This window comes from Methylophaga sp. OBS4 (genome assembly GCF_026319305.1).
Lineage (GTDB): Bacteria > Pseudomonadota > Gammaproteobacteria > Nitrosococcales > Methylophagaceae > Methylophaga.
On sequence record NZ_JAPDMV010000009.1, the window covers coordinates 1 to 57,671 of the forward strand.

A 57,671-nucleotide genomic window follows, 5' to 3' on the forward strand; every position below is an offset into this window, starting at 1 on the left:
AGACTGATGGGCAACTGAGCTGCCCATCAGTAGGCGGCGCTTACTTGTGCGCGACGTCGAGTTTGTCGACAGTATCAAATTCGAATTTGATTTCTTTCCAGGTTTCCATCGCCATTTTCAGCTCTGGGCTGTGTTGGGCTGCTGCAGTCAGGATTTCTTTACCTTCTTTCTCCAGCTCGGCGCCATGGTTACGTGCTTCAACACAGGCTTCCAGCGCAACACGGTTAGCCGCAGCACCCGCTGCGTTACCCCAAGGGTGACCCAGGGTGCCGCCACCGAATTGCAGTACGGAATCATCGCCGAAGATGTTGACCAGTGCAGGCATGTGCCATACATGGATACCACCGGAGGCAACAGGGAATACGCCGGGCATGGAACCCCAGTCTTGATCGAACATAATGCCACGTGCCCGATCTTCTTTGATGAATGAATCACGCATAATATCGATCCAACCCAAAGTCGCGGCGCGGTCACCTTCCAATTTACCGACCACAGTACCGGAGTGCAGGTGATCACCACCTGACAGACGCAGCATCTTGGCTAATACGCGGAAGTGAATACCGTGGTTCGGGTTACGGTCCAATACCGCATGCATTGCACGGTGAATGTGCAGCAAGATGCCGTTATCACGACACCAGTTGGCCAAGCCGGTATTGGCAGTGAAACCGCCGGTCAGGTAGTCATGCATAATGATCGGTGCGCCCAGTTCTTTGGCATGTTCGGCGCGTTTGTACATTTCTTCCGGGGTCGGTGCCGTCACGTTCAGATAGTGACCTTTACGTTCGCCGGTTTCCTGTTCAGCTTTATCAATCGCTTCCATCACAAAGTCAAAACGCTGTCTCCAGCGCATAAACGGCTGTGAGTTAACGTTTTCATCGTCTTTGGTGAAGTCGAGACCGCCACGCAGACATTCATAAACAGCGCGGCCGTAGTTTTTCGCAGATAAGCCCAGTTTTGGCTTGATGGTACAGCCCAGCAATGGACGACCATATTTGTTCATAATATCGCGCTCAACCTGAATACCGTGTGGTGGTCCACCACAGGTTTTCACGTAAGCAATAGGAATGCGAACGTCTTCCAGACGCAGTGCACGTACAGCTTTAAAGCCGAATACGTTACCAACCATTGAGGTCAGTACGTTAACAACCGAACCTTCTTCGAACAGGTCTATTGGGTAAGCGATAAACGCATAAAAGGCTTCGTCATTACCGGGTACGTCTTCTATCGCGTAAGCGCGGCCTTTATAATAATCCAGGTCTGTCAGCAAGTCAGTCCAGACAGTAGTCCAGGTACCGGTCGATGACTCGGCTGCTACAGCGGCAGCAGCTTCTTCACGGGGCACCCCTTCCTGTGGAATGACCTTGAAACAGGCCAGCAAATCAGTGTCTTTAGGGGTGTACTCGGGCATCCAGTATGTTTCGCGATACTCTTTTACACCCGCTTGGTAGGTTTTTGCCATGGTTATTACTCCTCTTGGTAGCAACCTAATTAATGTGGGGGTCTACTAGTTTACCCCTGCTACGCGACTTGTGTCGTAACCACTAAATTAGTTGACATTAGCCATAAGTACAAGATAATAATTTTTATATTTATCATTTACTTTTAGTTATACATGCACCATTCCAGGCATCACGGGTATACATCATGATTCATGCGACTTTACAGCAATTCCGTTTATTCGAGGCTGTCGCCCGGTTGAAAAACTTCACCCGTGCTGCAGAAGAGGTGCATCTGACCCAGCCGGCGGTGTCGATTCAAATCAAACGGCTGGAAGAAAATATCGGCACACCCTTGCTGGAGCAGGTCGGCAAGCAGCTCCACCTCACCGTCGCCGGGCAGGAAGTCTATGATGCCTGCCGCGATGTATTGCAACGTCTGCATGAATTGGACTCGTCACTAGATGATTTGAAAGACGAGGTCGCCGGTCCGGTCAACCTGGTTGTGGTCAGCTCAGCCAAATATTTTCTGCCTTATCTGCTCGGCAACTTTCTCGAGCGTTACCCCAAGGTCAAACCCAGGCTGATGGTAACCAATCGCGCTCAACTACTTTCGCGGCTGTCTGCCAATGAGGATCATCTTTATATTATGGGCCAAGTACCCGACGAGTTGCCGGTAGAAGAATATCCTTTTCTGGAAAACGTGCTGGTTATTGTAGCGCGCCCTGATCATCCGTTGTGCAACAAAAAAAATATCAGTCTGGCAGAGATTGCCCGGGAGCATATTGTCGGTCGAGAACCGGGCTCGGGCACCCGTAAAGCGATAGAGGAACTGTTCGCCGATGCCGGCCTCAGCGTTTCACCTTATATCGAAATGAGCGGTGCCGACGAAATCAAACATGCGGTGATGGCCGGCTTGGGCATCGCAATTTTGTCGATGCACAGCCTGCAACTGGAGCTCGCCGCCAATAAACTCAAGATTCTTGATGTGGAGCAATTTCCATTACACCGCCGTTGGTATGCGGTGCATCGCAAAGGCAAAAAACTGTCCAAAGCCGCGCAAACGTTTCTCGATTATCTGCAACAGGAAGGTGAAGCGGAAATTGCACATGTGCTCAATTCAGAATCATAAGGATCGTTACCTGACCATAACCTTTTCCAGTGCAAGACGCACCATGCTCTGTGCCAGCTCCTGTTCAGCAAACAAGATGGTGCCGCCCCCTTCTTTTTCCAGCAGCTCGGTTTCTTCTTCATTGTGACTGCGGAGCAGAATATCGACCTGCGGATTGAGCTGACGGGCAATCTCGATCATACGGCGGTTACGAAGCGTATCGGGCGTGGTGATCAATAAAATCCCTGCCCGGGCAATATGTGCCTGAATCAGCACAGCCGGTTCCGATGCGTCACCGGCGACAGCGTGCAGGCCTTTTTCACGCAGACTCTCAACCAGTTCCCGGTTCTGCTCTGCTACCACAAAAGGCAACTGCTGTTGTTGCAGCGTCTCAATAATATGCCGGCCAACACTGCCACAGCCAACCACCACCATATGACCTGAAATTCCCCGGGTTTCTGCGGTCATCGGCAGCTCTGCCAGCGGATCATCGGGGCGTTCAAGCAGGCGGGCCAGTTTTGAACGGGACCGAATCCAGGCCTGGGCCGGCTCGATTAACAAAAAAACCAGATGATTGAGTGCAATTGAAATAAGGGCGCCGGCCAGAATGAGGCTGACACCTTGTTGTGACAATAACCCCAGGGAAAAACCGAGCCCTGCCAGAATAAAAGAGAACTCACCGATTTGCGCCAGGCTGGCCGATACTGTCAGCGCGGTATTTAGCGGATAACGGAAAGCAAGAATCAACAAAAAGGCGGCCAGCGATTTTCCCACCACAATAATCGTCACCACCACAATCACCTTCAACGGCTCTTGAATCAGGATATTCGGATCAAACAACATGCCTACCGACACGAAGAACAGCACTGAAAACGCATCCCTGAGAGGTAAAGACTCTTCAGCGGCCCGGTGACTGAGGTGAGACTCACTGATAATCATGCCGGCAAGAAAAGCGCCCAGCGCAAACGAGGCGCCAAATAATTCCGAAGAACCGTAGGCAATACCCACCGCCGCGGCAATCACGCTCAAAGTAAACAGCTCACGGGAGCCGGTACCGGCCGCATAATTCAGCAACCATGGAAACAGCCGCCGGCCGATCACCAGCATCAACACAACAAACACTGAAATCTTGACCATGGTAATAAGCAACGGCCACAACACGTCCCAACCGGCCATATCACCCGCAGCGTTGCCGGCGAGCCAGCCGGACAGCGGCGGCAAAAATACCAAAGCCAGCACCATGGCCAAATCTTCAACTACCAACCAGCCAACCGCAATACGACCATTGACAGACTGGATTAACCCCCGCTGCTCCAGTGCTCTGACCAACACGACCGTGCTTGCTACAGAAAGCGCCAGCCCGAACATAAAGCTCGATCCCAAACTCCAGCCCCAAAAACGGGCGACACTCATACCCAGTGCAGTAGCTACCGCAATCTGTACAAGGGCGCCGGGTAAAGCGACTCGTCTGACCAGCAACAAATCTTTAAAAGAAAAATGAAGCCCGACACCGAACATAAGCAAGATGACCCCTATCTCGGCCAACTGGGCTGACAGCCCGGCATCTGCAACAAACCCGGGGGTGGCGGGTCCGATCATGACGCCGGCAATCAAATAACCCACCAGGGCCGGTAACTTTAATCGATTAGCCAGGATCCCCAGAATCAGAGCAAGTCCCAGGCTGGCAGCAATGGTCGTAATCAACGTAATGCTATGAGGCATATTTTTTATCCACAAAAAAAATCTGGCAATCGCGGCAGGCCTTGCGTCTGTATAGCAGTTTGCAACAATTTAAAACCGCTGAACAAATTAGTCCGACGCAGACACAGATCGCGCAGAAAATTTTTGCCCACCGGAAACTTCGTCACTACCGATCTTGCTGATTGATAATGAAAATAGACGCTGCCGAAATAGGCTTATCTCAAGTCTGATTTTCAACAGTCCCCGGCTATCAGGGTTTCAATCTGGCATAGATAAACTCATCATAAAACTCGCCATTCTTGAACGCTGATTTCCGGGCAATCCCTTCCAGCTGATAGCCACATTTTTCAACGACTCGCATAGACGCTTTGTTGGGTGCATAAACTGGTGCAAACAGCCTGACAATATCGGTCTCATTAAACACATACTCCGTCATCAGGGCCACCGCTCGCGTCGCAATTCCTCTGCCCCAGAAAGGTTGGCCCAGCCAGTAGCCTATTTCTGCCGAACGGCGGTTTTCATGCTGCCCCCTGGCTGCACCGACTATGCCCGTCAGCCGACCATCCACATCAATAACCCGGGTGAGTTCTGCCTTGGAACCGGTATTGACCCACCAAACAGCATCATCACGACTATAAGGAAATGGAATTCTGGATGACAAATATTTTGTGACCGCGTAATTATTGAGCAGTGAGGAAATCACATCGACATCACCCTCTGCGTAGCCTCTTAAACTGACATGCTGTAGATCCCGCATAAAACCTCACATGTTGCCGCGATAGTTTTATCATACGCTTAGGGCCTGAATAGAAAAACGCCGACAATTGTCGGCGTCTTAATTAAAACCCAAGCCGGTTAGGCTACTTATCGATGGTAAATTCCGGATAAGCCGTCATTCCGCACTCGCTGACGTCCATACCTTCGAGTTCCTCTTCTTCGGCCACCGTAGCTTTATCACTTTATTGATAATCAGCAGCACCAGCAGCCATCCACATGACCAATGCCGTACACATCAAGAAATAAAATGTATCCAGCGCATAACCGACCTCAATAACCAGATTGTCCATCATCGTCTCCCTTAAATTGCTTCATGGCCGGTTTCACTGGTTCTGATCCGAATGATCGACTCCAGATTCACCACAAAAATTTTGCCATCACCTACATTGCCTGTTTTGGCATGGCGGATAATCACTTCCGTGACTTTGTCCAAATCTTCATCTGCCACAGCCACTTCCAGTTTTATTTTAGGTTGGAAGGAAACCGTATATTCAGCGCCTCGATACAGGGCCGGATGCCCTTTCTGCCTGTCGTACCCCCTGATTTCACTCACCGTTAGCCCGCTAATGCCAGCCTCGTGCATGGCCGACCTCACAACCTCCAGAGCATGAGGGCGAATAATGGCCGTAATAATTTTCATTGCTTGCTCCTGTTAGATTTCATGAAACTTAATTTACCCCAGTGAATCACTGGAAATACTATGCCAAGATTATTTATTCAACATAAACAGGGCTTTATTAAATTTATGCGTGGATAAATGAGGAGAACTGAACCGAAGCAGTGCAACTGGGTGACCGGCCTGCGCCAGATTGGCGCGGGTTACTATGCAGCAACGTTGCAGCTGACAGTAAAAGCCGGTTTAACAGCTCTAAAACCATGGGCAACTTCCGGCCTGCCTGGCAGCGAGTGCATACAGTGATGAATCAGCGTGTTATCACTTCTGACACCCGTTGCTTTAAAACGGGCAATACCTCGAGTTCAAACCAAGGATTGCGTTTCAGCCAGATATTATTTCTTGGGCTGGGGTGGGGCAGAGGCATTATGGCAGGCCAGTATGTACGCCATGCCCGAACAGTGTCTGTCAGTGAGGCTTTCGCCTCGGGCAAATGATATGCCATGGCATAGTTGCCGATCACCAAGGTCAGTTGCAGATGACTTAAATGAGACAGCAGTTGCGCTCGCCAGGCTTCGGCACACTCCGGCCGTGGCGGTAGGTCACCGCTTTTAACCTTGCCCGGATAACAAAATCCCATCGGCAAAATAGCGAGCTTGTCAGCATCATAAAAAGTCTGTCGGTCCAAGCCCATCCAGTCACGCAGCCGATCACCACTGGCATCGTTAAATGGCACGCCGGTTTCGTGCACCTTCAAACCCGGAGCCTGACCGGCAATCAGAATTCGCGCTTCGGGGCTGAACTGCAACACAGGCTTGGGCCCCAGAGGCAAAAACTCACGACAAATAGTGCAATTAAGAATATCTGCATGTAATTGTTGCGCACTTTTCGCCAGTTGCTCCCGCCAGTCGTCGCCGGCAACATCGCCATCCAAAAAAACATACGGTTACAACACTGATTTCCCCAGCTTAACTCGTAAAGCGTCTACCTTTTTCATAATCCGGCATGGCCACGCTTAAACAAGCGATATCAACAAAATAAAATAGTCTCGTTCATGAAAAATACAAAGGAGCCCCGCGCAGGACTTTTATCATATATCCAGCCAAGCTAGAATTCAGATTGAGACTGAAAGAGTAGCGTGGGTTTTAAATCCATACTACTCTGTGTTTTAAAAGCCTGGGCTGATCGAAACGGGAGTGGGCGTTCATGAATAACTGGCTGTATCTTTCCATTTTTGGGCTGTTGTTCGCCATCATCGCTTTGTGGACTTATTCCAAGGTTCGAGCATCCAGGAACAATAAACCGCACCCAGAAAAAATACAAAGCTTTCACTGCATCACTATTTACCCCTGTCCTGGCGCCTGTGAAAACGTCAAACAATTATGCGGCAAGAAATTTCTGGCCAGCGAAGCCCCCATATTGCCTGTTCCCGGTTGCACCGCCAAGCAATGCAGATGCGCGTATCAACATTACGACGACCGGCGCAGCGGTAAGGATCGCAGACACGAATACATCGAAATGGAACGAGCCGCTTCTGAAAATGAGCATCGTGCTAAAAACAAACCCGATCGTCGACAACAGGATTGAACAGACTTCGGCGGTCTCGGTTAATTTTTATTTCCGGGAACTTGTCAGGGGAGGATATCACCTGGACACATGATCGAAAACCTGAATAGGGTGTCGAAGTAATAGATGAATTGGAGAAACTCTGGGTCACACTGCAGACCACTCTATGACCTTGGTTTCCCTTCACTCAGCTCGATTCTTCTTTTCTTTTAATTATTCGCCATAAAAATGTACTTTGAACCTATCTCTGAAGTTCTGATGGCAAGCGAGACAATTTCCCTGCACCTTGGCAAAGGCATCAATGACCTCTAAACCTTCTCTACGTCGTGCTGCCTCAGTCAAGTCTAGCGCCGCTTTATGGACCTGTTCATCATATCCCTTGAACTTAGCAGCGTCTCTCCCGATGAATTTTAGAATACGCATCTTCTCAACAAAAGGCGGCTGAGGATGATCGGCGATCTGAGTCGCAATTTCCGCAATCCGTGCCCAATCCTCATGAGAAATAGCGCCGGCGATCTCCTGCATGTCCTTACCCATCTGTTGCATAATGCCCTGTAGCATCAAGCCCTCGGTGCCAGGCTTATCTTCATACGGCTCTTGCTCAGCTAAGCTTCCCTGAGCAGCCAATAAGGAAGGAGAAACTGACACAATAGTTAGCAACCCGATCAAAAATGTATTTTTGCAAAAACTCATTGGTTATTCCTTCTTTGGATATCGTTAAAGGTTTGCGCTGTTAACTCCTTGGAGGGTTCTAGGGCCTCTGGCACACATGTCCACCCCAAGTCGTCAAATAGCACGTAGAGTGCTGGAATCACCAGCAACACCAAGGCGGTTGCAATGAACAGCCCGAACACTACGGCTATCACAAGAGGTTGGATGGCTGCCGCCTGGGTGCTGGACTCAGCCAGCAGGGGCAGCAAGCCAGCAATAGTGGTAGTGGATGAGATCAAGATCGCCCGCAAGCGATCACGGCTAGCCTGACCGGCAGCGGACGCTGCATCATGCCCCTTAGCGCGGTAGTTCTTAATAAACTGGATCAACAGGATTGCATTGTTGACTACGATGCCCGACAGTGAGGCCGCCCCGATCAATGAAGGCATTGAGAGATAGTAGCCCATGATCACATGGCCCCAGATGGCACCGATGAAGGCCAGCGGGATCGACAGCATCACAATCAGTGGCTCAATATAGCTGCGGAACTGAAATGACAGAATAACGAAAACCCCCACCAAACCGATCAGCAATCCGCGGCCGATGGAAGCCCCTGTCTCGGCGGAGCGGGCCACCTGGCCTTCGAAATTCGTCTCGACGGCGGGGTGACGGTCCCGAAAGCCATCGAGCCATTCGTCCTGTAAGTTGTCAACGATGGCCTGCCCGGAGGAACGGCGCGCATCCACATTTGCCTCCACGGTCACCGTACGTTGCCCGTCGATACGGGTGATACGCGCCCAATCGCGCCGTTCGGTCATGTTGGCCACTACTTCCAACGGTACTCGGCTGCCGTCGGGTAGAGTGATAGTTTGATCGGCAAGATCGTCAAGGCTACTGCGATCGGCTTTAGCCTGACGCACCAGGATCTCAATATCCTGGTTGCCGATGCGCTGAGTGTCGGCGATCTCACCGAGCAAAGCCGACCGTAACTGAGAAGCCACCTCTTCGGCGGTCAAGCCCAGGCCATGCGCACCTTCGGCGAGAGAGAAGGCCCGCTGGGGCTTGCCAAGGCGCAGGTCATCTATCACGTTGTAGACGGCCATATACCCCCCCAAGTGGGCAACAAGCTCCTGTGCCGCGGCCTTGAGGGTGTCGAGGTCCTCACCCTGCAAGCGTATCTCTACGGGGACACCGGCCGGCCCGAAGCCCGGCTCCTGGATAATCAGCCGCTCAAGGCCAATGATTTCGCCGATCTCCTCACGCCAGGCGGCGATCAGCTCATCTACGGTGACGCTGCGCCGCTCGGCGGTAAGCAGATCGACTATCACCGTGGCTACATGAGGTCCCGCCTCCCGGGCACTGGGATTGTGGTTGAAGCGCACCTGTACGGCCTCCACCAGCACTGCGCCGTCAGGCTGCTCGGGAGCGTAGCGCGCGTCGAGGCGTGCCATGGCCTCCTCCACCTGCGCGGCCGCTGCTTCGGTACGCTGGAGCGGCGTGCCCTGGGGCATCAGGATGCGCGCCTCCAACACATCACCATCAATATCGGGCATCGCCTCACTGCCAATATGGCCACCGGTCATGAAGCCGGCGGAGCCCAGCAGGATTATCAGCAGCCCTCCCAGTACCGCGTGACGGAAGTGAATGGCCAGGTCGGCCAGGCGCCCCACCCGCTCGCGGAACCCCTCAAAGCCGCGCTCGAAGGCGGCCCGCAGGCGGGAATCGTGGCTCTCGCGCAGCCGCGCCACACTGCTTTTTAGGTGGTGCGGCAGGATCCAAAAGGCCTCAAGCAGGCTGGCCGCCAAGGCGGCAATCAGCACCACCGGCAGCACCTCCAGCACCGCGCCCAGTTCGCCGGCCAGGAAGGAGAGCGGCACGAATACAACCACCGTGGTCAGAAAAGAAGAAAGCACACCAGGTAGCACTTGGCGGGTGCCGGCCACCACCGCCTCTAACGGCGAGGAGATCTGCCGGGCATGGGCAACGATATTGTCGGTGATGACGATGGCGTCGTCCATGACAATGCCGATGGCCATCAACAACGCTACCAGTGTGATCATGTTGAGCGACAAGCCAGTAAGGCCCATTATGAGGAAGGCGCCCATGAAGGCAGCAGGCAACCCTAGCACTGCCCAAATTGCCAGCCGTGGACGGAAGAACAGGCTCATTACCAACACCACCAGCGCCAGGCCCATGATCCCGTTGCCAACCAGCATCTGCAGTCGGTCACGCACGATACCGGTCATGTCCTGGGTCAGGGTAAGGTCGACCCCACTGTCGAAGCGCAGGCGCTCCGCCTCCAGCAGACCTTCCAAGGAGGTCTTTACCGACAGGGCGTCATCACGTAGCGACTTGCTTAGCTCCAGCACCAGAGCGGGCTTGCCGTTGAAGCGGATCGCCTCCTCTGGCCGCTCCCCCACCTCGCTCAGGGTGGCGATTTTGCCTAAGGTCAACTCGCCCCCCTCAGCATCAGAAACCACCACCAGCGAGGCCAGCTCGCGTAGCGAGCGGCGCTGGTCGGTGAATCGCAGCAGGATGTCCCGGTCAGGAGTCTCCAAAGTGCCCAATGGCAGGTCGAGGCTTTGGTGTGTCACCCTGCCGGCCAAGTCCCGAGCCGAAAGCCCATACTGTCCCAGCACTTCACGAGGGACCGCCACCTGCCACTGCCGCTGGGACATGCCGTGGATGTCCACCTTGGCCACCCCCGGCAGTGCCATCATGCGCTCCTCCAGCCGCAGGGCGTAGTCTTCCAACTGCCTCCGGGGCATGTCCCCGGTCACCGCCACCGCGGCTACCAGGTCGCTACGGTGCAGTTCGCGCACCACCGGCGCCTCGGCGCGGACCGGCAAGTCGGTGATGGCGCGCACCTCGGTCTGCAGCGCGTTTAGGAAACGGATGCCGTCGCCGCCGGGGATCATGGTGGCCGTGGCGCTAGCCAGGTTGTCTTGGGCGACGCAGGTGAACTCGTCGAGGTACTCGACACCCTTGACCGCATCATGGAGGCGCCGACAGACAGCATCCTCCACATCGGAGGCACTGGCACCGCGATAAACCACTTCCACGGAGACCTCCAGCGGACGATAGTCGGGGAAAGTCTCGCGCTTAAGTTGGGGTGCGGCGAACAGGCCGGCAGCAATCAGCAGCACCAGTAGCAGGTTGGCTGCTGTAGGGTGGCAGGCAAACCAGCGGATCATGGCCGCTCTCCTGACGCCGCCGCAGCAATCCGTCGCTCCAGTACCTCATCATGGTGGACAGCGAGCGTCATACCCTGAATCGCCGACGGAAGGTCGTTGACCACCACCCGTTCGCCTGGGGCAAGGCCAACCGCAATCACCGCCAAGTCCCCTTGCTCAAAGGCCACCTCCACTTCGCGGTGAACCAAGCGGTCCTCGTCATCGACCAGGAAAAGTTTACCCTGGTGAACGGCGGATGCCGGCACTGCCAGCAGCGGCTCAGGACTCTCCGTTGACAGGCGCACTTGGATGTACATATCGCGCTGCAACGGAGGTCTATTGGGCGGCAGGGCATTGCGATAGGGATCATCGACCCGCACAACCACTCGCACCGTACGGGTGGCGGGATCCAGGCCGCTGGCCACCCGCACCATACGACCCGTCCACCCCACCCCCGGGGCACCCACCAGCTCCAGCTCAGCAGTAATGGCGGAGAAGTCGATCCGATCGCTCAGATCCATGGCGCCCTCGGATAGCCCATCCACCACAACGCTGCCCAGCAGGCGCCGTAACATCGAAAAGGGAATACGTCCCTCTACCTCAGCAGCTGCTAGGCTATCGGCCTGAAACAGGTGCTGTCCCGATCCCACGAACTGGTAGAGTTCCACCCCCACCTCACCCAAGCGCAGATCATATGGCGCCACGAAACGTGTATCCTCAAGATCACGCCGCGCTTGAGCAAGGTCGGTGTTAGTACGCTCGCGCTGGGCCGTCAACACCGCCCGCCGAGAGGGTAGCAGCGCCAGGGTGTTCTCCAGGGAGGCTACTGCCTGCCGCTGGGCCAGGGTGGTACGACGCTGCTCATCGAGCTGGGCGCGAGTCACCGCTCCGCCGCTGGCCAAGCGCTCAATGCGTGCAAGTTCCTGCTCGGCCAGCGCCAGGCGCTCGCGTTCCAGCACTAGTAGACCGCGGGTATTGGTTTCTTCGGCCTCCAACTGGGACAGTTCGGCAGCCAGGCTGGCCAGCCTGGCTTGGGTCTCGGCGATAACCAGCTCGTAACGGCTCGGGTCCAGCACAAGAAGCAAGGTTCCCTCGGGCAGAAGAGCGCCACTGGCCAAGTCCTGGTGCCGCGCTATTACCCGCCCCGACACATTGGCCACTGCTTGCCAAGTCTCGGCGGGTCGCGCTATACCGTGGCCGCGTGCCTCCAATCGGAATGCCAGAGGGCGGGCTTCAATTACGGTGACGCTGGTGAGTGTAGCTGTCGCATCTTGCCGCTCGGGGGGCTGGCGGTTGGTCACGAAGAACACCAGCAGGACTACGCCAATGATGAAGCCAGCCACCACCATGAGCACTCTGCCTATGTGTCGGAAAGAGAGATTCATCTGGATACTCCAGCGTCTGCACAGATGCCATTCAGGTAAATTTCAAAAACTGCCGGTGCCTTCTGCGCTATCTGAGACATATCACCAACCATTAGCGATTGCATGACCAGTCCCTGCACAGTACCGACGAATTGGATGGCAGCGACGTCTATATCCAGTCCCGGCCTCAACTCACCAGCTTGGCTCGCTTCAACAAGCCTAGTCTCGACGCGTTCACGGTAGGCAAACAGCAGGGAGCGGATTACCCGACGGGCCGGAGTCTGGCGATCATGCTGCAACTGTCCAAGCATCAATCGTGGTACACCAGGATATTGAATGATGAAGGCAATGTGGGCGTTAAACATCGCCTCAAGCGCATCCAGTGGGCCTGCAGCACTATTGGCAGCCTCATCAAGCCTGCTAATCACGCGTCCGGCCACCCAGTTGGCGACAGACTCCCAGATTGCCTCCTTGCTTGGGAAATGCCGAAACAGAGCGCCTTGAGTGACCTGCATGCGTTTGGCGATTTCTCCAGTAGTGATAGTGGCCGGATCCTCTTTGGCACAGATATCTATTACGGTTTCAACGGTGCGCTCACGGCGCTTCTCGGAGGAGAGATAGTGCTTTACTGACATACTTGCCCCGGACAAAAGATAGTAATTGATTACTATCTTTATATATTCCTATCAAGCGTGTCAAGATGAGCAGCAACCACAAAATCCGAAGTTAAGATTTTTTGACTGGTTGTCTGCGTCACACGTGATCAACCAAACCTTCCAGGTACCCCGCTTTTATGTGTGGTTAAGTGCTCAAAATAACTTGAGATAATAGATAAAGGCTGGGCTACATCAGATCACAATGACAATGTTTTCTATTCAGAAGTAGTTATCGATTATTCTTGAAATACTCTTCAGTGTTTCAGAGTCATCGGTCAGTGATTCTGCCAGGCAGGCATAACAGGCTTGTTTCGGATTCACTCCTGATTTAATCATAATCGCACAATAAACCAACAATCGGGTTGAGGGCGCCTCTTCCAGATCATGTTCCTGTAAACGCCGCAAATCTTGTGCAAGACTAATCAGCAGCGAGGCTGTTTGCTTTTCTATACCCGTTTCCTGGCACAGGATAACGGTTTCATGCTCTGCTTGGGGATAATCAAAACTCAGAGAAACAAAACGTTGCCGGGTACTCGGTTTCAGGCCTTTCATTGCATTCTGGTAACCCGGGTTATATGACATGACTAACATAAAGTTGGGATGCGCCTGGATTAATTCTCCGGTCCGTTCCAATGGTAATTCACGACGGTGATCAGAGAGTGGATGCAGTACAACCGTAGTATCCTTACGTGCTTCCACCACCTCATCAAGATAACAAATAGCGCCTTCACGGACAGCTCTGGTAAGCGGGCCATCTTGCCAGTATGTGCCACTGCCATCGATCAAGTGACGCCCAACCAGATCTGTCGCTGATAAGTCATCATGACAGGCGATGGTATATAAAGGTCGATCTAATTGTTCCGCCATATATTGAACAAAGCGGGTTTTGCCACAGCCAGTAGGCCCTTTCAACAAAACCGGTAAGCGGTTATAGGCCGCCGCATGGAAAATATCGACTTCATTGTTTTGTGAAATATAATTTAAATTAGCCATAGGAATGATTCATCCATTTTAGTGTTTGGTCAGATTCAGATATAAACGAGGCAGTAGCACGGGTAAACGTGCCGGATCGCTGATCAGACAAAAGCCCTGTTCGCCAAACAGGTAGGGCAGATAGTTATTTGCTTCGCGGTCGATAGTGATACAGAAGGGTTTGATCCCCTGTCTTTTAGCTTCAAGAATTGCATGGCGCGTATCTTCGATACCGTAACGTCCTTCATAGTGGTCTATATCGTTTGGTTTGCCATCTGACAAAATCAGCATTAACTTCTGCTTGGTTTTTTGCTCTTTCAGTATTTCTGTAGATTGACGGATGGCTGTTCCCATACGGGTATAAAAACCGGGCTTTAACGCATGGATGCGGCCATAAACGCCATCTGATATAGGTTCATTAAAGTTTTTCAGCAGGTGATAACGGATTTGCTTGTTTTTAACTGAAGAGAAACCGTAAAGAGCAAAATTGTCACGACTTGACGCCAATGCTGAGGAGAAAACGGCTAAGCTGTCTTTGATGACATCAATAACTTTTTGTTCATCGTTAATACCGGCATCCGTCGACATGGAAATGTCTGCCAGCAAGAGACAGGATAAGTCACGGTGATCTTTGGTGAGCCGTCGGTAACAATCTGGCATATCGACTGATTGTGTCGGATTGGACAGATGGTCTATCCAGGCATTTAAATCCAGTTCTTCCCCTTGAGACTGTCGGCTTAGCCAACGCCTTTCCGGTATTAACAATTCAAACTGCCTGCGAATTTTAAACGCTAATGCTCGCAGATGAACGGGCATTGGCATGGGTGTAGCTTCATCCGCTAAAAATGGCTGTAACAGACAAAAGTTGTCTCGCATTTGTTGCTTTTTATAATCCCACTCTGGCAGCAAAAGGCCTTCTCCCAGCGGCAATTCATCATTTACCGGAGAGGGCAAATCCATATCAAAGCGTATTTTGGCTGCACCGGCCCTGCGCTTTTTCGACAAGGTAATGACATCCATATCTTCAGCGGCGCTTTTGGCATCCTCATCCATATCTTCTTCTTGAGGCCGATCAACGGGAATATGTTCTGTCCAGCTGAATAAGCTTTCAAGTCTAAAAATCAACAAACCATCCGTTTCTTTACTGTCATCCTCACGAGTGGCTTGTTTACGTCCGGCATTAGCTTCTTCAATAGCGTCTGGTTCAGATGCGTTTTCTTCCTCAGTTTCTTCTGCAGCTATGCTATCTAACGGCATCCAGGGTGAAGGATAGAGCCACAAGGGAACCGGTAAAGGGTTGAGTTTAGTTTCTATCAACCGTGTAATAGAGCCAGGCTGACTCAGTGCCTGCTGGATTTGTATTTCCTGTTCATTAATTGCTGATAGTTTTTTCCAATAACGCATGCGTTCATCAGAAATAGCTTCTACTAACTCGTGATAGCGGCGCTTCAGACCCGGTCTTTTCTCGAGCAGTTGTACCGTGGCAAGTTGGTTATCAGTAAACCACGAGTTCACCTTTGGCATTTGTGCAGCCATGGCCGTAAGCCAAAAATAAATATCTTCGTTAAGGCTTGTATCAGTACAAATTGATAACGTTGGCGGAAGTCGCAAGCAGCGTTCATCTTGCCAGGCCAGGTAGAAACGTTGCTGACTACCCGCTACCTTATCAATAAAACGGCGATGGATTTTGAGCTTATGGGTATTGGCAGCCTCTATAGATTTGCCCGGGTCGCCCCCCATTGCTCGGTAATAAGTGGACAGTTCACTCTGCAGATCCGATAGCGATACCAATGATTCTTGATGGTTGGTATTAGCTTTCTGGCTGATGAGCTTATGCCAGACTGTTCCAACGTATTCTTCCATATTTGACTATACCCAGACTGATAGTAACCGGGGCCTTGGAGTATTCCAAAACCCCGGCTTATCAAAACATCATGCAGGATTGGTAACGGCTTTCGCTTCTGTTTCAGAAACGGTTTCACCACTTACAAAGAAGCTAGCAAAATAGGCAACCAAACCACTAAAGAACAACAGGCCAAAGCCGAGTCGTACCCAGTAAGCAGGACTGATGGCTTCCTGTGTTGCCATAAATGCCATGGCATTAGCATCATCAGGAATACGCTGCAATGCTACTTGCCATACACCGGCAACGGTTAGCGCCAAAGTGATGCCTATCATTGCAATACACATACTCCAGAATGCGTAGCGTTCTAACCGCTGCGCTTGAAGTGAGTTACCCTGAGGCCGTCCCCTCATGATTGGCATAGCGTAGGAAATAATGCACATTACAACCATCGCATATGCGCCAAAAAAGGCAAGATGGCCATGCGCTGCTGTAAGTTGTGACCCATGGGTGAAGTAGTTAACGGGAGCCAACGTATGTAAAAAGCCCCATACACCTGCACCCAGGAAAGCCATGACCGCAGTACCTTTCGCCCACAGTGTTGCTACTTCATTCTTATGATGAATTCGGCGTTGTTCAACCATTCGGAAGGCAAACAGCATCATCATGAAAAACGGAAGTGGTTCTATAGCAGAGAAAATTGAGCCCAACCACAACCAGTATTCACCAGGGCCAATCCAGAAATAGTGATGTCCCATGCCGATCAAACCGGAAATCAGGCACATAGCAATAATGACATACAGCCATTTTTCAATAATTTCACGGTCTACGCCCGTGACTTTAATCAGGACAAAGGCCAGAATAGCGCCCATGATCAGTTCCCAGACACCTTCAACCCAGAGATGAACAACCCACCACCAGAAAAATTTATCCAGTACAAGGTTTGACGGGTTATAGAATGAAAACAGAAACAATACTGCCAAGCCGATAAGGCCGGTAATCAACACCATATTGATGACTGTTTTGCGACCTTTCAGAATGGTCATGCCGAGATTGAATACAAATGCCAGAATAACCACAACCAGACCAATTTTTGTAATAGTCGGCTGTTCCAGGAATTCACGCCCCATTGTGGGTAGCAGATCATTCCCGGTTAAACGGGCAAGCTCAGCATAAGGCACTAGCAGATAACCCAGAATCGTGGCGACACCTGCTGCAGCAAAGACCCAAAAGGTTATTTTTGCCAGTAACGGGCTGTATAACTCCGTTTGCGTTTCTTCTGGTACCAGGTAATAAGAAGCTCCCATAAACCCGAACAGTAACCAGACAATCAACAAGTTGGTATGTACCATCCTGGCAACATTAAAAGGAATGTATGGGGACAAAAAGTCACCCACAACATACTGTAGCCCCATAATTAAACCAAACAGAATCTGTCCGGCAAATAAAATGAGCGCGAAAATAAAATACGGTTTTGCCACCGCCTGAGACTGAAACTTCATTACAAACTCCTTCATTAACCCTGAATATTAGGCGGCCAGTTGTTATCTTTGATCCGAGAAGTCCAGATCAGAAAATCGGCCAGCGCATCTACTTGTTCATCAGTAAGATTGAATTGAGGCATTTGACGCCGTCCCGGAACATTCAGAGGTTGTGCTGCCATCCAACCACGCAGATAACCTTTGAATGCGTCTTCGTCACCATTGCTATAGCGATCGAAAACATTAGCAAGCTCAGGTGCGAAATAGGCACCTTCCCCCATGAGGGAATGACAACCCACACAATTATTCACTTCCCATAAGTGCTTACCCTCAGCGACAGACTCAGTAATCAAGTGGCGGTTATCCCGTTCTGGTAAAACCAGCATCGTATCAACCGTTAGTCCCAGTAACAGCAGGACAAAAAAGAAGCTGCCGCCGTAATAAATATTACGAGCCATCCCCTTGTTAAAAAATTCAGTCGCCATAATGCCTCCTCATAATGGAAGTCTTTACCTTGATAGATAAATACATTTTTAGTTGTTCTCCGTCTTAAACAATCCGAGCTAATTTTGCTTAACCCATAGGAGCCATAGCCAGAACCATGCCAAATAGCTTTAACTGGTCTGTACCCGGCCATTGCATACGAAAAATTGCCCGCCAAACCGGGTGATACAAGGCCATTTTGTGATTATTCTGGCTATGGCTGATATGATTACGACTACGGTTTCTAAATAAACTGCTAAAGCATGTTGTTATTTAGACAGCGCCCATAATGTTGTTAAAATAACAAAAGTTGTACTTATGACATCACCCGTTTTTTATAAAGCACTTATCCGCCTGGTTTCTGATATTTCCAGCGATCTACCTGCTGAGGAGCGCTATAGTCGCTTACTACAGGAAGTCGTGAATATCTTTCCTTGTGATGCTGCCGCATTACTCCAGTTTGAGAATGGTTATCTAAAGCCTTTGGCAGTAAGGGGGCTATCGGTAGATACAATGGGCAGGCGTTTCAAAGTCGATGAGCACCCCCGGCTTCAAAGGCTTTTACATTCTCGTGATCCCGTCCGGTTTGCTGCAGACAGTGAGCTGCCGGATCCTTATGACGGACTTGTCGAAAACAGTGACCATAAGCTGCATGTTCACGACTGCATGGGTGCCTCACTGCATATTAATAATCGGCCGTGGGGGGTATTAACGCTGGATGCGATGGACCCCCGCCGTTTTGATCAAATTGAACCGGTTATTCTGAAAACATTTATTGGTCTTACCGAAGCGACAGTAAAAGCCGCCGGCCGTATTGCTGCATTAGCAGCCCGTGCCGAGCATGAACATCAAGTTGCTGCAACCCTGCAAGAACAAAACCAGCAGGTGGAAATTGTGGGGAATAGTCCTGCAATAGAAAAATTACGCAATGAAATAGATGTGGTTGCACGGTCTGACCTGACCGTGCTGATTTTGGGTGAAACCGGGGTCGGTAAAGAATTAGTGGCGCGATCTGTGCATAACAAATCTCAACGAAATAAAAATTCATTGGTTTATATCAACTGTGCAGCATTACCTGAAGGAATAGCAGAAAGCGAGTTGTTTGGTCATGTTAAAGGTGCTTTTTCCGGTGCAACAACTGACCGTGCCGGTAAATTTGAGATTGCACATGGCGGAACCTTGTTTCTTGATGAAATTGGTGAATTGCCGCTGTCTCTCCAGGCTAAATTATTACGAGTACTGCAAAGTGGTGAAATACAGAGGGTGGGCAGTGATCGACATAGAGAAGTAGATGTACGAATTGTGGCGGCGACGAATCGCAACCTGCTTGAGGAAGTTGAGCAGAAACAATTTCGAGCCGACTTGTATCACCGCTTGTCTGTATATCCGGTCACCGTCCCACCGCTACGTGACCGGGAAAACGATATATTATTGCTGGCGGGTTATTTTATGGAGGCAAATCAACGCCGATTGGGTGTGAGAGGACTCAGGTTATCACAGGCGGCACAACAGGCTTTGCTGGCCTATAACTGGCCGGGAAATGTGCGTGAACTCGAGCATTTAATCAGTCGGGCTGCGTTAAAAGCAATAGCAGGTAAAAAACACCCAGACCCGGTTACATTGCAAGAAAAGAATTTAGGTTTGCACCTCGTTGTTTCGGAAACTGACTCTGTCGAGAAAGAGCTATTAACTGATTTAACGACAGAATGGAACCGGTTTAGTCATTTTGACAACATTCGTGATGCACAAGATGAGTTCCTCAGGTATCTGATTGAAGAGAGACTGAACCAGTTTGATGGTAACCGAAGTGCTGCAGCTCGTTCTTTGGGATTGGACAGAGGAAATTTTCACCGTTTGATGAAACGGTTGGAACAATAAAAATAGTTACCGCCGGAGTGTTTATGAATCATAGCCTCAGTAGCAGACAAGCAAAGGTTTTGCCGGGTAATGCGGGTGTTTGGTTATTTATTTTTGTAGAGGTAACTACCTTTGCGTTATTTTTTCTGACCTATTCGGTTGTGTATCGTCTGAATTACAGCCTGTTTGATCAATATAAAGCTGTCTTGCATTTAGACTTGGGCGTTATCAATACCGTCATGTTACTGACCGCCAGTCTGTTTGTAGCATTGGCTGTCAATAAAGCGCGATCGCAACAACATACACGTGTTGCCTGGCATTTGTTGCTGGCGATGCTCTGTGGCTTTGTTTATATCGGCATAAAATTTTGGGAGTGGCAGCAACTTTATAGTTTGGGTTATACCCTGCACACCAACACATTTTTCAGCTTTTATTTCTTTCTGACTTTATTCCACTGGTTGCACGTTATTCTGGCACTGATCATTCTGAATAATTTCCGCAGCCGTTACCAAAAAGCCAATCCTCCACCCGGCCTGGAAGGACTGCAGTCAGCGGGCAGCTACTGGCATATGGTCGATATGCTGTGGTTAATTCTGTTTCTACTGATATACATCGCCTGAATTAACAGCGAGTCGTTAAATATGAAACTATGGTTTTACTGGCTATTCCTGATAACAGCAACTGTTATGATGGCCGGACTTAATATTAAAAGTCTGCAGTTGCTGATCATGCTGTTTACTATCGTAAAACTTCTTACGGTCAGTGAAGTGTTTATGGAATTGCATCATGCGCCGTTGCTCTGGCGCAACGCGATGCTGCTTTACTCTGTCGCGGTACCGCTAGTATGTTTTCTTATTATTACGGTTTAAATTAATGCCGGCAGTTGGGGCAGGCTGAGAGCTGACCAGCAGAATGACTCTTGAACCTGAATATCTTGTTTAGTCAACATGGCCCGCCCCCGAGGATCGGCGATGTCAATAGACTCCACCAGACATTTCCGAACACACAAAAACGCGAAACCCCGCACTGGGCGGGGCTTTGAGAATCACAGCGATCGCTGATGGAATGTATGTGGTGGCTATGGGTGGATTCGAACCACCGACCCCATCATTATGAGTGATGTGCTCTAACCAGCTGAGCTACATAGCCGTATGAAGCGCGCCATTTTACGATGATGACTGCCAAATATCAAGAACTAAAGCCATTTTTATAGCCAGTCGCTGAGCTGAATACCAAAGCCGATACTGTTGCTGTGGGCATCATAATCAATCAGGCTTTCACCATAACCATTAAACCATTGTACATAACCTCGAACACGCTCGGTCAGCGGGAAACTCCAGCCCAGTTGTACAGCACCACGATTATCACCAAAGTCCAAATTGTTTCTGAGCATTACATCGAAGGTGTTATTTCCGACTTTGTATAAGGCGCCCAGTTCAAAATTCCCCATATAGTCTTCGATATCAGGATTGTCATCATTATCACTGTCTTCTGGCACTCGCCACCAGGGTTTGAATGAGAAATACAAGTCATCATATTCAAAAACGAAGTCGGCATAAACGCGGTTCCAGCTACGAGATAAGGTACCCGATTGACCATTGGATTGATGGGAGAAGCCGGTGCGGATAATCGAGTTTTTCACGCCAAACAGCTCAAAGTCATTTTGAAATGACAACCAGGCTTCAGGTTCATGATTGGAATCCCGAAAAGGGGCGGAGCCATCCTTGTTAAATTGCTGCCAGAAAGAACGGTTGGTGTAGGCTACAAACATATCCGCACGGTTATTGAACAACCCCCGGGCAACGGGCAGTTTCAGGCTAATCTGGAATTTGGTTTCCCAAGGTTGGAACTGTACATCCTCAGCCGGATCAGCCAGTTCAAACGGTCGCTCATTAGGTGAGCTCATATTGTTGCTGAGAATGATGTAGTTGGGCTTGTGTGGCAGCAACACGAAAGGATTGCGGGCTTCTTTCTTTTCCAGAAACAGGCGACGGCTAATCGCCGATTCAGTTTCCACGCCATTTTCTGTGACTTCAACCCCCATATCATCAGTCGCCGTCTCCGCCATATCCTGCTGAGCCTGCTCTGATTGACAAAATTGCCTTAGCTCGCCGATGGTAAGGGTATCGTCGGCGGTCGCCATTTGTCTGAGCAAACATTGATCAAACTGCCCGTCGGCCTCAATCACAAAAGGCCACCAGAACGCTGCCAGGAACAGCGCAGACAGTATGCTTTTCATAACTAACCCCGGCTTGAGTTTGAATGTTTCGAGAACTGATTGAATAGTTATAACAGACTGGCGACACATTGAAACGGAAATGCATAACATCGCCGGTAGAGATAGACCTGCGGCCAGACTGGTTAATTATACTAGCAATCTTGATAATAATTCGTTAGTCCAGGATAAACACTACCCGGTAAAAGCGCGAGCGACAGGGTGAAAACGGACTAGGTGCCGGTCAGATAAATCATTTCCGGCGCTTCGTGCATCAAAAAGTTCTGATGCGAGATATTCCAGGCATAGGCGCCTGCCAGGCTGAACACTATCCAGTCCCCAATAGCTATCGAGTCGACGTGCTGCCGCCGCGCCAGGACATCTTTGGGCGTGCAAAGCTGCCCCACCAGCGTGACTTTCTGGTTTTCGATACTGACAGCATTACCACGCTGGCGTGGCAATATGCTGAACGGGTGATCGTGGCTTTGAGCCGCCGGCGTCCGGAAATGGTGTGTGCCGCCATGGCCGATAGCAAACCATTCACCAAGATTGTTTTTGATATCCAGCACCTCCATCACGTAAAAGCCGCAGGTAGCGGTCACATAGCGGCCACACTCGAAACGCAGGCGAAAACGCTCGGCCTGCTGCTCGCAGATCACTGTGGGCAGTTGCTGGCAAAAACGCTGCCAGTCAAAATGCTGTGACGGGGACAGATAGTTAATACCCAGACCGCCGCCAACGTTAATCACCGGTACATCAATAGCAAACTGTCCGCACCACTTTCTCACGCTACGCAAATAAAGTCCGATCAATGCCAGATGATTATCGACGTTCAACTGATGTGACATCAGGTGAAAATGAAACCCTTGTAACTGCAACAGCGGCACTGCTTTTATCATGGCCAGCGCCTGTGGCAACTCCGATTCATCCAGTCCGAAAGGCGTCGGCTTGCCGCCCATGGTCAGGCGCGTGGTAGGCAGGCCTTCCAGGGCAATATTCATTCGTAACATGATCTGCACCGGTGTCTGATGCCGGCTCACAATATCGGCCAAACGCTGCAGTTCGGTCAGGCTCTCGACATGAATAGTTTCAATCTGCTTGTCCACCGCCGACGTTAACTCTGCCGGCAATTTTCCCGGACCACCGAAAATCAGACGATGTTCGGGACAATGCTGCAGCAGCCAGTTCAGTTCGCCACCGGAAGCCGCTTCAAAGCCGTCAACATAAGGCTTCAATGTCTGCAGAATAGCCGGATCCGGATTGGCTTTGGCCGCATAAAAAAGCTCGCAGCCCGCCGGCAGCGCCGCTTTCATGTCGGCAATATGCCGGCGCAGCGCCGACAGGTCGTAAACATAACCACAAAATGGCGTTGAACGCTGTTGTTGTAACTGGCTAAGTTCCTGATTAACTGATGGGGTCATGATTATTGTTCCCCCATTGGATGCGCGATTTGCGTATAGTCGGCTTGCTTGTCGGCACGCTGCAGCAGACGTGTGCGAAGATTGTTTTTTGATGGTATGGGGTGGCCGGCCAAGACGGCGACAATTTCGGGTTGATGACCCCAGGCTGAAAGTTTTTCTGCAAGCAGCGCCCAGCCTTGTTGCTCAAGCTGTCGGTCGCCGTCGGCCAGATGAAACAGTGCTTCTGACAGGTTATTGATCAACAGACAATAAGCAATACGTTGCCAGCCTTTCTCTCGTGAATAATAAATTGACTGGCGGGCCCGCGCCGACAAGCCGTCCAGTTCGTGCTGCGGCCAACGAACAGGATCCAATTTGGTGCCTTCCAGATCACGGATCCAGATCCGCTGCGGGACCCCATCACCCAGCCCAATCAGCGTATTTTGCAGATGCGGTTCAAAAATAATGCCTTCATCAAAAAAGGCACTTAACACACCGGGCAGCAAGGCATCCAAATAAGCTGATAACCACAGCAAACCGGCCTGCTGGTAACTGATTTCGCGCTGACTAGCCAACACCTGTATACGGGCCGGTAATTGACTCTCACCAAACCGGTCCCAGGCAAATACGGCCCCCGCCATCACAATCTCGTACTGCTGCCGCTCATCAGCTGTCAGGTTCTGCCGGTATAACAAACCGAAGCACTCCTGCAGATGGCGTAATTCCACTTCCTCACCCGCTTGAGCCAGCGTCGAAAAATCCAGGCTGGTTGCCGCAGGCTCGCGCATCAGGCGGAAAGCAGGATAATGTTTTTCCAGGCGTTGAAATGCCCCCTCCAGGCGCTCGCTCAGATATACGGCGCTCTCCAGTTCATACCAGGCATTCTTGCGCACACAATTGGTCAGGCGCACATGAATCGAACACTTCATAAAATAAGGCTGATCGGCGCGATACAGCGTTCTGACCGAAGAAGTGGGCGACAGGGTCAGTCCCCGGTAGCCCAATGGCGTGATCAGGCCGTGCTGGCTGGCGGCCTGATAAAGAGGCGAGCGTAAAATATGTTCCACCTCCCAGGGGTGACAGGGATAGCAGTTCTCTTCTCCGGCCAGCGTGCCCAGCATCGACAGCACATCCCGGGCACCACGCTGCTGCAGCAAAACCGGATCGATCCGGAACCAGAACAGCGAAAACTCGGCACCGACTTCCGGCGCACAGCTCAGCAGATCCGGCATCGAAACGCCGGTGCGGCTTTTAGGTGTAGGATGAAACGGGTGGCCCCACAATAAACTTTGCTCACTGTTAATAAACGCATCATCGTTTTTGATGACCGGCGCGCTCAGGAAAGCATAGGTAACGGCAATACTGTTTTCAATCTGTTGCTGCAACTCGATATTCAGCGTTTGCTGCAGCACGGCGGCCATTTCCTTCAGCAGCACATTGATGGCATCAACAGCTGTTACCGGCCGCCAGGGACGACCAAACTGTTTAACAAACGGGGCGGAATTAAAACGGCCTCGGCTCAGCAGGCTCCACCGGTCCGCTTTGATCGCCAGCAACGCCTCACTCTGCGGCAGCGCCAGTTTGACTACTTCTCCCGGCAGCATTTTGCTGGTCAGCGCCAAAGGCAGATTACCAAGGGAGGAAACCGTCACCTGCCCGGCAGGCAGCGCAAACTCACGGATATAACAGTTTAGCAAGGCGGTAAAGGTCTGGTACTCCGCTTCCACCCGCAGTGAATCGACCAACGGCTGGAATGAAGAAAAGGATTCATCGGCTGCTAGTAACGTTGACATCTTGAGGCTCCTTGAGCATGAGTAGAAATACGATAATGAATGCCGTGCAGGCCACCAGCGATGACGCAATGAAAGGGGCACGGGTATCCACATAGCTGCAGAGCCAGCCGGCTACAACACCCGCTATCACACCGGCCCATTTACCCACTGCGTCCAGCCGGCCAAACCATGAACCAGCACTCTGTTTGAGCGTTGCCTGACTGATCAATTGATTAAGGCCGCAATACGCCAGAAAAATACCGATGCCGAACATTATTCGGGCAGCCACCAAAGCCATGCTGCTGTCCAGAAAGGCTTGCCAGCCGGCCGCCAGCATCAGTAATAACAAGCCGAGTGCCAGGTGTCGGTGATCTTGCCGGCGTTGATGCATCAGCGGCAGCAATAACAGATAAAACAAATGCGGCAGGCTGTACAACACTCCGACAGCGCTGGCCTGGCTGACCCAATGACTGGCATAAGGCAGGAAATAAGGGAACGTCACCACCATCGAAAAAGTGAACAGAAACTGTAATAACAGCAACCAAGCCAGCGGCCACGATTGCCGGTCAGCCGCGGTTTTGCCTTTTATGCCGGCCGCTTGCGCCAGCTGCGCTGATAAGCTGTGCTCTACCGGCAAAAAGAGCGCCAGTAACAATCCGGTCAGGGGCAGCAGGGCCAGCCACAGATAAAGACGCTGCGGCGATGCAGTATAGATCTCCAGCAACAGGCCCAATCCAATCGGCGCCAGCACCAGTGCCAAGCGGGCGGTAAACTGCGTCCAATTTAATGCCTTGCCCAAGGCCCCAGTGTCGAATTGCTCTGCCAGATAACTATTGGCCGCCGCCAGCGTACCGCCGAACAGCCCCTGCATCACCAGCGCCAACACAAAGATCGGCAAAGACGGTGCAATCCCGGCCAGCACGAATGCCAGCACCAAGCCGCCCAAAGCACGCAGCAACGAGGTTTTACGGCCAAAACGATCGGCAAACTTACCCCACCACGGTGCGGTTAACGCCGTCATCACTGTTGGCAGGCTGAACATTACGCCTATCCATAAGCTGTCAGCAGCCACGCCCAGACCGGATAACAGACGGGGCAGGAACAGCGGCATACCGAGCACGGTAAATGCCGCCAGAAAGTGGCAGGCCAGGACTACCGGTAAAACACGTCCCATCAGCAGTACCCAAGCTGTAGAAAATTGGGGCCGGTATGACCGTAATATTTATTGATATCGGCGGCGCCCGATGCCTGTTTGCTCAGCAGGCTGCCGCTCAATAATAGATATTTCACCGGTTGCACCGGCTCTTCAAACAGACAAGACCGGGCACAGTCGGTGGCCACGCCGGCATCATCAAGCTGTTGCAGTGTCCTGTTCAGGGCCTCACGCAGCGTTTGGTAACCGGCCTCCCGCTTCAGTACGCCCTGGTCGGCCAGGTTTTCCAGCACCGCAGCCAGACCCAACTGCAAGGTAATGGTAATAAACATCTGTGCCAGCGCCAGCTCGTTATCAACCCTGATCCGCTGATCCTGCAGCTGCGCCATCCGCTGCTGCAAATCAGGACATGCCGCGCTGAAACGCTGAGGCCATAAGCGGGCAGCATCATTGTCCTTCATCACCAAACTGAGCGGCTGGCCCGGCGTAAAGCTCAATACGGCATTTTGCTGGTTGGACTCCAAGGCGATGCCGTAACGCAGCCAAAGCGTCAGATGCACATCCGCCATCAGTTGGCAGTACTGCTGCCACCATGTAGCCACATCAGGCATATCAGGCTGCTCCAGTACATAGCAGAGATAAGGGCGGCCATCGGGCATCGGACTGCTCAAAGCCGCCACCGGCGCCAATGTTTCCTGCGACCGTGGCTGTGGATAACAACGCAATAAAAAGGCAAACAGTTTCTCGTCACCGAGATGACCGCAAAAGCTTTCATCGACATGGCGATAGCGGCCATGCAACAGCGGATCCCGGCTGGCCAATAACGGCAGCACTTCAGCAAACCACTGGCCGTCGTACAAGGTAGACGGTTTGATCAAGCGGATATTTTTCTGGCCCAAGGTGCGCATCGCCAGCGGCACTTTCAGATGTTGATCAGGATAGTCCGCCAATTGCACCGTGCGCACCGACAAGGTCGGATAAACCGGCAAACAGGGCTTCGGCGCCCGCAAAGCACCGGCGGGCAGGCTGTCAAGCTGCTGCCAGGTCAGCGGATGCACCGGAATAAGAAAATGGCTGCGCGCCAGATCTGCCGGCAGCCCCACTTGCTGAAAAGACGGCCACCAAGCTGGTTCGGCCTGGGGCGCAGTCAGTGTCAGCTGCTGGCGTTCCACAGCCAGCCAGTGCAAATCAAAGGCCTGGCAGAATTCCGGCGCATATTTCAACAGACTTGAATTATCAAAGCCAAACTTGGCGCGGGCCGTCGGATAATAAGGATGATCAAGATAGCTGGCGATTTGATCGGCATGGCGTAACCGTTCTCCCCAGCTCTGCTGTTGTAACGGCCGCAACAGTTCATGTTGCAGTTGTCGATAAGCCTGCTGGCAGAACTCGCCTTGTTCGCATGCTGCTGCCGCTTCCTCGGCATATTGACGGTACAGATCCCTAGTTTCCTCATCCTGTTGGTACAACAGCTGCGTCAACCAGCACATGTAACCGGATTCGTGCTGCCAGTCTGAGCGGTGTACCTGCCACGACGGTGCAATGGCCACCCAGGGCTGCATATAATGACTGGCGCGGACAGCAAGCCTTAGGGGCTGCTCAAGATGATCAACATACAACCAGTGTTGGCCTTCATCTTCGACAATACGCCCGGCAGACAACAGATCGGCGACATTTTCGCGCAGGCAGGCGTTAATAATCCGCAGGGTGATGTAATCATGCTGACTCATCAGGCAATCTCCCACGCCAGTTGCGCCAGCGTTTGCCGAGTCAGGTTCGACAGCGCCGCGTCATCTTCTGCCCGCAGATAGAGCACGCCCAGGTAATCTTTGTTGGAGTAAGTCAGGTTAATGCTCTCGCCTGCTTGTTTCAGCGGCTGGAAACTGACACCAGCAAGCTCGGGCACTGTCGGGGCTTGCTTTAAGATGCCTGGACGCTCGGCGACCAAATAATGGATCAAGGCCTGCTCCGCGGATGTCTGTATCTGTGACAACGGTTGTCCGAGATGTAATTTCAGGATCGGCGTAAACCAGCCTTGGGGTAATAAACGATCAAGTAAAAACTCACGGCCATCGCCTATGCTGCGGTAATTGATTTCAACCAATACCGGACCGTTATCCGTGGCGATAAATTCACTGTGACAGACACCAAAACCCACACCAAACCGGCGGATCTGGTCAAGCGCTTCTGTTTGCCATTGCTGTGCCTGTTTTCCCGGCCAGCGTGCCTGCTTCTCAATAAAATACGGCGGCTCGGACAGTTCAACATCAAAACCGCCAATGGCTGTCACATCCTGCCCGTCACCCAGTGTTTCCAGTGTAAATAACGGGCCCTCAATAAAGGATTCCAGCAATAAGGATTCTTGCTGGGCAGACCGCTTTACCAGTTGCAGCAATGCTGCCGCATCATCCACCCGACTGACATCCATCGACGCCACCCCCTGGCTGGGTTTGACCACCAGCGGATAGGGCCAGTCCGCCTCAATTTTACCGCCGGGTAACAATTGCTTTGACCAGGTACTGGGCAAATCCAGCTGCTGCAAACGGCGGCGCATACGCAGCTTTTCTTTTGCCGCATAACAGATCTGCCAGTTTTTCCCCGGCAGGTTAAGCGCGGCGGCAGCGATTGCAGTCGCGGTTTGCAGATGGTCGCTATTGGAAAATATTGCCGCCGGGCTGACACCTTTTTCGGTCAGGGCATCCAATATCGCCAGCGGATTGAACACATCACACTCGATGACGCTGACCCGGCGGCCCAGCAACGCGCTATGGGCTTTACCATGATCAGTCAGCAGAATGATTTCATAGCCCAGCATCCGGGCCGCCGGTATAAAACCATCGACGACCGCGGCATTAACAACGTGCGTGACAAAAACAAAAGGAAGGGATTGCGGCATAACGTTACCTCTGAAATTTTGAAAACAACGGGTTATCAAGCAACTGTAGGGTGCATTTCATGCAGTCGCCCGGCGAGGGTTCGATACAGGAAACCGCGGTCCTCACCACAAAGAAAAGTGGTGACGCCGGCCTCGCGCCATAAACTGAGTTGCTCTGCGCTGCGCGGATTCGCGCAAAAAGGCATGCCATGCTGCTGACAGCGCTGCGCCAGCTGGCATAAGGCAAGTTGCACATCAGCATGCATCGGTTCCGGGCCCAGCCCCATATTCAGCGCCAGATCCAATGCGCCTTCCATCACCATGCTGACGCCATCGACTTTCAGAATCTCATCAATGGCCGCTACGCCCGCCGCCGATTCAATCATCGGCACCAGTAACAATTGCTGGTTCGCCAGGCTGATATAATCTGCCAGCGGCAATTTGCCGAAACCTGTTACTGAACCGCCGGTAATCCCACGCTTTCCTCTGGGCGGGAAAAACATGGCCTTGCTGATCTCAACCAGCTGGTCGACATTTTCTGCTTGCGGAACAACAATACCGGCGGCGCCCATATCAAGCACCCGGCCGATTTGCTTAAGATCAACACTGGCCAGGCGTATGAGCGCTGCGCAGTGATTAGCCATCGCCAGCTGAATGCACTGCTTCAGCAGGGGTTCGTCATGCGGCAGATGCTCCAGATCCAGAATGACAAAGTCATAACCAGCGGTAGCGATCATTTCCACAATCACCGGATGGGGCACAGAGTTCAGTAAACCGTAAACAGGCTCTGAAGCCGACAAGGCGGCATTGATAGGTAAGGGTCTCAACATATGATTATCTAAATCTAAATGATAACGATTATTGTTTATTAATTGAGACCACACCTTAATTCAAAGCTCAGGCTTTGTAAAGGTAAGGAAGACGTGGAATTGTGACGGTGCTCACAAGAATGCTCTGCCAAAACACCATGGGGACGCTGGGCCCGTCAATATCACATTGAAAGAGCCCCTAATCGGGCGTTGGCATTCAAAGAGCACTTAGTCCGTGCATGTTGCAGGCAGGTTAATTTGCCGCTATTGCGTGAGAGAAGGTGTAGCTTTGTATAAATGACCGGGCTGAGAGGCGGACTTCTTTACCGCCAAGGCTTATCTGCGGCGATAAGGCAAGCCCCTTCCGTGCTGGAGGGGCTTGAATGCATGTTATTGAATCTGCCGGAACTGGGCTTTGTCAGACATTGAAGCGGAAGTGCATCACATCACCATCATTGATAATGTAGTCCTTGCCTTCCAACCTCCATTTGCCGGCATCTTTCGCACCCTGTTCACCGTTATATTGCACAAAATCATCATAACTGACGACTTCGGCGCGGATAAAACCTTTCTGAAAGTCGGTATGGATAACGCCCGCACCTTCCGGTGCGGTGGCGCCCAGTTTGACGGTCCAGGCGCGCACTTCTTTGACCCCGGCGGTGAAGTAGGTATGCAGTCCCAGCAGTTGATAACCACTGCGAATCACACGGTTCAGACCCGGTTCATCCAGCCCCAGCTCTTCGAGGAAATCGATTTTGTCGTCATCTTCCAGATCGGCAATTTCGGCTTCAATCGCAGCGCAAATCGGTACCACAATGGCATTTTCTTTTTCTGCCAGTGCATTTACCGCATCCAGCGCAGGATTCTTTTCAAAACCGTCTTCCGCTACATTGGCGATATACATAGTCGGTTTGACGGTCAGCAGGTGCAAACCATTCATCAAAGCCCGCTGCTCCTTGTCCAGATTCATGGCTCTGACCGGCAATCCCTGATCCAGGTGATCACGCATTTGCATCAGCAGTTCCAGACGGGCCCTGGCGGCTTTATCACCGCTTTTGGCATCACGGGCAGTTTTAGTCGTGGCTTTTTCAACACTTTCCAGGTCGGCCAGAGCCAGCTCGGTGTTGATAACCTCGATATCATCCAACGGCGAAACCTGACCGGCGACATGCACCACATTGTCATCTTCAAAACAACGCACCACATGTGCAATCGCATCGGTTTCACGGATATTAGCAAGAAATTTATTGCCCAGACCTTCGCCTTTGGATGCGCCGGCTACCAAACCGGCGATATCGACAAATTCCATCGTGGTAGGCAATACCCGTTGCGGTTTGACGATTTCCGCCAGTTTATCCATGCGCGGATCCGGTACCGGTACAATGCCGACGTTGGGTTCGATGGTACAAAACGGATAGTTCTGGGCATCGATACCAGCCTGGGTCAACGCATTGAATAAAGTTGATTTGCCCACATTCGGCAGGCCGACAATACCGCACTTAAATCCCATGATGAATCCTATTGTGAGTGAAGCCAGTTCATGGCCTTATCCAGATTACCGGACAAGATCTCTGGCAATATACGTAATACGTTATCGATGGCAGTTTCCATCTGTTGACGATCCGCTGCCGAGGGTTTGCTCAACACGTAGTCAGACACCAGGCGACTGTGCCCCGGATGACCGATACCCAGCCGACAGCGCAGAAAATTCTTGCCCCCGGTCTGCGCAATAATGTCTCTCAGACCATTGTGGCCGCCATGGCCGCCATCGCGCTTCAGTCGTGCGGTGCCTGGCTCCAGATCCAGTTCATCGTGCACTACCAGCATATTTTGCAGGGGAATTTTATAAAAATTAGCCAATGCCGCAACAGATTGACCGCTACGGTTCATAAATGTGAGTGGCTTGAGGAGATACAGCTTGTGCTCAGATAAAGAGCACTGAACCAACTGACCATGATAACGATTCTGAACACTAAAGTTCGCACCGAGATCCCGCGCCAGCTGGTCCAGCAGCCAGAACCCGACATTATGCCGGGTTTGTTCGTATTGGGAGCCGGGATTGCCCAGCCCAGCGATGATCCAGCTAGCCATTCAGCTCCCCAATATTGACTGAATTACTCTTCAGTTGCTTCTTCTTCACCGCCTTCTTCTTCAGCTGTTTCGGAAGGTTCTTCTTCAACGGCTTGCACGCGAGGCATGTGAATGCTGGCAACGGCCTGGTCGTAAGAAGAACGTTCGCCTTCTTCCAGCGCTTCTTCCTGGCCATGTGACAATGCTGTCAGGCTGACGCCTTTTGGCAATACCAGTTCAGACAGGTGAACCGAACCATCCATCTCAACGGCTGACAGATCCACTTCAATATATTCAGGCAGATCTTGCGGCAGACAGGATACTTCAACCTCTGAAATCATGTGTGAAATCTGACCGCCGTCTTTAACGCCAGGCGCAACGTCTTCACCCAGGAAGTGAAGCGGTACTGTCATGGTCATCGCATGTTTAGCATCAATACGCAGGAAATCAGCGTGAATGATTTTGTTGTCGTTGGCAGGGTGACGTTGCAGATCTTTCAAAACGACCTGATCTTTCTTGCCATCAATAACCAGCGTCAAGATATGAGCATAGAATGCTTCTTCGGCCAAATGACGAATGAACTGGTTATGATCCAGAGACACAGACACAGGCTCTTTGTCTGCCCCGTAAACCACTGCTGGTACTTTGCCCGCATGACGAAGGCGGCGGCTCGCACCTTTCCCCTCATCAGTACGTGCTTCAGCATGTACTTCGAATAAATTTTCCATCTTTTTCTCCAAGATAAAAACGGACCTTCCGGTCCATTAAAAATACCGCCCTCAGGCGGCTAAAGCCTCACCCGCGACCAGGTTCGGCGCAATTAAACCGGCAGAACCGGTTAATCCATGTACAAGGAGCTGACAGACTCCTCGTTACTGATTCTGTACATCGCCTCAGCCAGCATTTCCGCTATGCTGAGTACGCGAATTTTGTCGCAAGCCTCTGCATTGGGTTGTAGCGGGATGGTGTCCGTCACCACCAGCTCATCCAAAATAGAGTTGCTGATATTCTTAACAGCGGGGCCCGATAACACCGGATGCGTGGAATACGCCACCACGCGGGTTGCCCCATGTTCTTTCAAAGCGGTTGCGGCAGCACACAATGTGCCTGCCGTGTCGACCATATCATCAATCAAAACACAGACACGATCTTCAACATCACCGATAATGTTCATGACTTTGGCTTCGTTGGCACGCGGACGGCGTTTATCAATAATCGCCAGCTCCACATCCAGATGTTTCGCCAAAGCGCGGGCACGTACCACACCACCGACATCAGGTGAAACCACCACCAGATCCTGATATTTATGCTTCCAGATATCGCCCAGCAATACAGGTGAAGCATAGACATTATCCACAGGACAGTCGAAAAAGCCCTGGATCTGATCAGCATGCAAATCTACGGTCAATACCCGATCAGCGCCGACACCGGTCAGCATATTCGCCACCACCTTGGCCGTAATTGCAACCCGGGCCGAGCGTGGACGGCGATCCTGGCGTGAGTAGCCGAAATAAGGCACAACCAGCGTAATACGTTTGGCTGAGGCGCGACGAATCGCGTCGGTCATCACCATCAATTCCATCAGATTATCATTGGTCGGCATGCAAGTCGGTTGCACAATAAATACGTCCTTGCCACGGACATTATCGAGAATCTCGACCATCACTTCACCGTCGCTGAATTTTTCAACGGTGGCTTTACCAATGGAGATATTGAGGAAATTGGCGATATCTTGAGCCAGACGACGATTGGCATTGCCGGTGAATACCATCATGCGGCTGTCGGCTGTACGTTGCTGTAACTGGAGAAGTCGGTTTTGGGTCACGGTAGAGGCGCCGAGTTTTCTATCATAAAAACAAAAGAGTGGCTGGGGTACCAGGATTCGAACCTGGGAATGCTGGGATCAAAACCCAGTGCCTTACCGCTTGGCGATACCCCAACTGTAAAAACTCATTCTATCATCTTGCAGTCACATCTGACTTCTTTGAAGTCAATGCGAATGTAGTGAGTGGCGACCGGTTACAGCCTTTGGCCACAAAACCCTGCCAGTTGGAGGGCAGATTATCCACTACTTTTTGTGCTTCTGCTTGATTATCAAAATCAGCAAAAACGCAGGCCCCTGTTCCAGTCATCCTCGGCGCGGCGTATTTTGCCAGCCAATTCAGTGCATTTGCAACTGCCGGATAGTGCTTTCTCACTACAGCTTCACAGACATTCCTGCCTTCCCCCGAAAGGAAGCGCGATATTGTGATAGGTTCGCAGTCCCGTGTCAATTCAGAAGATGAAAATATTTCAGCGGTGGAAACATGGCAGTCCGGCACAATCACTGCAAACCAAGGTTCTGTGGGCGATATTGGCGTCAATTTTTCACCCACCCCTTCAGCCCAGGCGGCATGACCCGCAATGAAAACGGGGACATCTGCGCCTAATTTCAGTCCGATTTGCGCTAATTCAGCGGCAGAAAGATGGCACTGCCAGAGCGCGTTCAGCGCCACCAATGTGGTGGCCGCGTTGGAACTTCCACCCCCTAAACCACCGCCCATGGGCAGGCGTTTTTGCACCGAAATCAGCGCCCCTTTTTGTACGCCGGCATATTGTTGCAACAGCCGCGCAGCGCGCAGAATCAGATTATTTTCATCGCTCACCCCTGCTACAGGCGCAGTAAGTTGCAGACGTGTATCCTCTGTCACATCGAACTGCAGACTGTCACCATAATCAAGGAACTGAAACGCTGTTTGCAGCTCATGATAGCCATCACTGCGGCGGCCCGTAATGTGGAGAAAAAGGTTTAACTTAGCCGGTGCCGGCCAGTCATTCACTTGGGACGTCTCCAGTCAGACACTACCAGTCGCACACTCAGATCGGGATGTTTCATAAAGACTTTGGAGGGCATGGAATAATTCTCAAACGGCATATAGCGCAAAAATTCGATTTCCCATCCAGCCTGTTTCAGCAAAGTCAGCCGTCCTTTTGCATCCAGTTGCTGACTATCCACCGGCAGTTGCGAATACGGAATCCCGCGGATCCAGTCACGCAGCGCACTCACCGGTAATAACCAGCCCATCGCTTCTGCCAGCAACTGCTCGGGAGTAGCCGCCGTCATTTTTTCACCGTCATCCAGCGTCAGCGTCACTTGCCGGTCATTGCCATCCAGAATAATGCCGCCCTGTGCAAATGGCCCGGAGAGCTTGATAAGATAATTTTCGCCCTGTTCCTGCCAGCTGATCCCGGCATTCCAGCCTTCTTTACCCTGAATAATGACGGTGCGTCCACGAAAAGCCCAATCCCCCATCTCGGCCTGCTGCTGTTGATGGGCCAGCCAAAGCGTTTCGGCAGGATCACCGGGTTCCTGCTGCCAGACAGGCGCGCAGGCTGTCATCGTAACAGCCAGCAGTGCAACCAGCAGACGCCTCATTTACCGTACCTGCGCATGGTTTCCCGTAACAGTTTGTTATCGGAGTCCTGCTTAATGCCTTGTTGCCAGACCTGCATGGCTTCGTCTTTTTTACCTTGCTCCCACAGCACTTCACCAAGATGAGCAATAAACTCAACATCTGGCTGGATCTGTATAGCTTCCCGCAAATATTTCTCGGCCTTTTCCAGATCGCCCAGCCGGTAATAGACCCAGCCCAGACTATCAAGATAAAACGGATCACCCGGCTTGATCTGCAGCGCCTTGTTGATCAATTGCAAGGCTTCCTGATGACGATCAGTGCGGTCAGTCAGCGTATATCCCAATGCATTCAGAGCCTGTGCGTTGTCAGGTTCTTTTGCCAAAATCATGCGCAAATCGGCTTCCAGCACATCCAGTTTATCCAGTGACTCGGCCACCATAGCCCGGCTGTATAACACTTCATTATTCTGTGGATATTGTTCCAGCGCTTCGGTAAGCAGATCAAAAGCGGCCTGCGGCAAACTCTGCTCCCGCAAGAACCCCGCCTCAAACAGGTAAAACTGCAACGCGCGTCGCGGCTGCTCATGACGCATCAGTTTCAGATGCTCACGCGCTTTATCAATCTGACCGCGCTCTGCCAGCAGATTGATGTACTGGGTTTGGGCGGCATCAAAGCGATGACTTTGTGCCGGGACTGAGGCATACCAGACTAAAGCTGCATCAATATTGCCATTCAGCTCTTCCGCCAGCCCCATAAAATAGGCTGCCTGCTGGGTGGGGTCCCCCACTTTCAGCAGCTGACTGAAATAAGACTTGGCCTCCTGGCCGTTTTTTTCTTCCAATGCCAGCAGACCCAAAGCAAACAGCACGTCCCGGTTATTCGGATTTTCTGCATGCAGGGCATCAAAGATCTCCCGGGCTTCTTCAATTTGGCCGCTCTCGCCCAACAATTTGCCGTAAGTAAAGCGTAATTCATTGCTGGCATCTTCATGTTTAGCTGCCTTGGCAAGCAGATTCAGACCTTCGTCAGCACGATTGGTACGTTGCAGGATTTCAGCCTTGAGTACCAGATAATCCTCATTCTGCGCCGCCGCCAGCAACGGATCCAAGGTGGCCAGCGCCTTGTTATAGTCTTTATAAAAAGCCGCCATGCGGGCATAAGCAAAATGCGCTGCAGGGTGATTTTGCTTGAAAAGCTGCAATTGCTCCAGCGTCGACAGGGCTTGTTCCGGATCAGCCATTTCACTGAGGTTTTCAGAAATACGATCCAGATAAACTTTGGCTTTGTCCGGTTCCAGCGCCAGTGCATTATCAACAGCTTTGACCACACCATCATAATCACCGTCCAGCATCAGGAAGGGGGCTTGCATGATGTAAACATCGGCATCGCCGGGATCCACTTCAATCCAGCGTTCCAGCGCCCGATTTATGCGTTGCTGGTTTCTTGAAAATGTCGCCACTTGGGCGCTGCGGCTGGCCAGTTCGGGCGAATCGACGAGTTCGGCAGCACGCTGATAAAGATCCACCGCAACGCCCATTTCACCACGTTGTCCGGCAATCTCTGCTGTTAGAATATAGTAGATTAGCTCAGGGGTCAGTGGCAGGTTGGCCGTATCTGTATTCGCTAATTCTTGTCTGGATTGTGTCTCGATCTGCTCTGAGGAAGGCTCTGCATTATCAGAAGCCGTGGTTTGCTGTGCCGGGGTAGAGGCACAGGCAAACAGGAATAGCGGCATACCACACAGGCCTGCGCGTTTCACGAATTGCTTGACATTCTTCCAGAATGATTGCGTTGAACCCATATTAAAACGACCTGAACGTTTGATTTTGATAGAATGGTGTATTGTTCTTATCTGACACCAGACGATTGAATACGGCTGTAGAGTTTACCAGCATTTTAACGACGACTTTTCTCAATATGCATCTTGTTACCTACGGCATCAACCATAATACGGCCCCCGTGCACATTCGCGAACTGTTCGCCTTTGATGCAAACGAGTTACCGGCCGCACTCACTGCGCTCAATCAGCAAGAGTCCGTGGTTGAAGTAGTTATTTTATCAACCTGTAACCGTACAGAAATATACTGCTGTATTGATGATGACTCAGACAATGAGATCCTGGCTTGGTTGCATCAATTCCACCGGCAACAAGATGGCGTCATCACGCCGTATCTTTACCAATACCAGAACGGAGATGCGATTCGTCATTTACTTCGGGTGGCCTGCGGGCTGGACTCCATGGTGCTGGGGGAACCGCAAATCCTGGGGCAACTCAAAGACGCTTACAGTCAATCGCTGAACGCCGCTACCCTGGGGAAATCGCTGGGAAGATTGTTTCAGCACGCTTTTGCGGTCGCCAAGCAGGTTCGAACAGATACGGCCATTGGTAACAGCCCTGTTTCCGTAGCTTTTGCTGCTGTCAGCCTGGCTAAACAAATCTTCAGCAGCCTGGGTGAATCCACGGCATTGCTTATCGGTGCCGGTGACACGATTGAACTGGCCGCCAGACACCTGTTCGACAACGGCATCAATAGACTCATTATTGCCAACCGCACTATCGAGCGTGCTCACAACCTCGCCACCCAAGTTGATGGTTATGCCATCAGTCTCAGTGAAATGCCCGCACATTTGGCTGAAGCCGATATCGTGATCAGTTCAACCGCCAGCCAGTTGCCCATCCTCGGTAAAGGTGCGGTGGAAAGAGCGCTGAAAATTCGTAAACGCAAACCTATTTTTATGGTCGATATTGCCGTACCCAGAGATATCGAAGCCGAGGTCGGACAACTGGAGGATATCTACCTCTACTGTGTCGATGACTTGCACGATATTATCGAAGAAAATCTGCAATCGCGGCGTGATGCTGCTATGCAGGCAGAGGAAATCATTGATACCCAGGTTGATCATTTTATGGCCTGGCTACGCACTCAAGATGCAGTCCCGGTGATTAGAGCAATACGCGATGAAGCAGAAGAAATAAGTAAGCGCTCACTCGAAAAAGCCTTGCGTCAACTAGAACAAGGCATTAAACCCGAGCTGGCCATGACCGAACTGGCCCGCACGCTGACCAATAAATTATTGCATGAACCCAGCCGGCAGCTACGCCAGTCCGGCTTTGATGAAGACGGCCATTTGCTGGAATCAGCCCGCCGTCTGTTTAATATCAAGGATCAAAAGTGAAAGAATCCATCGAGCAGAAACTGGAATCATTGGTCGACCGCCATGAAGAAATCAGCGGTTTACTCGCGGATCCCGATACCATGGCCGACCAGAACAAGTTCCGCACTTTATCGCAAGAATATGCCCAGTTAGAGCCTGTTGTTAACAATTTCACTGCATATCGCCGCACGTTAGCAGCTATTGATGATGCTAAACTGATGTTGGAAGAAGAAGATGCAGAGATGCGGGAAATGGCCCGTGAGGAATTATCTCAGGCTGAACGGAAACAGAAAGAACTCGAACTCAACCTGCAAAAACTGTTGCTGCCCAAAGATCCGAACGATCAACGTAATATCTTCCTGGAAATCCGTGCCGGTACCGGTGGTGACGAAGCAGCCATTTTTTCAGGTGACTTGTTCAGAATGTACAGCCGTTATGCCGAAATCAGGCGCTGGAAGGTTGAAATCATTAATGCTCAGGAAGGCGAACACGGCGGTTACAAGGAAATCATCTGTCGTATTGTCGGTGAAGGCGCCTACTCCAGACTGAAATTTGAATCCGGTGCCCATCGTGTGCAACGAGTACCGGAAACCGAATCACAAGGCCGTATTCACACCTCGGCCTGTACAGTCGCCATTCTGCCGGAAGTCGATGAAATTGATGAAATCGATATCAATCCCGCCGACATTCGTGTCGACACTTTCCGGGCCTCAGGCGCCGGTGGTCAGCACGTCAACAAAACCGACTCGGCTATCCGCATTACCCATATTCCGACCGGGATTGTGGTCGAATGTCAGGAAGAACGCTCACAGCATAAAAACCGCGCCAAGGCGATGTCGGTATTACAATCGCGCATTATGGCCGAGCAAATCCAGAAACAGGAAGCCGAACAGGCCCAGACCCGTAAATCTCTGGTGGGCAGTGGCGACCGCAGTGAACGTATTCGCACCTATAACTACCCCCAAGGTCGTATTTCCGATCACCGTATCAATCTGACACTATATAAGCTGAGTGAGATTGTTGAGGGTGACCTGGATCAGGTGATCGAACCGTTAATCAACGAATACCAAGCCGATCAGCTGGCATTACTGTCGGGTGAAAACTAACGACACTGCTACTATCCGACTTTTATTCCTGGCAGAACTCTTAACAAGGTCACCATCTCGTCTAAAGTAGATTTTAACGACTGAATGGAGGATTCGAAAACGAGTATTTCACGCATTCTCTGTCTACTTGTTCTGTTAGCCAGTTTTGATGTCACTTTTGCTGAAACGCAACTAGCAGTAAGAGAGAACATTGAACAGGAGGCCTCTTCTTTTAGGCCTGATTTGACGGCAACATTTGATGACGATAATAGTATTATCCCTCCAGCACTGGAGGCGCTTGACCCCGTTTTTAACTCGACTACAGACCCCGTGTGCCGGTCTCGTTCCGCCCCATTCCAACGCTATCGCCTTATCGCGATCAGAGCACCACCCCATTCATCTTTCATTCCTGCCTAACGCCCAAAGTCTTTAACTTGCCAAAATCGCAAGTTATCTCATATAGCGCATTGCTTTCAGGAGCTTATGATGAAAAAAATCCATTTAATGGCATTAGATAATGTTGAACACCTGGTTCAACCGGAAGATTTCAACGAAATCACCATCGACTCACCTGCACTAACTATTTTTACGGACTTTAAACAGCACTTACCTTTGGTCATCGATGCCGATACACCGGCAATGCAAGCAGATTACCTGATGAAAAAAGCACATGTCCGGCTCAAGCTGGTTGTTGATGAAAACAATGAGTTGATTGGTACCATTAGTTTGCAGGAACTTAATGGTCAGCATATTCAGATATTGCAGAATCAAGGCATAGATCGTGAGGATATCAATGTTCGTGATCTGATGATCCCACGCTCTCAACAAAAGGTGGTTAATTATCAGCAACTCGTCGATGCCACTATTGGTGACGTGCTTGATGCATTGCAAAAAAATGGCACATCACATTGTTTGGTTGTTGATAAGGATCAACATCAAATACGTGGCATTATTTCCGCATCAGACATTGCAAGACGACTGCATATACCGGTGGAGATTGCAACGCCAACAACTTTTATTGATATCTTCAAAGCTGTCAATGGTATGGATCGCCCATTCAGTCCTTCAGAACAGTTTAATATTGTGAATCTTTAAATTTAATATTGTGAATCTTTAAATCAGTGGAAATGGGCAAGGCCTGACTAAAACCATAGTCAGGCCTTGCCCATAGTTTTAGTCAATCCAGTCGCGTGGTGGCAGAAAATCAGTATATAAACGGGCTTCTGCCGATCCCGGTTCAGGCTGCCAGTTATAACGCCATTTCACCAGCGGCGGCAACGACATCAGAATCGATTCAGTGCGCCCGCCTGACTGCAAACCAAACAATGTGCCGCGATCATAAACCAGGTTAAACTCCACATAGCGACCGCGCCGGTAGAGCTGGAAATCACGCTCTCTCTCGCCATAAGGCAGATTCATTCTGCGTTTTACAATCGGTGCATAAGCCTCAATATAGCTGTTACCCACCGCCTGTAAAAAGGCAAAACAGCGGTCAAAGCCCCCTTCGTTCAGATCATCAAAAAACAAACCGCCGACGCCGCGACATTCATCCCGATGTTTGAGGTAGAAATAGTCATCACACCATTGTTTGAAGCGCGGATAAACCTCATCACCAAACGGCTGACAGGCGTCTCTGGCCGTTTGATGCCAGTGCACCGCATCTTCTTCAAAGCCGTAATAAGGTGTCAGATCATAACCGCCGCCAAACCACCAAATCGGTGCTTCGCCGTCTTTTTCGGCAATAAAGAAACGGACATTGGCATGTGAAGTCGGCACATAAGGGTTACGCGGATGGATCACCAGTGATACGCCCATGGCGTGGAAACGCCGACCCGCCAATTCCGGACGGCTGGCTGTTGCTGACGGGGGCAGATCATCACCACTGATTTCAGAAAAATTAACACCACCCTGCTCAAACACCCCGCCTTCACTCAGAACCCGGGTGCGGCCACCGCCGCCGCCATGACCGTCACGTTGCCACTGATCCAGCTCAAAGAGGGCGCCACCGTCGAGTAATTCAAGCTCATTGCAGATACTATCTTGCAGCGACAGTAAATACTTACGTACCGCATTGATATCAGGTTGGTTCATCGTATGATTTCTCCACTGAGCGCATCACGGATCTGACTGGGCCTGTCGGCACCACCACAGGCTCCGGGCAACACATAATCCAGTTCCGGCAACTGCCAGCGAACCTGATGTACATTGCGAGCAGGTCTGCGTCCGGTGATATTGGCACTGGTGGAAACAATAGCGCCCCCAAACGCGTCACATAAACTCGCCGCTAGCGGGTGCGCCGTCACGCGAACGGCAATGCTGTCATGCACACCTGTCAGGTAAGCCGGCACGCTCTCTCTGGCCGGTAACAACCAGGTAACCGGGCCCGGCCAGCTTGCCTGTAATTGTTGCAAAATATCGGCGGAAACCGGTTCGATAAAATCCTGCAACTGGTTAAAGTCAGACGCAATAAGAATAAGCCCCTTGGTCCAGGGCCGCTGTTTTAATGCCAGCAGCTCCAAAACGGCCTCTTCATTCCAGGGATCGCAGCCCACTCCGAATACGGCCTCGGTGGGATATGCAATCACGCCGCCTTGCTGCAAGGTCAGTACTGCTTGTCGTAAACGCCAGTTCAAAGATGTCATTTATCGTCTCTACAAATTCGTCATCGTGAGGCCAAAGGCGTGGTGATATAGTCTGGCATGGCCGTAGAGGCAAAAAGTTTCACCCCGACCTATGGAGCTGGATTGCTTCGCTACGCTCGCAATGACACTCCAGGGCAACCGCATAAAATCCCGACAAGAGACCCTTCGGCTTCGCTCAGGGTGACATCTTTTATGATCCACGTACCTTGCCGTCGATCAAAAACGGTGTCATGTCGACCGATAACTGCTCCTGCGTTATCGGCATACCGTCCATCCCTGGACATAACCATAGCGGGAGGCATCTTGAGCAAAAACCCTACCCTATTAGATGATCCTCATGCTTTTTTTAAGATAGTTTCGTGCTCGTGCCCTGAATGACGTTCGTTGTTCCTTAACCACGCTGACGTTTTTTCACCATCATCTCTTCGATAAATGGTGTCAGAATGATCTCCATCGCCAGTCCCATTTTGACACCCGGCACCACGATATTATTGGGCCGCGACATGAACGAGTCTTTCAGCATCGACAGGTAATAGGGAAAGTCCGCCATTTTGGGATCCTTGAAACGAATCACACACAGACTTTCATCAGATGTCGGGATCTCGCGCATCACAAACGGATTGGACGTATCAATCAAGGGTACCCGCTGGAAATTGATATGAGAGCGGGAGAACTGAGGGGTGATGTGGTGGATATAATCCGGCATGCGCTTGAGAATAATATCGACAACTGCATCCTGAGAATAACCACGGTTAGCACAATCACGTTTGATCTTCTGAATCCATTCGATATTGATGACCGGCACCACCCCAATCAGCATATCGGTGTACTGCGCGATATTCACTTCATCAGTCACCGCGCCACCGTGCAAACCTTCGTAAAACAGTACATCACTGTCGGAGTCGATTTCTTCCCATTCCGTGAACGTGCCGGGCGGCTGATTATATTTCACCGCTTCCGATTCATCATGAATGTAATAACGCTTTTCACCACGACCGGTTTCAGCGTAGGTCTGGAACAGTTGTTCCAGCTTGTCCAGACAATTGGCCTCCGGACCAAAGTGCGTCAGGGTTCTGCCCTCAGCCTCTGCTTTAGCCACTTCAGCCCGCATATCTTCACGGTTATAGCGGTGGAAACTATCACCTTCAACAACTACCGGCTTGATATTGGCCCGGCGAAACATATCCTCAAACGCATGTTTGACAGTTGAAGTACCGGCACCAGATGAACCGGTAACAGCGATAATCGGATGGGATACAGACATTAAGCCTTCTCCTTAGAATCAATTAGTTACTGTACCTGCTCACGAGCTACAGCACGATAGGCAATATCAGTACGGAAATACGCATCTTGCCAGCTTATTCTCTTTAATGAGTTATACGCATTCACCTGCGCCTCGGCAACCGTGTTACCCAATGCAGTCACGCATAAAACACGACCTCCCGCAGTGACCACTTCGCCCTCTCGCAAAGCGGTGCCAGCATGAAACACTTTGCTGACAACAGAGTCTGCCTGATCCAGGCCGGCAATGATATCGCCTTTGCGATAGGCAGCAGGATAGCCCCCGGCAGCCATGACAACCCCCACCGCAGCACGCGGATCCCAGGATACCTCTACTTGGTGCAGACGTTTATCCAGAGCCGCTTCGCAAAGTGGCAATAAATCAGATTGTAAACGCATCAGAATCGGCTGTGTTTCCGGATCACCAAAACGGCAGTTATATTCGACTACGCGTGGTGAACCTTTTTCATCAATCATCAGACCGGCATAGAGAAAACCGGTGTAAGGCCTGCCATCTGCAGCCATGCCTTTCACTGTGGGTTCAATCACTTCCGTCATAATGCGATCGAACACCTCATCGGTGACAACCGGAGCGGGTGAATAAGCCCCCATACCACCGGTATTAGGACCTTTGTCACCATTATCACGGGCCTTGTGATCCTGTGACGTCGCCAACGGCAGAATATGTTCGCCATCAACCATCACAATAAAGCTGGCTTCCTCACCGGTCATAAACTCTTCCACCACCACCCGGTGGCCGGCTTCACCAAACGCATTACCGGACAGCATATCTTCTACTGCGGCAATCGCTTCGGCTTCAGTTTGAGCGACGATCACACCTTTACCTGCGGCCAAACCATCGGCTTTTACGACAATCGGCGCCCCCTGGGAGCGGATATAATCAGTGGCGGCAGCCACATCAGTAAAAACCTGATAAGCGGCGGTAGGAATATGATGGCGAGCCAGAAAATCTTTGGTGAAACTTTTGGAAGCTTCCAGTTCAGCTGCCGCCTTACTGGGTCCGAAACAACGCAGACCAGCTTCTTCAAAGGCATCGACAACACCCATCACCAGTGGAATTTCAGGGCCGACAACTGTCAGCCCGATATCATTGTCACGGGCAAAATCAACCAGTCCGGCCAGATCTTCAACGGCAATATCGACATTCTCGATATCAGGCTCATTTGCAGTGCCCGGGTTGCCCGGCGCCACAAAAACCTGAGAGCAGCGAGGAGACTGACTTAACTTCCAGGCCAGCGCATGTTCGCGGCCACCGCTACCAATCACCAAAACTTTCATAATTGTCTGCCAAATATGCTGAAAAACCGATAATAATACCGTAGATAGCTTGATTTCCAAATAACTATCATTAGACGCCGCTCTGCCAGAGCTCGTTGTGCTTTTGATTCAGCAGGCCGGACTTTTACCAAACACGTCTTTGCGAAGCTGAAGGCTGCAGCCTTACAGATCCCGGTCCCGGACCCGAGCTTCGCGAGGGGACTGTCTTGTCGACCGCCAATTGCTCCTGCATTGGCGGCATATGATGGGCAGGACGCCCAAATGCCGCGATAGCAGGGATAGCGACAGCGGCCATCACATCCATGTGAATAACCGGAGTGGAGACATCTCGTAAAGATTTCTCGGCTACGCTCGAAATGACCGGTCCCTGTACCTGCCTCAGGATGACTTAACGGTGTCATGCCGACCGCAGCGGAGGCATCTCTCCTCAACTTCATTGCATTGCCAGCGGCTTTTAATTATCTTGGCTTTAGGCCGTCACTATTTACAAGGATCATAATAAATCTCGTGGAAGATCTAAAAACCTCCGAAGCCTGGCGCGTTTTCCGCATCCAGGCCGAACTGATCGACGGCATTGAAACCCTGAATAATCTGGGGCCGGCCGTTTCTATTTTTGGCAGCGCCCGCTTGCTGGAAGATTCACCGTATTACGAAGCGGCTAAAACCGTTGCCCGTGAATTATCCCAGGCGAACTTCTCAGTTATCAGCGGCGGCGGTCCCGGCATTATGGGCGCGGCCAATGAAGGCGCATTCAAACAAGGCGCCCACTCGGTCGGGCTCAATATCGAGCTGCCGCACGAACAATTAGCCAATCCCAGCCAGGATCTCAGCCTCAGTTTCCGTTATTTCTTTGTGCGCAAACTGATGTTTGTTAAATACTCCATCGGTTATGTCGTTTTCCCGGGCGGCTTCGGCACCCTGGACGAGTTTTTCGAAGCGCTGACATTGATCCAGACACAGAAGATTCGTCAGTTTCCGGTCATTTTGTATGGTTCATCGTTCTGGAACGACCTGATTGACTGGCTCAGTGAACAGCTTGTCGGACTGGGATGCATTGATGACGATGATCTGTGTTTATTCCAGATAGTCGACACACCCGAACAGGTCCTGCCCATTATTCAGGATCATTTTTCCCGTATCGGTGCCCATCCGGAAGACGAACAACGTTTCACCGTTTGATCCAGGTCAAGATCATGTGTGTTAAACTTCTTCTTATCTGACTGTGTCAATATAATTGATGCAAAAAACCAAACAGGAACAAAGCCTTGAAACATTCCGTGCAATTCGATGCCGAGCTGATTCAACGCTACGACACCGCAGGTCCCCGCTATACTTCTTATCCCACCGCTGTGGAATTCCATGAAGGATTCAGCGAGCAGGATTACAAAACCCAGATCGCACTTTCCAATCAACGGGGCGGGCCATTATCACTTTATTTCCATCTGCCGTTTTGCGACACCGTTTGTTTTTATTGTGCCTGCAATAAAATCATCACCAAAAATCGGCGGCATGCCCAACCCTACCTCGACAACCTGCATCAGGAAATCGCCATGCAGGCAGCCTTGTTCGACTCGGACCGGGTTGTTGAACAGCTACATTGGGGCGGCGGCACCCCGACATTTATCAGTCACCAGCAAATGCGGGACCTGATGCTGGTCACCCGTGATCATTTCAAACTGGCTGATGATGAACAAGGTGAATTCTCCATTGAAGTGGATCCACGAGAAGCCGATGCGGAAACCATCGCCCTGCTGCGTGAGATAGGTTTTAACCGGCTCAGTCTGGGCTTGCAGGACTTTAACCCTGCCGTGCAAAAGGCCGTCAACCGCATCCAGAGTGAAAAAGAGACCTTTGCCGTACTTGATGCCGCCAGGGCTAATGGCTTTCGCAGTATCAGCCTGGATCTGATTTATGGCTTGCCGCATCAGACGGTCGACAGTTTCAGTGAAACCCTGGACAAAGTCATTGCCGTCTCTCCGGATCGTTTATCGGTGTTTAACTATGCCCATCTGCCCGGACTCTTCAAAACCCAGCGCCAGATCGACGATGACACCTTGCCCTCACCGCAGGTCAAACTGGATATTCTGCAGCGCAGTATCGAAAAGCTCACCCAAGCCGGTTATGTCTATATCGGCATGGATCATTTTGCCAAACCGGACGATGAACTGGCGCTGGCGCAACAGCAGCACAAGTTGTATCGCAACTTTCAGGGTTACTCCACCCATGCCGAATGCGACCTGATTGGCTTGGGCATTACCTCTATCGGCAGTGTCGGTGACAGCTATGCCCAGAATGTCAAAACGCTGGGCGAATACGACCAACATATAAAGCAAGGACAACTGCCGGGTTACCGTGGCATTGAACTGAATGAAGATGACAAAATACGCCGCAGCGTGATTAACCGGCTGATTTGTGATTTTGCCCTTGATATTGCCGCGGTCGAAAAACAGCACAATATCGACTTTGCTGACTATTTTCATGATGTCTTTGCGCAACTTGAACAATTTGCCCACGATGGCCTGTTGCAGTATAACGGGGAACATATAGAGGTCTTACCCGCAGGGCGCTTGCTGATTCGTAATATCTGCATGGCTTTTGATCGATACAGCCAGCAGAAAAAACGGGAGCGCTTCTCCAAAGTTATATAAGGACACCTCTAAAAATTAGAATTTTCAGAGGTGTCCATAAGGCAGCATGCTGGAGAAAATCAGACAATATTTTATTTTCGGTGACTCCGCGGCAAAACTCTACGGTCTGGCTATTCTCACCGGACTGCTGGCGAGCCTGGTTATCATCGCTTTTCGCCTGTTTATCGACTACAGCCAGATAGCCTTATTTCCCACAGCCAAAGTTGAAGATTTCGCCCATCTGCCCTGGCAATGGGTTCTCGGCCTGCCCATCGCCGGCGGCCTCATCATCGGTTTGATACTGCACAAACTCACACCCGAGCAACGTAACACCGGTGTTGTGCATGTCATTGAACGTCTCTCTTCCTATGAAGGCAGACTGCCCTGGCAAAATGCCCTGATACAATTTTTCGGCGCAAGCATAGCGCTTATCAGCGGCCATTCCGTCGGCCGCGAAGGCCCCAGTGTTCACCTCGGCGCCGCCGGCGGCAGTCTGCTCGCCACCGGCCTTGAGCTGCCCAATAACAGTGTCAGAATTCTGGTCGCCTCCGGCTCTGCGGCGGCGATCGCCGCTTCCTTTAACACTCCGATTGCCGGTGTGATTTTCGCCATGGAAGTCATCATGATGGAATATCATATCGCCAGCTTTATTCCCATCATCCTCGCCTCCGTCACCGGCGCCGTGATAAGCCGCGTCACCTTTGGCGAAACCACCTTGTTTGCCAACCTATCCGCTGATATGCAGTCATTATGGGAACTGCCTTATATCGTATTGATGGGTATTATGATCGGCGGGCTGGCGACGTTGTATCTTCGCAGCCTGCGATTTTTTTCCGGTTTTCTCACCCAACATCCGTTCTGGCTGCGCACCACCTATGCCGGCATCCTGGTTGGGCTCGCCGGTTTGCTGATGCCCGAAGTCATGGGCATGAGTTATAACGCCATCAGCGGCATCTCAATGAACGAAATTGCGCTGGGCGCCTTAATCATGCTGATGCTGCTGAAACTATTACTTTCCACCGCCTGTGTCGGCCTCGGCATCCCCGGCGGATTAATTGGCCCGAGCCTGGTGGTCGGAGCCTGTGCCGGTGCCGCATTGGGCATTATCGGCCAGTCCTTATTTCCGGAACTGTCTTCATCCACCACCTTTTATGCCGTAATTGGCATGTGCGCCATGATGGCCGCCACCCTCAAGGCGCCACTCGCCGCTGTAATGGCTTTAATCGAGCTGACCGCCAACCCCAATCTCATTCTGCCGGGCATGCTCGCGATCGTATTCTCCAGCCTGATTATTCATGACTATTTCAAACACGACGCTTTATTTATGACATTGCTGCGGACGCGTGGCCTAGATTTTCGTCACGATCCGATAACACAAACCTTACGACGCATCAGCGTCGCCAATGCCATGCAACGCAATTTTATCATCATGTCCCGCCACGTCAGCACCCAAGCCGCTGTGCAGGCCTTAAACTCCAACCCTGACTGGGTGTTGATTAAAGAAAACCGTGAACCGGTATCACTGATGCCCGCCGCCGATCTGGCCCGCGCCGTTAGTCTGGAAGAAAAAGAAGAAATGGATCTGATGCAGATCCCGGCCACCCGCCGCAATGTGCACAAGCTCTCTTTACACAGCAGCCTGCATGAAGCCGTGCAAGCCCTCAACAATCACCATGTTGAAGCGCTGTATGTCACGCGCATAACCGCACCGATGATCGAACGGACTTACGGCGTGCTGACCCGTGAAACTATCGAATCGCACTACCAACTGCCTGCTTCCGTCACCGCCAAACATCAATAAGCCATTATTTGGGTCAACAATCCGGCAAATCTCGGTTATAATGCCCCATCTTATGCCCAGGTGGTGAAATTGGTAGACACAAGGGACTTAAAATCCCTCGGCTTTGCGGCCGTGCCGGTTCGATTCCGGCCCTGGGCACCATAGAATACAAAAGCCTCAACATCGATTGATGTTGGGGCTTTTTATATCAGCCTCAGTGTGCAATAAAGTCTAAACCCACTCTCGTGAAGTTACTGCCTAACTTCTGTAATAAATTTAGAGCGTATTCATAACGCAGTTGTGCAACAATCTTACACTGGCAGTTATTCAATGACATTTGCTGGCCGCTTGATGCTAATTTGTTAATAGTGATTGTATTGTCACCCTGTATTCTCCCGCTATCATCCGCTATGAACAGACTCCAATGAGGGGAAGCAGCGTTATCCGTGGAGTCATAGAAACTATACTGCTCAATTTCACCAATTTGATTAACCCCTTTGATAAACAAGTAATTATTTGAGTTTATCTTCGTATCTAATGGGCCAGTTTTGCAGTGAAGCTTTACAGCCATGAAAGGTTTGCGGCCGGTTCCCACATCCTGAAATACTCCAATATTCTTTTGGTTGGGCACCAAATCACAGATGGGTGATAAACATACCCATTTCTCACCATTTAACTCAAAAATATGACCCGTTTCAAGATGCCAACCTGTTATGTTGGGTTTACATGAAATATATGAATTATATTCTCTGATCGCACGTTCATTTTCATTGCCATCAGAGAGGTCAACGTTGTAATGGTGTTTAGTTAACTCACCAATGCCTATACCGTTAAGATTTACACCAACAACTTTAGTGAGGTATTCACGAACTGTGGGTTTAATGTGGCTGCTCAGCAACTCAAGATGGCGATCTAATTGTGCATCTATCAGTGCATGCTTAAATTCTTCATTATCAACAGAGATGAGGTTCTGATAAAACTTGGCTTGAGCATGACGACTACTCAAAGCAATATCTTCAGCAAGGACTCCTTCCTCCTCTAATGTCGCTCTAAGTTTTGATGATAGCAATCTACTTGGACTTGGCTTCCAATCGCTTAATGCCTTTAAAAGCTTATTAATCAAATCAACATCTTCTGCTTTCTGTACAAAAGTAATAAATCCTTGATTTGTCCTAACCCAATGTGGTCCACCTTGAGCAACATCAGACCACCTAACATCATGTCTTGACTCAGTATTGAAAACCGTTGAGTTGGTTCTTTCAAACTCACTGAGAGCCCAATAGAAGACATTAGACGGGGTTTGTTTTTCCCAGCCAAAGTCTCTGGTAATTTGATGAAATTCGGTAAAGGGGGGAGCGCCTTCTCTAATACTTTTCAAGGCAGTTCTGGGCTCTCTTCGAAACGTAATATACTGCTGAAAGTTTAGTGCTGCTCTAACTTTATTGAATACGTTTGGGTCAACATCTTCAGCATCTTGGATCACATCTCTTCCTGAAGTAATTTGATCATTTTTGCCCAAATCTGAGACACACGGACTTAAAAAAGACATCAGTATTCTTTCAAAAGGCTCGATTGGTTGAGATGATGTGTGGAGCACAATTAAATTAAAATGTTTATTGGAGAAAACTTTTTTTACTATCTCTACAGCCTTCTCACCTCTATCGTTTAATTCATAATCAAGAATTAGCAAATCTGACTGATGCAAGTGTTGTGACAGAGTTACTCTATCATTACCGTCACCTTCACCATTGTGAATATCAACAATCAGGGCTGGATCACGATTTCTGAAGTTTTTAATAACGTTAAGAACTTCTTTTGGATTCGTCTGTGGTACCAATTGTTTATTATCAGCCTGTGCTACGAGCACTTGTTCGATCGTCGGATACTTATCATCAACTATCAATACTGAACGAATAGGCTCAATAAAAGCTTCCCATATATGGGACTCATATGCCTTTGCAAGCTCAATCATGCTATTCCATTCCTTTGAATTCAATTACAAAATTTGCTCCATGTAATGGAGTTATATTCTTATCAATTTCATAACTAATTTTATGACCACCAGCGGCAAGATTAGCCTTAGCTAAATACAGTCCAACACCTCTACCGCCACTCATTTTTCTGGTAAAAAATAATGAAAATAATTTCTGGACATCCAGTTCATCTACCCCTGGGCCATTATCTGAAACAAATACTTTGTCTCCGACTAAATCCAGCCTGATTTCCTTGTTATCAATATCAGAAACTTGTAACCAGTAACGACTGTTATTCACTAAGTTGATGAAGACGGGGAAAAGCCTGGCGGGCTGTTCAAAAACTCGAATCCGTTTGAATGTGTCTGTTGCATTAAACAAAATATTGCTGCTTTTTAGCTGGTTTGAGTAGAAAGCATCCAGATACTCATAAATTTCCTGACCGGTAATCCATTTTTGAACTCGTTGGCCTGATAATTTAAGTGGTGATAAAAACCTCAGTTGTCCTGTCAGTCCGTGATACCCCATCTGGAGTTGAGCTATTGCCTCTGACTGCTGCACCTCTTCAGGTAATTGATTGATTCCTTGCCCGATCATGTCATCATAGGATTGCAATTCATGTCCCAAAATTTCGACAGCAATCCCCAACTGAGCCAAAGAATTTAATCTTTCCACTTCTGAACGAAGTTCGTCATTTTCTTCAGTACCTGCAATAGCGAGCATCTCAAGATCAATACTTTCCGTCAGAGTCTCCAGAGCCCTGATATATGATTCAAAAACCTCTGTATTTTCATCATCGATTTGAGTCCTTACTTCTTCCATCAATGACAAACTCTCTCTCAGATCGAGACTCTTCATTTCAACCCGCTTCAAAAGTGGAAGTGTTGTTTCGTGGAAGATCTTATTTCTTTCGTCGATTAACGCGCTGATTCTCTGATTCTCTGCCTCATGTAGTGATGAAATTTCAGACTTCCACTTTCTAATCCTACTGTGAATAAATCCGGCACTTTTTTGTCTCTGTTTTTCAAAGACCTCTAAAGGCTTAGGCGGTTTTATTCTCTGAATAGCCTCATGAATTTTTTGCTCCCATCTCTCAAGCATCGAATAACACATGCTCATCAGATATCGATATTCTCGATAAGCATCTTCTAAACTACCAAGTTCTTGAGGGGCTCCTGAGAGCCTATACTCTGCATATTCTGTACGAAATGACTCCAGCTCTTCTTGAGCTAGAAACAGCTCAGACTCTGATTCGATCTTGAGACTTTCAACGTAATCCGTTAGCTGTTCCGTTAGCTCTGGTAACTGTTTATTAAACCGCTTAAGTTTCCCTCTGAATTGAGATCGATGTTTTTTTCGGAGTTTATTTCTTTCTTGCCGGAGCTTTTCCTCTCTATTTGCAGCCTGAAGCTCAGGAAGTATTGTTTGTCTCAGCTCAGAATCAGTTCCAAAATATTTTCTGCCCGTGCGCATCAAAATATTTTCTATCAGCACTTTAAGAGTCTTTGCTGCAACGTTATCTATAAAACCTTCTCGGCCCGCCTTATCTTTAAGATTTGGGTTTTTTTCTCGACTCAATGCCAAACGGCCGAACATCCTTCTGGCATTCCAAAACTCCCTTCCCGCATGTCTACTTCTTCGAGATTCAATTTCAAAAAAGTCATTATCAACTCGACCATAGGGCAAAACTCGTAAACTATTTCGGAACACCATGAAACCAGCATATTTTGATGCCATCGTTTCAAAATATTTAAACTCCTCTGCTGAGTGAGATGTATTTTGAGCTTGTTGCTCAAAAGTTGAAAAGTAGAGATCAACCGGACCAACTTTCCAGTCACGTCTTTGATGAATCTTGACGTCTTTTGGAGGATCGATCGTCAATGTTTTACCTTCTTCAACCCATTCCCCAAAAACTTTTATTTGGCCATGAAAAACACCCTTACCATCAATATAGCCATCAACCACATGTTCTAATTCTGTAGTTTTACTACGATTGAACTCTTTTGCCGGTCCCAATATTAATTTTGACTTGTCACTCTTATGAACAGAAACACTATAAGTAAACTCTGGATCGACCCCATTTATATCAGGAATATTAGGGTCCCAAAATGGATCCACGAAACTGGATAAAGTCTCAAAAAAACGTTCTTGTGACCTTTGTTCCATTGGACCTGTAATTCCCTCTGACAAATAATTTCTCAGGTCGTAATTGATACCGGAAAGTAAAAGGGCTGTACCAGATGGACTTTCCTCATTCCAAACCTGCCACTTTTGAATATGCCTTTCTACAAAACGCGTATTGATTATTGTTTGTGCAATCTGTTCTGAAGGAACAACGTAGTTGTTGTCATCATTTTCTTCTTTGCTAATCCTGTCATATGTTTGCCAGGCTGCTTCTACACGCTGCTGATGCTCTTGGTCTTCAACATCGCCCCACACATTTGTGGTCAGTTTCTCGAATAACTCTGGCAATAAGTTGAACAGCTCCGACTTGTTATCAAACTGTGTTACGGGAATTTTTATATCTGACAAAATCAGAAACGGGTTTTCAAAAATGCGCCAATCTATTAAGGCAGCAACGAAAGAATTATTTTTTCGTTTTGAAACAAGCAGAAGAAGCGGCCCAAGGTTTGCTGATGAAAGACGACCTATACCCTTTTGCCCTTGCTTGGGTCTTGGCTTAAGACCATTTCGGTCTTCTTGCGGAGTCTTATTATTATTAAATTTGGACTCTGTTCCGACTACAAGCCATCGATCTACAAATTCTTGATAGGACATTCCATGACCGTTATCAAGGATGTTTGCTACTGGCTCTTCTCCATCGTAGATATTAAGCTCAACAGAACTCGCGTAAGCATCATAAGCATTTTTCCACAGCTCAGAGATAGCTGTAGGACAATCGGCGATTTGTTCTCTGCCGAGGTGATCGACTGTTCTTGCTTGCGTTCTGAAAGCAATCGATTCAATCATGCGCACTCCTGTGCAGTTTCATGACTAACTGATGTTTCATCAGAACTACCCAGAAGCTGACTTATGTGATGAATGATGACTTTCCCCAGCTCAACAGGTACGGCATTACCAATTTGCTTACCGGCAGCAATCAAACCACCATAAAATACATAGCTATCCGGAAATGTCTGTATTCTTGCAGCCTGACGCAACGTAATTCCATGATGCTCTGTCGGGTGAACAAATCTGCCCTTTGAAGGGTTTATGCAAGCTGTGGTCATTGTAGGTGCAGATTGAAATGGATCTATTCTTCCGTACACATCTTTGTGTCCATCATGCTTTTCATGACAAGGCAAAACACGCCCGGAGTCTTCCCTACTCCCACCGTTGATTGGGGTTTTTTTGAACACTTCTATGAGTTCTTTACCATGATTCATGTGTTGATTATTTAAATCATCAACATTTACTGGTGTTGAAAACACACTTTGACATGCAACCCATGGCAGTAAAGAAGAGTCTTTTGGAATTTTATTTGGATGCGAATGTGTCGGTTTAGGAGGCCAGACAAAATCGCTGGTATTAATCTCTTCAGCAACGCCCAAAATAAAAACTCTGCGCCGTCTTTGAGGTACACCGTAATCTCTGGCATCGAGGACTATTGGCGCAAAAAGCTTATACCCAGACTTTTCTCCTTCTTCGTAAAATTTTGCCAAATAATCTTCGTGCCTTTTCCATAAAATTCCAGGCACATTTTCCATTAAGAAAAGACGCGGTTTTAATTTTTTTACAAAACTAAAATAAGTGTGGATGAGTTTATTTCTCGGATCCCCAACACCTGCATCACGAATTCGATGGGTTGAGAACCCTTGGCATGGTGGTCCGCCCAGTAACAGATCACATCTGCTATTCGTAAAAAAGGTTTCTTGTAGTTCCGCAGGATTCAGAGTTTCAACATCTAACTCGAAAAGCTCTGTCTGTTTGCTGATGGCGTTACAAATATTTTTTCTGTATGTTTCAGTTGCATGACGATCATTTTCTACAGCAAACTCCAAGCTATAACCCGCTTGAATTGCTGCAAGCGAAAACCCGCCAGCGCCAGCGAAAAGGTCTACAGCTTTCAGTCCCTTATATTGCAAGATCTTTCCTCTCTCATGCTAACAAGCAGTTAGCCGCTTTTAATACAAATGTCTGTATTGTAGTCATAGAATGAGGATGTGCCTATAATAATTAGTATTTTCTAATATAGGACCTGGGTATATTTGTCTTAAAAAGAGGACAGGAGCTATGGATACTCATAGACCCGAGGTTCGCAAAAAAAACATGCGAGCTGTAAAAAGCAAAAATACAAAACCGGAAATCATCATCAGGAAAGCCCTCCATGGCAGAGGTTTCCGATACAAACTTCATGACAAATCATTGCCCGGGAAACCTGATCTGGTTTTCCCTAAATACAGAGCAGTCATAGAAATATATGGTTGTTTCTGGCATGGCCATAACTGCAAAAAATTCTCGTGGCCGAATACAAATGAGGAATTCTGGAAAGAGAAAATTTCAAATAATAGAAGCAGAGACAGTAAAAATATCCATAGATTGATGCAATCCGGTTGGCGGGTGTTAATTATCTGGGAATGTTCGATTAACGACAGGAACAGACTCTTAAAACCAGATTTGATAAATCTAATTTCAGATTGGCTTGTTCACGGTTACAGCTCAAGTGAAATCAATGGGACAACTAAATTAGGATAGTGAATCAAGGGCCCGAGTGATTCAAGGGGCCGTAATGATTCAAGGGGCCGTAACACTTGAATATAAATTCACCTCGTTTCCAAAGGGTAGACTCAAGCGCGAGCATGCGGTGGTTTGATTAACGACTCCGCCGGGATACCCAGCTCCTGATTCAGCTTCCAGATCATTTTCAGCGTCAGTGAGCGCTTGTGATTCAGAATTTCATAAACACGATTGCTCTTACCGATCATGGGCTCCAAGTCTTTAACGCTCAGCCCTTTCTGCTCCATTTCAAACTTGATGGCTTCAACCGGATCAGGGAAATCCAACGGGTAATGTTTGGCTTCATAGGCTTCCACCAGGGTCACCAGTACATCCAGCTCTTCGCCTTCAGGTGTATCCGGCGTGGCCGTCATCAGCTTTTCAATTTCTTTTAATGCCGCACGGTAGTCAGCATCAGTTCTAATAGGTTTGATATTCATAATTTCCACGCGCCAGCGTATGGCACGTCTCCCGCCCCTGTTCCGCGAGGCGCCGGTTTCATTCAAATAGTCTGCACATCAATCTGTGCCACCAGTCAGACATCAATCTTGAAATCCTCATGTAATGATGTCCAATGAGCGCTTAACTTAGCTTTATGGTCCTCATCCATTGGTAATCCACTCAATGCTTGAGGCCATGATGCTCTCGCGGTTTCCATAACATCATCCAGATGGGGTTTTACTGCTCGCCAGGGAATACCTGCTTTTGTCGCCCAGTATTCAAAATGAGCCATCGATACTTTGTACCACTCTTTTGTTTTCCCAAGGTTCAAAGCAAATTGAACCTCGTCCTCGATATAAACGCTCGTGGTGACGATATCGTATGCCGGTGAAAGTCTAGGCGTTACTTTGTCCGGGTACAGAAAGCTCCAATTCTTGATGTGAGCATCGCCATTAGCCAGCAATATGTTTACCAATAAACGACGGGCAAATTGTTGAGTATCTGCTAGACCATCACCTGAAAAACCATCAATGATCTTCCCTAACTGCTCGTAATTAGCCGATCTATATTTTTCGTGTGGATACTTAACCAGGATCTGAGCGAAGTCTTCCATATGAACACGCTCATTACCCGCTCTATCGAAGCGTTTAATCGCAAAAGCGTATCTTTCATCCGGCAGATTTATTTGGGGTAAGTTATCAAGTTGATTGAGTTCAACGAGCTTAATTTCTGGAATTTCAATACCTACCATTTCAGCCAGTGACATGGCAGTAAATTCATTCAGTGGCACATTTTTGTGCTGTGTTGAGGGTGTTTTGATGATCCAGTCCCCCAGCTCTCCCCCTTTTGTGAGGTTATAGCGTCCATCTTTCTCCTTCATCGAGAACTTTATTTGCACTCCAGCCAAGGAGAATTTGTTCTCACCATCTCCAATATTAAACTCTACCGCTTTCGCTTTGCCATGTGTGCTAAGGACGCTTTCTGGCACTTCTTCTGGCCGCATTGGCCTGGCCACAATGGCTCCGGGTAAATCCTGGCCTAGATATGAAAAGAGATGAAACTCATCATCTATATGGATTTTTTTATGCTGCGTAATTAACTCCCTCAACGCCCCCTCTGGTAATAAGTTTGATAAGGTTGGATGAAGTCTCTGATTTCTGACCCAAGGCTCTGAAAGTCCTTTATCAACTCCGGGAAAAGAGGGGTGGGTAATCAAACTGAATGTTGGACGGTCGGGATTAGCGCGAAACGACCCTGCAAAAGTTAAAGCATTTCGACCATTATTGAAGCCAGCTAAG

The 57,671-nt window shown here is 49.9% G+C and carries 48 protein-coding genes and 3 tRNA genes (1 of these 51 running past the window's edge); 13 read left to right on the plus strand and 38 right to left on the minus strand.

The annotated features are described in order from the left end of the window. Positions 1-40 precede the first annotated feature (40 nt). A complete protein-coding gene (locus OMP95_RS03880) occupies positions 41-1,459 on the minus strand; it encodes a form I ribulose bisphosphate carboxylase large subunit (RefSeq protein WP_266326145.1) in 1,419 nt (472 codons plus the stop codon). A 185-nt stretch (positions 1,460-1,644) separates the two neighbouring features. Here OMP95_RS03880 and OMP95_RS03885 point away from each other — a divergent pair, with 185 nt between their 5' ends. Further along, positions 1,645-2,568, plus strand: a complete 924-nt coding sequence (locus tag OMP95_RS03885; protein WP_266326147.1) for a LysR family transcriptional regulator — start codon at positions 1,645-1,647, stop codon at positions 2,566-2,568. Positions 2,569-2,574: 6 nt separating this feature from the next. Here OMP95_RS03885 and ybaL read toward each other — a convergent pair whose 3' ends face one another. From ybaL to OMP95_RS03905, 4 genes are all read right to left on the minus strand, one after another. Next, positions 2,575-4,269 (minus strand): YbaL family putative K(+) efflux transporter, encoded by a 1,695-nt coding sequence (ybaL, locus tag OMP95_RS03890; RefSeq protein WP_266326149.1) that lies wholly within the window; start codon positions 4,267-4,269, stop codon positions 2,575-2,577. Positions 4,270-4,498: 229 nt separating this feature from the next. After that, positions 4,499-5,005 carry a GNAT family N-acetyltransferase gene (locus OMP95_RS03895; protein ID WP_266326151.1) on the minus strand — a complete coding sequence of 169 codons (507 nt, stop codon included), beginning with the start codon at positions 5,003-5,005 and terminating at the stop codon, positions 4,499-4,501. 321 nt (positions 5,006-5,326) lie between these two features. Further along, positions 5,327-5,665 (minus strand): P-II family nitrogen regulator, encoded by a 339-nt coding sequence (locus OMP95_RS03900; protein ID WP_266326153.1) that lies wholly within the window; start codon positions 5,663-5,665, stop codon positions 5,327-5,329. A gap of 283 nt (positions 5,666-5,948) precedes the next feature. Next, on the minus strand, positions 5,949-6,572 hold the full coding sequence (locus OMP95_RS03905; RefSeq protein ID WP_266326155.1) for a uracil-DNA glycosylase family protein: 624 nt from the start codon (positions 6,570-6,572) through the stop codon (positions 5,949-5,951). 272 nt (positions 6,573-6,844) lie between these two features. Between OMP95_RS03905 and OMP95_RS03910 the strand changes: the two genes are divergently transcribed. Beyond that, the gene (locus tag OMP95_RS03910) at positions 6,845-7,225 is read left to right on the plus strand and encodes a hypothetical protein (protein WP_266326157.1); all 381 of its coding nucleotides are present in this window, start codon (positions 6,845-6,847) and stop codon (positions 7,223-7,225) included. 192 nt (positions 7,226-7,417) lie between these two features. Here OMP95_RS03910 and OMP95_RS03915 read toward each other — a convergent pair whose 3' ends face one another. The 8 genes from OMP95_RS03915 to OMP95_RS03950 all read right to left on the minus strand — a co-directional run bounded on the left by OMP95_RS03915 (position 7,418) and on the right by OMP95_RS03950 (position 17,829). Then, positions 7,418-7,897 carry a cytochrome c gene (locus OMP95_RS03915; RefSeq protein WP_266326159.1) on the minus strand — a complete coding sequence of 160 codons (480 nt, stop codon included), beginning with the start codon at positions 7,895-7,897 and terminating at the stop codon, positions 7,418-7,420. Then, entirely contained in the window at positions 7,894-11,049 is a 3,156-nt protein-coding gene (locus OMP95_RS03920; protein WP_266326161.1) for an efflux RND transporter permease subunit, read from the minus strand. The genes OMP95_RS03915 and OMP95_RS03920 overlap by 4 nt, the downstream gene beginning before the upstream one ends. Then, positions 11,046-12,413: an efflux RND transporter periplasmic adaptor subunit gene (locus OMP95_RS03925; RefSeq protein WP_266326163.1), complete on the minus strand. Its 1,368-nt coding sequence runs from the start codon at positions 12,411-12,413 to the stop codon at positions 11,046-11,048. The genes OMP95_RS03920 and OMP95_RS03925 overlap by 4 nt, the downstream gene beginning before the upstream one ends. Continuing rightward, positions 12,410-13,027: a TetR/AcrR family transcriptional regulator gene (locus OMP95_RS03930; protein ID WP_266326165.1), complete on the minus strand. Its 618-nt coding sequence runs from the start codon at positions 13,025-13,027 to the stop codon at positions 12,410-12,412. The genes OMP95_RS03925 and OMP95_RS03930 overlap by 4 nt, the downstream gene beginning before the upstream one ends. Positions 13,028-13,267: 240 nt before the next feature. Beyond that, positions 13,268-14,041 (minus strand): CbbQ/NirQ/NorQ/GpvN family protein, encoded by a 774-nt coding sequence (locus OMP95_RS03935; protein WP_266326167.1) that lies wholly within the window; start codon positions 14,039-14,041, stop codon positions 13,268-13,270. Between the two features lie 18 nt (positions 14,042-14,059). Next, positions 14,060-15,883 carry a nitric oxide reductase activation protein NorD gene (locus OMP95_RS03940; RefSeq protein WP_266326169.1) on the minus strand — a complete coding sequence of 608 codons (1,824 nt, stop codon included), beginning with the start codon at positions 15,881-15,883 and terminating at the stop codon, positions 14,060-14,062. A gap of 69 nt (positions 15,884-15,952) precedes the next feature. Further along, positions 15,953-17,365 carry a cbb3-type cytochrome c oxidase subunit I gene (locus tag OMP95_RS03945; protein ID WP_266326171.1) on the minus strand — a complete coding sequence of 471 codons (1,413 nt, stop codon included), beginning with the start codon at positions 17,363-17,365 and terminating at the stop codon, positions 15,953-15,955. Positions 17,366-17,379: 14 nt separating this feature from the next. Further along, positions 17,380-17,829, minus strand: a complete 450-nt coding sequence (locus tag OMP95_RS03950; protein ID WP_266326173.1) for a c-type cytochrome — start codon at positions 17,827-17,829, stop codon at positions 17,380-17,382. 316 nt (positions 17,830-18,145) lie between these two features. Between OMP95_RS03950 and norR the strand changes: the two genes are divergently transcribed. Genes norR through OMP95_RS03965 form a run of 3 tightly spaced genes read left to right on the plus strand, consistent with a single transcriptional unit; the run spans position 18,146 to position 20,553 of the window. Beyond that, entirely contained in the window at positions 18,146-19,705 is a 1,560-nt protein-coding gene (gene norR / locus OMP95_RS03955; RefSeq protein WP_266326175.1) for a nitric oxide reductase transcriptional regulator NorR, read from the plus strand. A gap of 23 nt (positions 19,706-19,728) precedes the next feature. Further along, complete coding sequence (locus OMP95_RS03960) at positions 19,729-20,304, plus strand: cytochrome c oxidase subunit 3 (protein ID WP_266326177.1); 576 nt, start codon at positions 19,729-19,731, stop codon at positions 20,302-20,304. Between the two features lie 21 nt (positions 20,305-20,325). Next, positions 20,326-20,553 carry a hypothetical protein gene (locus tag OMP95_RS03965; protein WP_266326179.1) on the plus strand — a complete coding sequence of 76 codons (228 nt, stop codon included), beginning with the start codon at positions 20,326-20,328 and terminating at the stop codon, positions 20,551-20,553. Between the two features lie 203 nt (positions 20,554-20,756). On the opposite strand, the gene OMP95_RS03970 is transcribed toward OMP95_RS03965, so the two are convergent. The 16 genes from OMP95_RS03970 to OMP95_RS04045 all read right to left on the minus strand — a co-directional run bounded on the left by OMP95_RS03970 (position 20,757) and on the right by OMP95_RS04045 (position 37,174). After that, a tRNA-Met gene (locus tag OMP95_RS03970) sits at positions 20,757-20,833 on the minus strand. Between the two features lie 58 nt (positions 20,834-20,891). Beyond that, on the minus strand, positions 20,892-21,923 hold the full coding sequence (locus tag OMP95_RS03975) for a phospholipase A (RefSeq protein ID WP_266326181.1): 1,032 nt from the start codon (positions 21,921-21,923) through the stop codon (positions 20,892-20,894). Between the two features lie 209 nt (positions 21,924-22,132). Continuing rightward, positions 22,133-23,320 carry a type III PLP-dependent enzyme gene (locus OMP95_RS03980; protein ID WP_266326183.1) on the minus strand — a complete coding sequence of 396 codons (1,188 nt, stop codon included), beginning with the start codon at positions 23,318-23,320 and terminating at the stop codon, positions 22,133-22,135. Positions 23,321-23,322: 2 nt separating this feature from the next. Then, the gene (locus tag OMP95_RS03985) at positions 23,323-25,092 is read right to left on the minus strand and encodes an IucA/IucC family protein (RefSeq protein ID WP_266326185.1); all 1,770 of its coding nucleotides are present in this window, start codon (positions 25,090-25,092) and stop codon (positions 23,323-23,325) included. Then, complete coding sequence (locus tag OMP95_RS03990) at positions 25,067-26,245, minus strand: MFS transporter (RefSeq protein WP_266326187.1); 1,179 nt, start codon at positions 26,243-26,245, stop codon at positions 25,067-25,069. The genes OMP95_RS03985 and OMP95_RS03990 overlap by 26 nt, the downstream gene beginning before the upstream one ends. After that, positions 26,245-27,954 carry an IucA/IucC family protein gene (locus OMP95_RS03995; RefSeq protein ID WP_266326189.1) on the minus strand — a complete coding sequence of 570 codons (1,710 nt, stop codon included), beginning with the start codon at positions 27,952-27,954 and terminating at the stop codon, positions 26,245-26,247. Before OMP95_RS03995 ends, OMP95_RS03990 begins: the two co-directional genes overlap by 1 nt. Then, the gene (locus OMP95_RS04000; RefSeq protein ID WP_266326191.1) at positions 27,954-29,120 is read right to left on the minus strand and encodes an ATP-grasp domain-containing protein; all 1,167 of its coding nucleotides are present in this window, start codon (positions 29,118-29,120) and stop codon (positions 27,954-27,956) included. The genes OMP95_RS03995 and OMP95_RS04000 overlap by 1 nt, the downstream gene beginning before the upstream one ends. Positions 29,121-29,155: 35 nt before the next feature. Next, positions 29,156-29,929, minus strand: a complete 774-nt coding sequence (locus tag OMP95_RS04005; RefSeq protein WP_266326193.1) for an HpcH/HpaI aldolase family protein — start codon at positions 29,927-29,929, stop codon at positions 29,156-29,158. Between the two features lie 397 nt (positions 29,930-30,326). After that, entirely contained in the window at positions 30,327-31,418 is a 1,092-nt protein-coding gene (gene ychF, locus OMP95_RS04010; RefSeq protein WP_266326195.1) for a redox-regulated ATPase YchF, read from the minus strand. A gap of 8 nt (positions 31,419-31,426) precedes the next feature. Continuing rightward, positions 31,427-31,999 carry an aminoacyl-tRNA hydrolase gene (gene pth, locus OMP95_RS04015; RefSeq protein WP_266326197.1) on the minus strand — a complete coding sequence of 191 codons (573 nt, stop codon included), beginning with the start codon at positions 31,997-31,999 and terminating at the stop codon, positions 31,427-31,429. A gap of 23 nt (positions 32,000-32,022) precedes the next feature. Beyond that, positions 32,023-32,706, minus strand: coding sequence for a 50S ribosomal protein L25/general stress protein Ctc (locus tag OMP95_RS04020; RefSeq protein WP_266326199.1), 684 nt, complete (start codon positions 32,704-32,706; stop codon positions 32,023-32,025). Between the two features lie 110 nt (positions 32,707-32,816). Beyond that, entirely contained in the window at positions 32,817-33,752 is a 936-nt protein-coding gene (locus OMP95_RS04025) for a ribose-phosphate diphosphokinase (RefSeq protein ID WP_266326272.1), read from the minus strand. Between the two features lie 90 nt (positions 33,753-33,842). Then, positions 33,843-33,917, minus strand: a tRNA-Gln gene (locus OMP95_RS04030). Between the two features lie 19 nt (positions 33,918-33,936). Next, positions 33,937-34,797, minus strand: a complete 861-nt coding sequence (gene ispE, locus OMP95_RS04035; protein WP_266326201.1) for a 4-(cytidine 5'-diphospho)-2-C-methyl-D-erythritol kinase — start codon at positions 34,795-34,797, stop codon at positions 33,937-33,939. Continuing rightward, positions 34,794-35,393 (minus strand): lipoprotein insertase outer membrane protein LolB, encoded by a 600-nt coding sequence (gene lolB / locus OMP95_RS04040; protein ID WP_266326203.1) that lies wholly within the window; start codon positions 35,391-35,393, stop codon positions 34,794-34,796. Before lolB ends, ispE begins: the two co-directional genes overlap by 4 nt. Continuing rightward, on the minus strand, positions 35,390-37,174 hold the full coding sequence (locus tag OMP95_RS04045) for a tetratricopeptide repeat protein (RefSeq protein WP_266326205.1): 1,785 nt from the start codon (positions 37,172-37,174) through the stop codon (positions 35,390-35,392). Before OMP95_RS04045 ends, lolB begins: the two co-directional genes overlap by 4 nt. A gap of 116 nt (positions 37,175-37,290) precedes the next feature. Between OMP95_RS04045 and hemA the strand changes: the two genes are divergently transcribed. The 3 genes from hemA to OMP95_RS04060 all read left to right on the plus strand — a co-directional run bounded on the left by hemA (position 37,291) and on the right by OMP95_RS04060 (position 40,709). Next, positions 37,291-38,550: a glutamyl-tRNA reductase gene (gene hemA / locus OMP95_RS04050; RefSeq protein WP_266326274.1), complete on the plus strand. Its 1,260-nt coding sequence runs from the start codon at positions 37,291-37,293 to the stop codon at positions 38,548-38,550. Then, complete coding sequence (gene prfA, locus OMP95_RS04055) at positions 38,547-39,635, plus strand: peptide chain release factor 1 (RefSeq protein WP_266326207.1); 1,089 nt, start codon at positions 38,547-38,549, stop codon at positions 39,633-39,635. The genes hemA and prfA overlap by 4 nt, the downstream gene beginning before the upstream one ends. A 462-nt stretch (positions 39,636-40,097) precedes the next feature. Continuing rightward, positions 40,098-40,709: a CBS domain-containing protein gene (locus OMP95_RS04060; protein WP_266326209.1), complete on the plus strand. Its 612-nt coding sequence runs from the start codon at positions 40,098-40,100 to the stop codon at positions 40,707-40,709. 78 nt (positions 40,710-40,787) lie between these two features. Here the strand turns inward: OMP95_RS04060 and hemF are convergent, their stop codons facing one another. The 4 genes from hemF to purD all read right to left on the minus strand — a co-directional run bounded on the left by hemF (position 40,788) and on the right by purD (position 44,836). Continuing rightward, positions 40,788-41,705 (minus strand): oxygen-dependent coproporphyrinogen oxidase, encoded by a 918-nt coding sequence (gene hemF / locus OMP95_RS04065; protein ID WP_266326211.1) that lies wholly within the window; start codon positions 41,703-41,705, stop codon positions 40,788-40,790. Further along, on the minus strand, positions 41,702-42,256 hold the full coding sequence (locus tag OMP95_RS04070; RefSeq protein ID WP_266326213.1) for an L-threonylcarbamoyladenylate synthase: 555 nt from the start codon (positions 42,254-42,256) through the stop codon (positions 41,702-41,704). The genes hemF and OMP95_RS04070 overlap by 4 nt, the downstream gene beginning before the upstream one ends. 391 nt (positions 42,257-42,647) lie before the next feature. Beyond that, positions 42,648-43,520 (minus strand): phosphoribulokinase, encoded by an 873-nt coding sequence (locus OMP95_RS04075; protein ID WP_266326215.1) that lies wholly within the window; start codon positions 43,518-43,520, stop codon positions 42,648-42,650. A gap of 26 nt (positions 43,521-43,546) precedes the next feature. After that, complete coding sequence (gene purD / locus OMP95_RS04080; RefSeq protein ID WP_266326217.1) at positions 43,547-44,836, minus strand: phosphoribosylamine--glycine ligase; 1,290 nt, start codon at positions 44,834-44,836, stop codon at positions 43,547-43,549. A 507-nt stretch (positions 44,837-45,343) separates the two neighbouring features. Here purD and OMP95_RS04085 point away from each other — a divergent pair. From OMP95_RS04085 to OMP95_RS04100, 4 genes are all read left to right on the plus strand, one after another. Then, positions 45,344-46,015 carry a TIGR00730 family Rossman fold protein gene (locus tag OMP95_RS04085; protein WP_266326219.1) on the plus strand — a complete coding sequence of 224 codons (672 nt, stop codon included), beginning with the start codon at positions 45,344-45,346 and terminating at the stop codon, positions 46,013-46,015. 86 nt (positions 46,016-46,101) lie between these two features. Beyond that, on the plus strand, positions 46,102-47,484 hold the full coding sequence (hemN, locus tag OMP95_RS04090; protein ID WP_266326221.1) for an oxygen-independent coproporphyrinogen III oxidase: 1,383 nt from the start codon (positions 46,102-46,104) through the stop codon (positions 47,482-47,484). A gap of 46 nt (positions 47,485-47,530) precedes the next feature. Then, positions 47,531-49,264 carry a chloride channel protein gene (locus OMP95_RS04095; protein WP_266326223.1) on the plus strand — a complete coding sequence of 578 codons (1,734 nt, stop codon included), beginning with the start codon at positions 47,531-47,533 and terminating at the stop codon, positions 49,262-49,264. 54 nt (positions 49,265-49,318) lie between these two features. Beyond that, a tRNA-Leu gene (locus OMP95_RS04100) sits at positions 49,319-49,405 on the plus strand. A gap of 52 nt (positions 49,406-49,457) precedes the next feature. On the opposite strand, the gene OMP95_RS04105 is transcribed toward OMP95_RS04100, so the two are convergent. Genes OMP95_RS04105 through OMP95_RS04115 form a run of 3 tightly spaced genes read right to left on the minus strand, consistent with a single transcriptional unit; the run spans position 49,458 to position 55,301 of the window. Next, entirely contained in the window at positions 49,458-51,215 is a 1,758-nt protein-coding gene (locus tag OMP95_RS04105) for a response regulator receiver domain (RefSeq protein WP_266326225.1), read from the minus strand. 1 nt (position 51,216) lies between these two features. Next, on the minus strand, positions 51,217-54,186 hold the full coding sequence (locus OMP95_RS04110; protein ID WP_266326227.1) for an ATP-binding protein: 2,970 nt from the start codon (positions 54,184-54,186) through the stop codon (positions 51,217-51,219). Next, positions 54,183-55,301 carry a DNA cytosine methyltransferase gene (locus OMP95_RS04115; RefSeq protein WP_266326229.1) on the minus strand — a complete coding sequence of 373 codons (1,119 nt, stop codon included), beginning with the start codon at positions 55,299-55,301 and terminating at the stop codon, positions 54,183-54,185. Before OMP95_RS04115 ends, OMP95_RS04110 begins: the two co-directional genes overlap by 4 nt. 148 nt (positions 55,302-55,449) lie before the next feature. On the opposite strand from OMP95_RS04115, the gene OMP95_RS04120 reads away from it, so the two are divergent. Beyond that, positions 55,450-55,911, plus strand: coding sequence for a very short patch repair endonuclease (locus OMP95_RS04120; RefSeq protein WP_266326231.1), 462 nt, complete (start codon positions 55,450-55,452; stop codon positions 55,909-55,911). Positions 55,912-56,003: 92 nt separating this feature from the next. On the opposite strand, the gene OMP95_RS04125 is transcribed toward OMP95_RS04120, so the two are convergent. Continuing rightward, a complete protein-coding gene (locus OMP95_RS04125) occupies positions 56,004-56,372 on the minus strand; it encodes a helix-turn-helix domain-containing protein (RefSeq protein ID WP_266326233.1) in 369 nt (122 codons plus the stop codon). A gap of 95 nt (positions 56,373-56,467) precedes the next feature. Beyond that, a protein-coding gene (locus tag OMP95_RS04130) for a type II toxin-antitoxin system HipA family toxin (protein WP_266326235.1) crosses the window boundary here: on the minus strand, positions 56,468-57,671 show its 3' portion. The gene runs 71 nt beyond the window's last position; 1,204 of the gene's 1,275 nt are visible here — the last part of the coding sequence; the start codon falls outside the window, past its right edge; the stop codon is at positions 56,468-56,470.

Bases quoted from the DNA above. Each gene is read 5' to 3' on its own strand.
- OMP95_RS03880 (WP_266326145.1), bottom strand. From the start codon at position 1,459: ATGGCAAAAACCTACCAAGCGGGTGTAAAAGAGTATCGCGAAACATAC.
- OMP95_RS03885 (WP_266326147.1), top strand. From the start codon at position 1,645: ATGATTCATGCGACTTTACAGCAATTCCGTTTATTCGAGGCTGTCGCC.
- ybaL (WP_266326149.1), bottom strand. From the start codon at position 4,269: ATGCCTCATAGCATTACGTTGATTACGACCATTGCTGCCAGCCTGGGA.
- OMP95_RS03895 (WP_266326151.1), bottom strand. From the start codon at position 5,005: ATGCGGGATCTACAGCATGTCAGTTTAAGAGGCTACGCAGAGGGTGAT.
- OMP95_RS03900 (WP_266326153.1), bottom strand. From the start codon at position 5,665: ATGAAAATTATTACGGCCATTATTCGCCCTCATGCTCTGGAGGTTGTG.
- OMP95_RS03910 (WP_266326157.1), top strand. From the start codon at position 6,845: ATGAATAACTGGCTGTATCTTTCCATTTTTGGGCTGTTGTTCGCCATC.
- OMP95_RS03915 (WP_266326159.1), bottom strand. From the start codon at position 7,897: ATGAGTTTTTGCAAAAATACATTTTTGATCGGGTTGCTAACTATTGTG.
- OMP95_RS03920 (WP_266326161.1), bottom strand. From the start codon at position 11,049: ATGATCCGCTGGTTTGCCTGCCACCCTACAGCAGCCAACCTGCTACTG.
- OMP95_RS03925 (WP_266326163.1), bottom strand. From the start codon at position 12,413: ATGAATCTCTCTTTCCGACACATAGGCAGAGTGCTCATGGTGGTGGCT.
- OMP95_RS03930 (WP_266326165.1), bottom strand. From the start codon at position 13,027: ATGTCAGTAAAGCACTATCTCTCCTCCGAGAAGCGCCGTGAGCGCACC.
- OMP95_RS03935 (WP_266326167.1), bottom strand. From the start codon at position 14,041: ATGGCTAATTTAAATTATATTTCACAAAACAATGAAGTCGATATTTTC.
- OMP95_RS03940 (WP_266326169.1), bottom strand. From the start codon at position 15,883: ATGGAAGAATACGTTGGAACAGTCTGGCATAAGCTCATCAGCCAGAAA.
- OMP95_RS03945 (WP_266326171.1), bottom strand. From the start codon at position 17,365: ATGAAGTTTCAGTCTCAGGCGGTGGCAAAACCGTATTTTATTTTCGCG.
- OMP95_RS03950 (WP_266326173.1), bottom strand. From the start codon at position 17,829: ATGGCGACTGAATTTTTTAACAAGGGGATGGCTCGTAATATTTATTAC.
- norR (WP_266326175.1), top strand. From the start codon at position 18,146: ATGACATCACCCGTTTTTTATAAAGCACTTATCCGCCTGGTTTCTGAT.
- OMP95_RS03960 (WP_266326177.1), top strand. From the start codon at position 19,729: ATGAATCATAGCCTCAGTAGCAGACAAGCAAAGGTTTTGCCGGGTAAT.
- OMP95_RS03965 (WP_266326179.1), top strand. From the start codon at position 20,326: ATGAAACTATGGTTTTACTGGCTATTCCTGATAACAGCAACTGTTATG.
- OMP95_RS03975 (WP_266326181.1), bottom strand. From the start codon at position 21,923: ATGAAAAGCATACTGTCTGCGCTGTTCCTGGCAGCGTTCTGGTGGCCT.
- OMP95_RS03980 (WP_266326183.1), bottom strand. From the start codon at position 23,320: ATGACCCCATCAGTTAATCAGGAACTTAGCCAGTTACAACAACAGCGT.
- OMP95_RS03985 (WP_266326185.1), bottom strand. From the start codon at position 25,092: ATGTCAACGTTACTAGCAGCCGATGAATCCTTTTCTTCATTCCAGCCG.
- OMP95_RS03990 (WP_266326187.1), bottom strand. From the start codon at position 26,245: ATGGGACGTGTTTTACCGGTAGTCCTGGCCTGCCACTTTCTGGCGGCA.
- OMP95_RS03995 (WP_266326189.1), bottom strand. From the start codon at position 27,954: ATGAGTCAGCATGATTACATCACCCTGCGGATTATTAACGCCTGCCTG.
- OMP95_RS04000 (WP_266326191.1), bottom strand. From the start codon at position 29,120: ATGCCGCAATCCCTTCCTTTTGTTTTTGTCACGCACGTTGTTAATGCC.
- OMP95_RS04005 (WP_266326193.1), bottom strand. From the start codon at position 29,929: ATGTTGAGACCCTTACCTATCAATGCCGCCTTGTCGGCTTCAGAGCCT.
- ychF (WP_266326195.1), bottom strand. From the start codon at position 31,418: ATGGGATTTAAGTGCGGTATTGTCGGCCTGCCGAATGTGGGCAAATCA.
- pth (WP_266326197.1), bottom strand. From the start codon at position 31,999: ATGGCTAGCTGGATCATCGCTGGGCTGGGCAATCCCGGCTCCCAATAC.
- OMP95_RS04020 (WP_266326199.1), bottom strand. From the start codon at position 32,706: ATGGAAAATTTATTCGAAGTACATGCTGAAGCACGTACTGATGAGGGG.
- OMP95_RS04025 (WP_266326272.1), bottom strand. From the start codon at position 33,752: ATGATGGTATTCACCGGCAATGCCAATCGTCGTCTGGCTCAAGATATC.
- lolB (WP_266326203.1), bottom strand. From the start codon at position 35,393: ATGAGGCGTCTGCTGGTTGCACTGCTGGCTGTTACGATGACAGCCTGC.
- OMP95_RS04045 (WP_266326205.1), bottom strand. From the start codon at position 37,174: ATGGGTTCAACGCAATCATTCTGGAAGAATGTCAAGCAATTCGTGAAA.
- hemA (WP_266326274.1), top strand. From the start codon at position 37,291: ATGCATCTTGTTACCTACGGCATCAACCATAATACGGCCCCCGTGCAC.
- OMP95_RS04060 (WP_266326209.1), top strand. From the start codon at position 40,098: ATGATGAAAAAAATCCATTTAATGGCATTAGATAATGTTGAACACCTG.
- hemF (WP_266326211.1), bottom strand. From the start codon at position 41,705: ATGAACCAACCTGATATCAATGCGGTACGTAAGTATTTACTGTCGCTG.
- OMP95_RS04070 (WP_266326213.1), bottom strand. From the start codon at position 42,256: ATGACATCTTTGAACTGGCGTTTACGACAAGCAGTACTGACCTTGCAG.
- OMP95_RS04075 (WP_266326215.1), bottom strand. From the start codon at position 43,520: ATGTCTGTATCCCATCCGATTATCGCTGTTACCGGTTCATCTGGTGCC.
- purD (WP_266326217.1), bottom strand. From the start codon at position 44,836: ATGAAAGTTTTGGTGATTGGTAGCGGTGGCCGCGAACATGCGCTGGCC.
- OMP95_RS04095 (WP_266326223.1), top strand. From the start codon at position 47,531: ATGCTGGAGAAAATCAGACAATATTTTATTTTCGGTGACTCCGCGGCA.
- OMP95_RS04105 (WP_266326225.1), bottom strand. From the start codon at position 51,215: ATGATTGAGCTTGCAAAGGCATATGAGTCCCATATATGGGAAGCTTTT.
- OMP95_RS04110 (WP_266326227.1), bottom strand. From the start codon at position 54,186: ATGATTGAATCGATTGCTTTCAGAACGCAAGCAAGAACAGTCGATCAC.
- OMP95_RS04120 (WP_266326231.1), top strand. From the start codon at position 55,450: ATGGATACTCATAGACCCGAGGTTCGCAAAAAAAACATGCGAGCTGTA.
- OMP95_RS04125 (WP_266326233.1), bottom strand. From the start codon at position 56,372: ATGAATATCAAACCTATTAGAACTGATGCTGACTACCGTGCGGCATTA.